This window comes from Massilia glaciei, assembly GCF_003011895.2.
Taxonomy (GTDB): domain Bacteria; phylum Pseudomonadota; class Gammaproteobacteria; order Burkholderiales; family Burkholderiaceae_D; genus Telluria_A; species Telluria_A glaciei.
Map to the genome: position 1 here is coordinate 1 of NZ_PXWF02000009.1, position 57,045 is coordinate 57,045.

Annotated in this window: 48 protein-coding genes and 1 tRNA gene (1 of these 49 only partly in view); 20 read left to right on the forward strand and 29 right to left on the reverse strand. The window is 65.8% G+C overall.

Annotated elements, in window-relative coordinates; translation table 11 throughout:
• Positions 1–563 precede the first annotated feature (563 nt).
• From C7C56_RS00355 to ybiB, 8 genes are all read right to left on the reverse strand, one after another.
• Positions 564–642, reverse strand: a tRNA-Ile gene (locus C7C56_RS00355).
• A gap of 102 nt (positions 643–744) precedes the next feature.
• Positions 745–2,967, reverse strand: a complete 2,223-nt coding sequence (rpoD, locus tag C7C56_RS00360) for an RNA polymerase sigma factor RpoD (protein ID WP_229457784.1) — start codon at positions 2,965–2,967, stop codon at positions 745–747.
• Between the two features lie 598 nt (positions 2,968–3,565).
• Positions 3,566–5,362 carry a DNA primase gene (gene dnaG, locus C7C56_RS00365; RefSeq protein WP_106755527.1) on the reverse strand — a complete coding sequence of 599 codons (1,797 nt, stop codon included), beginning with the start codon at positions 5,360–5,362 and terminating at the stop codon, positions 3,566–3,568.
• Positions 5,363–5,442: 80 nt separating this feature from the next.
• Positions 5,443–5,892, reverse strand: a complete 450-nt coding sequence (locus C7C56_RS00370; RefSeq protein WP_106755528.1) for a GatB/YqeY domain-containing protein — start codon at positions 5,890–5,892, stop codon at positions 5,443–5,445.
• A 154-nt stretch (positions 5,893–6,046) separates the two neighbouring features.
• Positions 6,047–6,259, reverse strand: a complete 213-nt coding sequence (gene rpsU, locus C7C56_RS00375) for a 30S ribosomal protein S21 (RefSeq protein WP_008451879.1) — start codon at positions 6,257–6,259, stop codon at positions 6,047–6,049.
• Between the two features lie 169 nt (positions 6,260–6,428).
• Positions 6,429–7,664, reverse strand: a complete 1,236-nt coding sequence (locus C7C56_RS00380; protein ID WP_106755529.1) for a BaiN/RdsA family NAD(P)/FAD-dependent oxidoreductase — start codon at positions 7,662–7,664, stop codon at positions 6,429–6,431.
• 98 nt (positions 7,665–7,762) lie between these two features.
• Positions 7,763–8,533 (reverse strand): uroporphyrinogen-III C-methyltransferase, encoded by a 771-nt coding sequence (gene cobA / locus C7C56_RS00385; protein ID WP_106755530.1) that lies wholly within the window; start codon positions 8,531–8,533, stop codon positions 7,763–7,765.
• On the reverse strand, positions 8,517–9,518 hold the full coding sequence (ybiB, locus tag C7C56_RS00390; protein WP_106755531.1) for a DNA-binding protein YbiB: 1,002 nt from the start codon (positions 9,516–9,518) through the stop codon (positions 8,517–8,519). The genes cobA and ybiB overlap by 17 nt, the downstream gene beginning before the upstream one ends.
• A gap of 150 nt (positions 9,519–9,668) precedes the next feature.
• Here ybiB and C7C56_RS00395 point away from each other — a divergent pair, with 150 nt between their 5' ends.
• The 5 genes from C7C56_RS00395 to C7C56_RS00415 all read left to right on the forward strand — a co-directional run bounded on the left by C7C56_RS00395 (position 9,669) and on the right by C7C56_RS00415 (position 15,123).
• Positions 9,669–11,174: a DUF4331 domain-containing protein gene (locus tag C7C56_RS00395; protein ID WP_106755532.1), complete on the forward strand. Its 1,506-nt coding sequence runs from the start codon at positions 9,669–9,671 to the stop codon at positions 11,172–11,174.
• Between the two features lie 31 nt (positions 11,175–11,205).
• Positions 11,206–11,448, forward strand: coding sequence for a hypothetical protein (locus C7C56_RS00400; RefSeq protein ID WP_106755533.1), 243 nt, complete (start codon positions 11,206–11,208; stop codon positions 11,446–11,448).
• 110 nt (positions 11,449–11,558) lie between these two features.
• On the forward strand, positions 11,559–12,761 hold the full coding sequence (locus C7C56_RS00405) for a tetratricopeptide repeat protein (RefSeq protein ID WP_106755534.1): 1,203 nt from the start codon (positions 11,559–11,561) through the stop codon (positions 12,759–12,761).
• Positions 12,758–13,885: a HupE/UreJ family protein gene (locus tag C7C56_RS00410; protein WP_181372955.1), complete on the forward strand. Its 1,128-nt coding sequence runs from the start codon at positions 12,758–12,760 to the stop codon at positions 13,883–13,885. Before C7C56_RS00405 ends, C7C56_RS00410 begins: the two co-directional genes overlap by 4 nt.
• A 179-nt stretch (positions 13,886–14,064) precedes the next feature.
• On the forward strand, positions 14,065–15,123 hold the full coding sequence (locus tag C7C56_RS00415; RefSeq protein ID WP_106755535.1) for a 3-deoxy-7-phosphoheptulonate synthase: 1,059 nt from the start codon (positions 14,065–14,067) through the stop codon (positions 15,121–15,123).
• 278 nt (positions 15,124–15,401) lie between these two features.
• On the opposite strand, the gene C7C56_RS00420 is transcribed toward C7C56_RS00415, so the two are convergent.
• The 3 genes from C7C56_RS00420 to nirB are packed head-to-tail and all read right to left on the reverse strand — an operon-like array spanning position 15,402 to position 21,027.
• Positions 15,402–18,170: a nitrate reductase gene (locus C7C56_RS00420; RefSeq protein WP_106755536.1), complete on the reverse strand. Its 2,769-nt coding sequence runs from the start codon at positions 18,168–18,170 to the stop codon at positions 15,402–15,404.
• On the reverse strand, positions 18,167–18,574 hold the full coding sequence (gene nirD / locus C7C56_RS00425; RefSeq protein ID WP_106755537.1) for a nitrite reductase small subunit NirD: 408 nt from the start codon (positions 18,572–18,574) through the stop codon (positions 18,167–18,169). The genes C7C56_RS00420 and nirD overlap by 4 nt, the downstream gene beginning before the upstream one ends.
• A gap of 14 nt (positions 18,575–18,588) precedes the next feature.
• Positions 18,589–21,027: a nitrite reductase large subunit NirB gene (nirB, locus tag C7C56_RS00430; protein WP_106755572.1), complete on the reverse strand. Its 2,439-nt coding sequence runs from the start codon at positions 21,025–21,027 to the stop codon at positions 18,589–18,591.
• 237 nt (positions 21,028–21,264) lie between these two features.
• On the opposite strand from nirB, the gene C7C56_RS00435 reads away from it, so the two are divergent.
• From C7C56_RS00435 to C7C56_RS00450, 4 genes are all read left to right on the forward strand, one after another.
• Positions 21,265–22,479 (forward strand): nitrate/nitrite transporter, encoded by a 1,215-nt coding sequence (locus C7C56_RS00435; RefSeq protein WP_106755538.1) that lies wholly within the window; start codon positions 21,265–21,267, stop codon positions 22,477–22,479.
• A gap of 163 nt (positions 22,480–22,642) precedes the next feature.
• Positions 22,643–24,340, forward strand: a complete 1,698-nt coding sequence (locus tag C7C56_RS00440) for a bifunctional protein-serine/threonine kinase/phosphatase (protein WP_106755539.1) — start codon at positions 22,643–22,645, stop codon at positions 24,338–24,340.
• Between the two features lie 54 nt (positions 24,341–24,394).
• Positions 24,395–25,435, forward strand: a complete 1,041-nt coding sequence (tsaD, locus tag C7C56_RS00445) for a tRNA (adenosine(37)-N6)-threonylcarbamoyltransferase complex transferase subunit TsaD (protein ID WP_106755540.1) — start codon at positions 24,395–24,397, stop codon at positions 25,433–25,435.
• Positions 25,436–25,584: 149 nt separating this feature from the next.
• Positions 25,585–26,430, forward strand: a complete 846-nt coding sequence (locus C7C56_RS00450) for an endonuclease/exonuclease/phosphatase family protein (protein ID WP_106755541.1) — start codon at positions 25,585–25,587, stop codon at positions 26,428–26,430.
• Here C7C56_RS00450 and C7C56_RS28500 read toward each other — a convergent pair.
• The 8 genes from C7C56_RS28500 to ybaK form a co-directional block, all read right to left on the reverse strand.
• Positions 26,403–26,681, reverse strand: coding sequence for a hypothetical protein (locus C7C56_RS28500; RefSeq protein ID WP_181372956.1), 279 nt, complete (start codon positions 26,679–26,681; stop codon positions 26,403–26,405). The two genes, C7C56_RS00450 and C7C56_RS28500, sit on opposite strands and share 28 nt — an antisense overlap.
• Positions 26,682–26,757: 76 nt before the next feature.
• Positions 26,758–27,564 carry an ABC transporter ATP-binding protein gene (locus C7C56_RS00460; protein ID WP_106755542.1) on the reverse strand — a complete coding sequence of 269 codons (807 nt, stop codon included), beginning with the start codon at positions 27,562–27,564 and terminating at the stop codon, positions 26,758–26,760.
• Positions 27,565–27,566: 2 nt separating this feature from the next.
• Entirely contained in the window at positions 27,567–28,499 is a 933-nt protein-coding gene (ntrB, locus tag C7C56_RS00465) for a nitrate ABC transporter permease (protein WP_106755543.1), read from the reverse strand.
• A gap of 15 nt (positions 28,500–28,514) precedes the next feature.
• Positions 28,515–29,753: a CmpA/NrtA family ABC transporter substrate-binding protein gene (locus C7C56_RS00470; protein ID WP_106755544.1), complete on the reverse strand. Its 1,239-nt coding sequence runs from the start codon at positions 29,751–29,753 to the stop codon at positions 28,515–28,517.
• A 216-nt stretch (positions 29,754–29,969) separates the two neighbouring features.
• Positions 29,970–30,260, reverse strand: coding sequence for a DUF427 domain-containing protein (locus C7C56_RS00475; protein ID WP_106755545.1), 291 nt, complete (start codon positions 30,258–30,260; stop codon positions 29,970–29,972).
• Position 30,261: 1 nt separating this feature from the next.
• A complete protein-coding gene (locus C7C56_RS00480) occupies positions 30,262–30,909 on the reverse strand; it encodes a DsbA family oxidoreductase (protein WP_106755546.1) in 648 nt (215 codons plus the stop codon).
• An 88-nt stretch (positions 30,910–30,997) separates the two neighbouring features.
• Complete coding sequence (gene plsY / locus C7C56_RS00485; RefSeq protein ID WP_106755547.1) at positions 30,998–31,681, reverse strand: glycerol-3-phosphate 1-O-acyltransferase PlsY; 684 nt, start codon at positions 31,679–31,681, stop codon at positions 30,998–31,000.
• Between the two features lie 204 nt (positions 31,682–31,885).
• Positions 31,886–32,374 (reverse strand): Cys-tRNA(Pro) deacylase, encoded by a 489-nt coding sequence (ybaK, locus tag C7C56_RS00490; RefSeq protein WP_106755548.1) that lies wholly within the window; start codon positions 32,372–32,374, stop codon positions 31,886–31,888.
• Positions 32,375–32,476: 102 nt separating this feature from the next.
• Here ybaK and C7C56_RS00495 point away from each other — a divergent pair, with 102 nt between their 5' ends.
• Positions 32,477–33,451, forward strand: a complete 975-nt coding sequence (locus C7C56_RS00495; RefSeq protein ID WP_106755549.1) for an endonuclease/exonuclease/phosphatase family protein — start codon at positions 32,477–32,479, stop codon at positions 33,449–33,451.
• Between the two features lie 26 nt (positions 33,452–33,477).
• Here C7C56_RS00495 and C7C56_RS00500 read toward each other — a convergent pair whose 3' ends face one another.
• Positions 33,478–35,958 (reverse strand): sensor domain-containing protein, encoded by a 2,481-nt coding sequence (locus C7C56_RS00500; RefSeq protein ID WP_106755550.1) that lies wholly within the window; start codon positions 35,956–35,958, stop codon positions 33,478–33,480.
• A 438-nt stretch (positions 35,959–36,396) separates the two neighbouring features.
• On the opposite strand from C7C56_RS00500, the gene C7C56_RS00505 reads away from it, so the two are divergent.
• Both C7C56_RS00505 and C7C56_RS00510 read left to right on the forward strand, forming a co-directional pair.
• Positions 36,397–37,596, forward strand: a complete 1,200-nt coding sequence (locus C7C56_RS00505) for an efflux RND transporter periplasmic adaptor subunit (RefSeq protein WP_106755551.1) — start codon at positions 36,397–36,399, stop codon at positions 37,594–37,596.
• Positions 37,597–37,599: 3 nt separating this feature from the next.
• Positions 37,600–40,746, forward strand: a complete 3,147-nt coding sequence (locus C7C56_RS00510; protein ID WP_106755552.1) for an efflux RND transporter permease subunit — start codon at positions 37,600–37,602, stop codon at positions 40,744–40,746.
• A 107-nt stretch (positions 40,747–40,853) separates the two neighbouring features.
• Here C7C56_RS00510 and C7C56_RS28505 read toward each other — a convergent pair whose 3' ends face one another.
• From C7C56_RS28505 to C7C56_RS00535, 6 genes are all read right to left on the reverse strand, one after another.
• Positions 40,854–41,024 carry a hypothetical protein gene (locus C7C56_RS28505; protein ID WP_181372958.1) on the reverse strand — a complete coding sequence of 57 codons (171 nt, stop codon included), beginning with the start codon at positions 41,022–41,024 and terminating at the stop codon, positions 40,854–40,856.
• 76 nt (positions 41,025–41,100) lie between these two features.
• Positions 41,101–42,006 carry a site-specific tyrosine recombinase XerD gene (xerD, locus tag C7C56_RS00515; protein WP_106755553.1) on the reverse strand — a complete coding sequence of 302 codons (906 nt, stop codon included), beginning with the start codon at positions 42,004–42,006 and terminating at the stop codon, positions 41,101–41,103.
• Positions 41,979–42,524, reverse strand: coding sequence for a methylated-DNA--[protein]-cysteine S-methyltransferase (locus C7C56_RS00520; protein WP_106755554.1), 546 nt, complete (start codon positions 42,522–42,524; stop codon positions 41,979–41,981). The genes xerD and C7C56_RS00520 overlap by 28 nt, the downstream gene beginning before the upstream one ends.
• Before the next feature lie 301 nt (positions 42,525–42,825).
• A complete protein-coding gene (locus C7C56_RS00525; protein ID WP_106755555.1) occupies positions 42,826–44,106 on the reverse strand; it encodes a TRAP transporter large permease in 1,281 nt (426 codons plus the stop codon).
• Positions 44,103–44,672 (reverse strand): TRAP transporter small permease, encoded by a 570-nt coding sequence (locus C7C56_RS00530; RefSeq protein ID WP_106755556.1) that lies wholly within the window; start codon positions 44,670–44,672, stop codon positions 44,103–44,105. Before C7C56_RS00530 ends, C7C56_RS00525 begins: the two co-directional genes overlap by 4 nt.
• A 521-nt stretch (positions 44,673–45,193) precedes the next feature.
• Complete coding sequence (locus C7C56_RS00535) at positions 45,194–46,180, reverse strand: TRAP transporter substrate-binding protein (RefSeq protein WP_106755557.1); 987 nt, start codon at positions 46,178–46,180, stop codon at positions 45,194–45,196.
• Between the two features lie 126 nt (positions 46,181–46,306).
• Between C7C56_RS00535 and C7C56_RS00540 the strand changes: the two genes are divergently transcribed.
• Genes C7C56_RS00540 through C7C56_RS00550 form a run of 3 tightly spaced genes read left to right on the forward strand, consistent with a single transcriptional unit; the run spans position 46,307 to position 49,305 of the window.
• Positions 46,307–48,268: a sensor histidine kinase gene (locus tag C7C56_RS00540; RefSeq protein ID WP_106755558.1), complete on the forward strand. Its 1,962-nt coding sequence runs from the start codon at positions 46,307–46,309 to the stop codon at positions 48,266–48,268.
• Between the two features lie 31 nt (positions 48,269–48,299).
• Entirely contained in the window at positions 48,300–48,884 is a 585-nt protein-coding gene (locus C7C56_RS00545; protein WP_106755559.1) for a response regulator transcription factor, read from the forward strand.
• 13 nt (positions 48,885–48,897) lie between these two features.
• Positions 48,898–49,305 (forward strand): DUF3052 family protein, encoded by a 408-nt coding sequence (locus tag C7C56_RS00550; RefSeq protein WP_106755560.1) that lies wholly within the window; start codon positions 48,898–48,900, stop codon positions 49,303–49,305.
• Here the strand turns inward: C7C56_RS00550 and queG are convergent.
• A complete protein-coding gene (gene queG / locus C7C56_RS00555) occupies positions 49,281–50,381 on the reverse strand; it encodes a tRNA epoxyqueuosine(34) reductase QueG (RefSeq protein WP_106755561.1) in 1,101 nt (366 codons plus the stop codon). The two genes, C7C56_RS00550 and queG, sit on opposite strands and share 25 nt — an antisense overlap.
• 244 nt (positions 50,382–50,625) lie before the next feature.
• Between queG and tsaE the strand changes: the two genes are divergently transcribed.
• From tsaE to C7C56_RS00570, 3 genes are read left to right on the forward strand one after another with little or no spacing between them, the layout of a single operon-like run.
• Entirely contained in the window at positions 50,626–51,111 is a 486-nt protein-coding gene (tsaE, locus tag C7C56_RS00560) for a tRNA (adenosine(37)-N6)-threonylcarbamoyltransferase complex ATPase subunit type 1 TsaE (RefSeq protein ID WP_106755562.1), read from the forward strand.
• Positions 51,075–52,448, forward strand: coding sequence for an N-acetylmuramoyl-L-alanine amidase (locus tag C7C56_RS00565; protein ID WP_106755563.1), 1,374 nt, complete (start codon positions 51,075–51,077; stop codon positions 52,446–52,448). Before tsaE ends, C7C56_RS00565 begins: the two co-directional genes overlap by 37 nt.
• Positions 52,449–52,458: 10 nt before the next feature.
• A complete protein-coding gene (locus tag C7C56_RS00570; protein WP_106755564.1) occupies positions 52,459–53,262 on the forward strand; it encodes an aldose epimerase family protein in 804 nt (267 codons plus the stop codon).
• A gap of 40 nt (positions 53,263–53,302) precedes the next feature.
• On the opposite strand, the gene C7C56_RS00575 is transcribed toward C7C56_RS00570, so the two are convergent.
• Both C7C56_RS00575 and C7C56_RS00580 read right to left on the reverse strand, forming a co-directional pair.
• Positions 53,303–54,310: a carbonic anhydrase gene (locus tag C7C56_RS00575; protein ID WP_106755565.1), complete on the reverse strand. Its 1,008-nt coding sequence runs from the start codon at positions 54,308–54,310 to the stop codon at positions 53,303–53,305.
• A 17-nt stretch (positions 54,311–54,327) separates the two neighbouring features.
• Positions 54,328–54,984, reverse strand: coding sequence for a VTT domain-containing protein (locus tag C7C56_RS00580; RefSeq protein ID WP_106755566.1), 657 nt, complete (start codon positions 54,982–54,984; stop codon positions 54,328–54,330).
• A 251-nt stretch (positions 54,985–55,235) separates the two neighbouring features.
• Between C7C56_RS00580 and C7C56_RS00585 the strand changes: the two genes are divergently transcribed.
• Positions 55,236–56,117, forward strand: coding sequence for a peptidylprolyl isomerase (locus C7C56_RS00585; RefSeq protein WP_219933079.1), 882 nt, complete (start codon positions 55,236–55,238; stop codon positions 56,115–56,117).
• 241 nt (positions 56,118–56,358) lie between these two features.
• On the forward strand, positions 56,359–57,045 hold the 5' end (the start) of the coding sequence (gene mutL, locus C7C56_RS00590; RefSeq protein ID WP_106755568.1) for a DNA mismatch repair endonuclease MutL. 1,194 nt of this gene lie beyond the right edge of the window; only the first 687 of its 1,881 coding nucleotides appear in the window; its start codon is at positions 56,359–56,361; its stop codon lies off the right edge, out of view.

Below are 57,045 nucleotides of genomic sequence, written 5' to 3' on the forward strand. Positions count from 1 at the left end.
TGCGCTTAAGTCCGGTGGATTGGGTGCACAGGCCACGTGTGCGTGCCGCCGAAGCATTGGCGCAGCAGCGGATTGAGAACGAGTAATTTTTGTCGGCAGGTGAGCTGCAGTACGCCTTCGGAATCTCCCAGGCTGAGATAAATGATGCCGTTGTGGCCAATTGGCTGTTCGTCCTGGTCGCGACGGATGGCACGGAATACTATCCCGCGTTTTACGCCGACGCACGATAGACCAGGCAGCGCTCGAGGCCGTCGCCCAGGAAATGAAAGACCTGCCGCCTGAGTCGCAATACCATTTCTTCGCGAGTCGACGCACGAACCTGCAGGCGACACCGCTCAAGGCGCTCCGAGCCGGCCGTGTTGATTGATAACGTCTTGTGGTTGGCTCGAGGGTTTCGTAATCACGTAGCCTGCTGGCCAAAGCGCCTCAGAATGCACAAAGCCCCGATGTTTTCCACCGGGGCTTTTTATCTGGCAATAACAAAAGTGTGTAAAACGTGGAAAACGTATTCCACCTACTAGACAGCCAAGGACATAATATACAGCCTAAGTCATTGATTTTAATGGTGGGCCTCCCGTGAGTCGAACACGGCACCAACGGATTATGAGTCCGCTGCTCTAACCAAGCATGAGCTAGAGGCCCAAAATCGTTGCGGTGGAGACTAGCCCGCCACCCAGGGACGGCATGCACCGTCCAAAACGAAGTGGCGAGAGGATATTGCGTTTAGTGCATTCCCGTCAAGCCTTAGTTTCCTTCCAGGAAGCTCTTGAGCTTGTCGGAACGCGATGGATGGCGCAGCTTGCGCAAGGCCTTGGCCTCGATCTGGCGTATGCGCTCGCGCGTGACGTCGAACTGCTTGCCCACTTCCTCAAGCGTGTGGTCGGTCGACATCTCGATGCCAAAGCGCATGCGCAGCACCTTCGCCTCGCGCGGCGTCAGGGAGTCGAGCACGTCTTTGACGACGCCGCGCATCGAGGCGTGCAGGGCCGCGTCGGACGGCGCCAGCGTGTTGTTGTCTTCGATGAAGTCGCCCAGATGGGAGTCGTCGTCGTCACCGATCGGCGTTTCCATCGAGATCGGCTCTTTCGCGATCTTCATGATCTTGCGAATTTTATCTTCCGGCATTTCCATCTTGATCGCGAGCGTGGCCGGATCCGGCTCGGCGCCCGTCTCTTGCAGGATCTGGCGCGAGATGCGGTTCATCTTGTTGATCGTCTCGATCATGTGCACCGGGATCCGGATCGTGCGCGCCTGGTCGGCGATCGAACGCGTGATCGCCTGGCGGATCCACCATGTCGCGTAGGTCGAGAACTTGTAGCCGCGGCGGTATTCAAACTTGTCGACCGCCTTCATGAGGCCGATGTTGCCTTCCTGGATCAGGTCGAGGAACTGCAGCCCGCGGTTGGTGTATTTCTTGGCGATCGAAATAACCAGACGCAGGTTGGCCTCGGTCATTTCGCGCTTGGCCTTGCGCGCCTTCATTTCGCCGGCGGCCATCTGGCGGTTGATGTTGCGCAGATCCGGCAGCGGCAGCACCACGCGCGCCTGCAGGTCGATCAGGCGCTGCTGCAGTTCTTTGACGGTCGGAATGTTACGTCCGAGGATGGTGCTGTACGCGTGGCCCGCGTTGACTTCGCCATCGACCCAGTTCAGGTTGGTCTCGTTGCCCGGGAACACCTTGATGAAGTGGGCGCGCGGCATGCCGCACTTGTTCACGGCGACGTCGAGGATCTGCTTCTCGATGTGGCGCACCTCGTCGACCTGGCCGCGCAGCGTGTCGCACAGCTTTTCGACGACCTTCGCGGTGAAGCGGATGCCGAGCAATTCGTTGGAGATCGCCTCTTGCGCCTTGACGTAGGCTTTCGAGTTGTAGCCGTCTTTTTCGAACGCCTTGCGCATGCGGTCGAACTGGAGCGAGATGGTGTCGAATTTCTCGAGCGCCTGGCGCTTGAGCGCTTCGAGCTGCTCGGCCGAGAACCCGGCGGCGCCCGAGACGTTTTCTTCCTCTTCCTCGACTTCTTCCTCGTCGCCCTCCTCCTCCTCTTCGTCGTCCTCGGCGGCGGCGGCGGGCGCTGCGACCGGCTCGGCCGTGTCTTCGGGGTCGACCAGGCCGTCGACGATCTCGTCGATCTTGGTCTCGTCGTTCTGGATGCGCATCGCCGCCGAGATGATTTCGGCGATCGTCACGGGGCAGGCAGAAATGGCCTGGATCATGTCTTTGAGGCCGTCCTCGATGCGCTTGGCGATTTCGATCTCGCCCTCGCGCGTGAGCAGTTCGACCGAACCCATTTCGCGCATGTACATGCGGACCGGGTCGGTGGTGCGGCCGAAGTCGGAGTCGACCGTCGACAGCGCGGCCTCGGCGGCGGCCTCGGCCTCGTCGTCGCTGGTGACCGTGGCGACGTTGTCGGACAGCAGCAGGGTCTCGGCATCGGGAGCGTGCTCGTAGACCGCGATCCCCATGTCGTTGAAAGTGCCGATGATGCCTTCGATCGCTTCGGGATCGACGATGTTTTCGGGCAGGTGGTCGTTGATTTCGGCGTAGGTCAGGAAACCGCGCTCCTTGCCCAGCTTGATCAGGGTCTTGAGCTTCTGGCGGCGCCGCTCGAGCTCTTCTTCGCTGGCCTCGGTGTCGGACGAGAACGCGTCTTTGAGCAGGGCCTTTTCTTTGGCCTTGCGGTCTTTGGCCTTGGCCTTGTCGACGGCCTTGAGCTCGGCGCGTTCGACGGCGTTGAGCGCGGCCACTTCGTCGTTCTCGGGCTGGAATTCTTTTGGTTTGCGGCCGCGCCGGCCCGGAACCTTGACCGACGGCAGCACGTAGCCCGACGTGTCGATCGCGGCCAGTGTGGCCGCGTCGGTCGTCTGGCTCACGACGTTGGTCGTGCTGCGGGTTTCAGCCTTGGTTTCAGCCTTGGTTTCAGCCTTGGTTTCAGCCCTGTCTTGCGGATTGTCCACCTTGGCGGACATCGCGGTTGGCTTCACAGCCGCTGGGGATTCGGGTTTCTTGATTGGCACAGGCGCTTTCGATGTCTCAACGACTTGCTTTACGGTGGATAAGCTTAAAGTTTGTTGCCGGGCTTCTTCGGCCCCTACGTCTCCTGACCCGCCTTTTGGGACCGGTCTGGCAATACTGCACTTTTTACACCTTCACATCACCTTGCTAAAACAACATACGGTCAGCGCGTACCAATTGCGTTGTTTGCCGTTGCAGCGCGGCGTCGCTGCGCGGGCCACATTTTTGGCAAAAATTGTACTGCAAAATGACCGCGGTTGGGGGCGAGAACCTCGCGTGGTTGGGAGCGACCGAATGTTCGCTGCCTGCGGCGCACATCGTGCGACGCCTCAACCAAAGCTGGCCCTGGCCGCCGACGCGAGCTTCTTGCGCCGATCAAGAGCCTAACTCACTAGACGAAATAGTAACGTCCGCAATAAAGAATTATTTCAAAGAAAACAACACTTATCGTTTTATTATAGCACGCACAAAAACTTTTTCCAGTCGTCCGGGACGCCCCCGCGGCCCCTGTTTTTCCACTCTTTTTACATGCTGGTCCACGCTGCTTTTACCCTAGCGCTGCGGCGCCGCGTCGGCCGCCTCGCGCCGCAATTGGTCCTGCAAGGCGGTGATTTCGCGGAAGCGCACTCCTATCTGATCTGAGGTCAGTCCGGAGGAAAACAACTGGTTAAGTTCCTGCTTTAATGCATCGAGTTTGATCTCGCGCACAGCTCCCGACAGCCACAACTTACCCGCCTCGGGGTCGGACTCCGGTTCCGATGCGATTTCGGCAATCAGGGCGTCGTATTCGGGGCTCACACTCTTCAGATGCTGTGACAACGCGGCGAAGCTGCCGTTCGGTCCCAAGGCCTGGCCGTCGCCGACCAGTTGCGCGAGCCGCTCGGCCGACTCGGGGCCGAAGGAGTTGAACGCCTCGAGCGCGGCGGCGTCGAGGCCGAAGCACAGCGGCGGGTGCGCGACGAGCATGCGCAAAATCTGCAGTTCGAGCCCGATCGGCTGCGGCCGGCCCTGGCGCGGCGGCGCCCTGCGCACCACCGAGACCGGCTTGGCCAGCTCGAACAGGCCCTCGATTTCGGCCGGGGTCGATTCAGTCAGGCCGGCCAGGCCGCGCACGATCTGCAGCCGCAGCGACGACGGCAGCATCGACTGCAGCAGCGGCTTGGCATCGAACTGGGCGCGCGCGCGCCCCTCGGGCTCGGAAAGGTCGTGCTCGGCGGTCACCTCGCGCAGCAGAAACTGCGACAGCGGCATGGCCTCGTGGATCTCGAGCTCGAAGGCCTCGAAGCCGCGCTCGCGCACGAAGCTGTCGGGGTCGTGCTCGGTAGGCAGGAACAGGAATTTGACGGTTTTATTGTCGGTGATGAGCGGCAGGCAGGCTTCGAGCGCGCGCCGGGCGGCGCGGCGGCCGGCCTTGTCGCCGTCGAAACTGAAGACCACGGTGTCGGTTTGGCGCAACAATTTTTGCACGTGGGTCGCGGTGCACGCCGTGCCCAATGTGGCGACCGCCTGCGGGAAGCCCAGTTGCGCCAATGCGACAACATCCATATAGCCTTCGGTCACGAGCACGTAGCCGGCGTCGCGGATCGCCTGGCGCGCCTCAAACAGGCCGTACAGCTCGAAGCCCTTCTGGAACAAGGGGGTCTCGGGCGAGTTCAGGTATTTGGGTTCGCCGCTGTCGAGCACGCGCCCGCCGAAACCGATCACCTGCCCTTTGGTGTTGCGGATCGGGAACATGATGCGTTCGCGGAAGCGGTCGTAGCGTTTTTTGTTGCCGCCGTCCTCGTCGACCTTGTCGATGACCAGGCCCGACTCGACCAGCGCGAGCGCCTCGTAGTCGGGGAACACCGAGCGCAGGTTGTCCCAGCCGGCCGGCGCGTAGCCCATGCCGAAGCGGGCCGCGACCTCGCCGGTCAGGCCGCGGTTTTTGAGGTAGGCGATCGCGTTGGCGGCGCCGCGCAACTGGCCGCGGTAGAAGTCGCAGGCCAGCGTCATGGCCTCGGTCAGGGCCAGCGACTGGGCCGCGTGGGCCGCGCGCTGGGCCGGCGGAATCTTGTCGTCGGCGTCGGGCACGACCATGCCGACGTTTTGCGCGAGGTCCTTGACGGCGTCGATGAAGCCCATGCCCGAGTATTCGATCAGGAAGCCGATCGAGGTGCCGTGCGCGCCGCAGCCGAAGCAGTGGTAGAACTGCTTGGTCGGGCTGACCGTGAAGCTCGGGGATTTTTCGTTGTGGAACGGGCACAGGCCCATGAAATTGGCCCCGCCCTTTTTGAGCTGGACGTATTTGCCGACCACGTCGACGATGTCAACGCGGTTGAGCAGATCGGTGATGAAGGATTGTGGAATCACGATGAATGAACAGTCTTTGTCTCAAGTCAGACTATACCGCCGCGCAGGGCCGCAGGTTGATCTGCGACAATGCGCGGCATTTAGGCGCCGGCCAGCGCCTTCTTGATCAGCGCGGACACCGCGCCCATGTCGGCCAGTCCGAATACCTTCGGCTTGACGATCGCGACGACCTTGCCCATGTCTTGCGGACCGGTCGCGCCCGATTCGGCGATGGCCCCGGCCACGATGGCGGCGATCTCGGTGTCGGACAGGCCCGCGGGCATGTAGGCGTCAAGCACGACGAGTTCGGCTTTTTCGATGTCGGCCAGGTCGGCGCGGCTGCCCGCCTCGAACTGGCTGATCGAATCCTTGCGCTGCTTGATCATCCTGACGATGATCTCGAGCGTCTGCTTGTCGTCGAGCACGATTTGATCGTCGACTTCCTGGCGCTTGATCTCGGCCAGGATCAGGCGGATCGTGCCCAGCTTGCCGGCCTCGCGCGCGCGCATGGCGTTTTTCATGTCTTCGGTGATTTGTTCTTTTAAGCTCATGGGAAACTCGCTTTCGATGGGTATAAATGGCAAAACCCGCTGCGGTAAACCGGAGCGGGTCTGCGACTCAGTCTGAATAAATGCATCCAGAACGAATCAAAACGCAATCCGGACAGGCAGCTGCCGTGACCGGATCAGTCTTGACTGGACAGTCTTAGAATAATTTCTTAGGCAATTGCTGGCTGCGGATGCGCTTGTAGTGGCGCTTTACAGCAGCTGCCAGCTTGCGCTTGCGCTCAGCCGTTGGCTTTTCGTAAAACTCGCGTGCGCGCAGTTCGGTCAGCAGACCAGTTTTTTCGATAGTGCGCTTGAAGCGACGCATTGCGACTTCGAACGGCTCGTTTTCTTTAAGGCGAATAGTGGTCATGTAAAAATCAAACCGTTAGATTAGGGGAAGAACGAGATAGTAGCATCGTTTGCGGCCGATGGGAAGACTTTTCCCGGACTTGTTCCCTCCCGGACACGCCAAAACAGGGATCCAAAGGGCAAGCTCCCCCTATGGCCGCGCCGTTTTCGGACGTCGTTTTCTTGCCGTCCTATTTATTCTCTTGCTGCGCGCCCGCGGCCAGCGCGAGCCCGGCCGCCATCGCCGATGCCCATGCCCATTGGAAATTATATCCGCCGAGCCAGCCCGTCACGTCGACCGCCTCGCCGATGAAATACAGGTCCGGCACCTTGCTCACCATCATCGTCTGCTGCGACAGCTCGCGCGTGTCGATGCCGCCCAGCGTCACCTCGGCCTTGCGGTAGCCCTCCGAGCCGGTCGGCACGATCGACCAGCGGTTGACCGCCGCGCCGATCATGCGAAGGCTGGCGTCGGTCATGTCGGCGAGGCGCTGGTCGGGCGAGAAACCGTTGGCTTGCAGCAAACCCTCGGCCAGGCGCGTCGGCAGCCACTGCGACAGCACGTTGCCGACCTGTTTTTTGAGCGTGCCCTTGCCCTCGATCAGCGCCTCGGCCACGTCCATCTCGGGCAGCAGGTTGAGCACGATCGGGGTGCCCGGCTGCCAGTAGCTCGAAATTTGCAAAATGGCAGGACCCGACAGGCCACGGTGGGTGAACAGCAAGTCTTCGCGGAAAACGCCGCGCTTGCTGCCCTTGCCCTTGTTCGACCCCGTCTCGACGTCGACCTCGAGCGCGATGCCGGCCAGCGGCACGAACGGCGCCCAGCTCGGGCCGTCGAAGGTCAGCGGCACCAGCCCCGGGCGCGGCGCCACCATCCGGATCCCGAACTCGTCGGCGATCTTGTAGGCGAAGTCGGTCGCGCCGATCTTGGGGATCGACAAGCCACCGGTGGCGATGACCAGGCTGTCGGCGAGGATGTCGCCGGTGTCGGTGGCGAGCAGGAAGCCGTCGTCCATCCGCTCGACCGACTCGACCTTGGTCGGCATGCGCCAGGTGACGTCGCCGCTGGCGCACTCGGCCTTGAGCATCTGGATGATCTGCTCGGCCGAGTCGTTGCAGAACAACTGGCCGCGATGTTTCTCATGATGCAAGATGCGGTGCTTTTTGACGAGCGCGATGAAGTCCTGCGGGGTGTAGCGCGACAAGGCGCTCTTACAGAAGTGCGGGTTGTCCGACAAAAAATTGTTGGGCCCGACGTTCAGGTTGGTGAAATTGCAGCGGCCGCCGCCGGAAATGCGGATCTTTTCGGCAAGCTTGTCGCCGTGATCGATCAACACCACGCGTTTGCCGCCCTGCCCGGCCGCGGCCGCGCACATCATGCCGGCCGCGCCGGCCCCGATCACTGCTACATCATATTGTTTTGCCATGGCTGTGCCGATTTCCGCGAATCACTAAAAGACGTGATTGTAAACCGCGCGGACCCGGCCCGGCCGGCCAGCTTGAAACTAGGCCGCCGCGCCGCGAATCAGGCCACCGCGCTGCGCGCCAGCCCCTGCACCGCGTCGGCGCAGCGCACCACGTCGCCGACCACGATGATGCTCGGGCTGCCGATGCGCGACAGGGCCAGGTCGTCGGGCAGGTTGCGCAAGGTCGTCAGCAGATGCTGCTGCGCCGCGCCCGTGGCCGACTGCACCACCGCCACCGGCATGTCCGCCGCCATGCCGCCTGCCAGCAGGCCGGCCTGGATCTGGCGGCAGCGCGCCACCCCCATGTAGATGACCAGCGTGAGCCCGGTCTGCGCGAGCAGGGCCCAGTCCGGGCTGCGCGCGTTGCCGGCCTCGTCCTTGCGGTCGTGCCCGGTCACGAACACCGCGCCCGAACTCCAGTCGCGGTGGGTCAGCGGCACGCCGATCGCCGCCGGCGCGGCCAGACCGCTGCTGATGCCGTTGATGACGACCACCTCGATGCCGGCCGCCATCAGGTGGGCGCGCTCCTCACCACCGCGCCCGAAGATGAACGGGTCGCCGCCCTTGAGCCGCACCACGCACCTGCCGGCCGTGGCCTCGGACACCATCAGGCGCTCGATGAAGGCTTGCGGGGTCGACTGGCAGCCGCCGCGCTTGCCGACGTGGACGATGCGCGCGTCCGCCCGCGCATGGGACAGGATTTCGGGATTGACGAGGTCGTCGACGAGCAGCACCTCGGCCGCGGCGATCGCCTTGACCGCCTTCAGGGTCAGCAACTCCGGATCGCCGGGACCGGCGCCGACCAGATAAACCTTAGCTTTGCACTCCATGATGACCACCCGCGTTTGCCTGTAATGACTTCGATACAAGCAAACACTGTGCCACTTGCTCGGCGATCGGGGCCGGGACCGGCACCTCGCCGCGCAGCGCCTGCGCGATCCAGGCGGCGGTCACGGCCGCATCACGGGCGGGCGGCATCTGCGCCAATTCGTCCGTCGGCGCGTCTTTTTGCACCAACAAGGTGCGCTCACCACCGTGGAACCAGTCGATCTGGTTGGCGCGGTTGGCGTTGGCGACGGTCTCGCCCTCGGTGCCGCGCATCAGGAAGGCGTCGCCGCGGGCGGCGGTGGCGGCCGTCATGAAGTATTCGCCGAGCATCTCTAGGTATTCGGGGTGGGTGTACGACACCAGCCGCAGCGCCGGCCCCGCGAACGGCTGCATGATCTTGACCAGCGTGTGGGTCGAGTTGCGCACGTTGAGGATGCCGCGCAGCGCCAGCAGGCGCGCCATCTTGGGCGCGAGCACCTCGACCGGGATAAAGCCCGGCTCGCCGCGCGCGAACGCGGCCCGCACCGCCGCCGGCGAGGCCGCCGGCGCCAGCCCCATGGCCTCGAAGATGCGCGCCGTGGTCACCCGGCCAGGGTCGTCGGTGACGCCGTGGACCAGCACCGGCACGCCCTCGCGCGCGAGCAGCAGCGCGAGCAGGGGGGTCAGGTTGGCAAGCTTGCGCGCGCCGTTGTAACTGGGGATGAGCACCGGTGCGTATTCACCGGCGGGCGCGGGCAACGGCGCGAACGAGGCCTCGCCGGCATCGAGGAAGCCGGCGATCTCGTCGACCGACTCGCCCTTGATGCGCAGCGCCAGCACGATGGCGCCCAGTTCGAGGTCCGACACGCGGCCATCGAGCATGGCCGCGTACAGTTCGCGCGCGTCGGCGCGCGACATGCTGCGCGCCCCTTTTTTGCCGCGCCCGATCTCTTTGATCAGATGCCCGGCCTTGAATGGTGCGTTGAATGGTTCGTCGATTGAGTTCATGGGCAGCAGTGTATACCGCCGCCCGATCCGCCGCAGGGGCACCTGAAATAAATTTTTACAAATCTGAATCCGGCGCACGCATGAGCCCGTATAACCCCCTGTATTTCCCACTGTGCACAGACGTGTACAACCCATTTCAGGAGAGAGACTATGAAACAGATGAAACTGCGGGCCACCATCGGCGCCGTTCTTGCAGGCAACCTGCTCGCTTGCGTGTTCGCGCCGGCGGCCATGGCCTCGAGCCACCGCGAGGCGCCCTTCATCACGGGCGCGCCAAAGGTCGACGCCACCGACTTCTACATGTTCCGTAGCTACCAGACGGGCCGCAGCGAATTCACGACGCTGATCGCCAACTACATCCCGCTGCAAGACGCGTACGGCGGCCCGAACTACTTCGCGATGGACCCGAACGCGCTGTACGAAATCCACATCGACAACAACGGCGACGCCAAGGAGGACGTCACGTTCCAGTTCCGCTTCGCCAGCACCAACAAGGACTTCCAGTTCACCGTGGGCGGCAAGCAGGTCTCGAGCCCGCTCGTGATCAACGGCGGTGCCATCACCGAGCCCAACGCGGCCGGCAGCACCGTGCGCGAAACCTTCACCGTCAACGTGGTCCGGGGCGACCGCCGCACCGGAACGCGCGGATCGGTGACCAACGCGACCGGCGGCTCGGCCACCTTCGACAAGCCGGTCGACAACATCGGCAACAAGGCGATCCCCAATTACGAGGCGTATGCCGCCAAGCACGTCTTCAGCGCCATGATCCCCGGCTGCTCGGTCCCGGCCCGCATCTTCGTCGGCCAGCGCAAGGACCCGTTCGCCGTGAACCTGGGCGAAACGTTTGACCTCATCAACATCAAGGCGCCGGCCGTCGAATTCGACGCCAACGCCGAAAAGGGCGCCCGCGACGACCTCGCGCGCAAGAACGTGACCTCGATCGAGATGGAGGTGGCGACCTCCTGCCTGCTGCACGCGAGCGCGGCCGACCCGGTCATCGGCGGCTGGACCACGGCCAGCATGCGCCAGGGCCGTCTGCTCAACCCGGTGCCAAAAACGACCACCGACGCCGCGAAAGAAGGCGGCGCCTGGACCCAGGTGTCGCGTCTGGGCATGCCACTGGTCAACGAAGTCGTCATCGGCCTCAAGGACAAGAACAAGTTCAACAGCAGCAAGCCGTCCGGCGACGCCCAGTTCGCCGACTACGTGACCAACCCGACCCTGCCGGCGCTGGTCGAGTTGCTCTACAGCGGTGCCGGCGTCAAGGCGCCGACCAACTTCCCGCGCGGCGATTTGGTGGCGACCTTCCTGACCGGCATCACCGGCGTGAACAAGCCCAAGACCGTCACGGCCGCCGAGATGCTGCGCCTGAACACATCGATCGCACCGACCGCCGTCGGTTCGCAGATGCGCCTCGGCGTGGTCGCCGGCGACAACGCGGGCTTCCCGAACGGCCGCCGCCCCGGCGACGACGTGGTCGACATCGCCCTGCGCGTGGTCATGGGCAAGCTGTGCACGATCAACATCGGCTGCGTCCCGGCCGACGCACCGTCGGGCGCGATCCGCTTCACCGACGGCGCCTTCCTCGACGAGACCTCGTTCACCGCCGGCTTCCCGTACCTGAAGTCGCCGATCCCGGGTTCGCCGCAGATGTGATGGCCAACCCACAAACGAACAGGAGAGCACCATGAAAAAACTAAGTCTGATCCTCGTCGTCCTGCTGCTGGCCGGCTGCGGCAGCGGCGGCAACGAGACCTACACCCAGACCGCGCCGCCGCCACCAGCGCCGCCGCCGTCGACGCTCGACACGTTCTACGCCTATGTGCGCGCGCTGATCGCTACCTCGCCGGACGATGCGGAGCCGATCGCCATCGAGGCGGTCGTCGCCACGATGCCGGAGGATACCGAACCCGTGCCAGAACCGATCTGATGTTGTAGCCGTTGTATTAACCGGCCGGGAGCGCATCCCCGGCCGGCGTTGTATCAAAAATGCCAAAAACAAAAAACAAAAAAATTAAACACTCACGCACCGAGAAAACCATGTCCACTCCAATTTACAGCCTTGCCTGCGCGCTGCTGCTGGCCGCGGCCGCGCCGGCCCTGCAGGCCGCGCCCTATCTGCCGGCGAGCGGCGGCGAAGTGCTCGAACAACTGCCGCGCCGCGCCGATCCGGCCCAGCGGGAACTGCGCCGCATGCGCGCCGAACTGGCGGCCGAACCGCGCAATCTGGCGCTGGCCACGCGCACCGCGCAAAGCTACATCAGCACCGCCCGCGACGAGGCCGACCCGCGCTACTACGGCTACGCGCAAGCGGCGCTGGCGCCGTGGTGGGGCCAGGCGGCGCCGCCGCACGAGGTGCGCCTGCTGCGCGCGACCCTGATGCAGAGCACCCACCATTTCCCCGAGGCGCTGGCCGACCTCGACGCGATCGTCAAGGTCGACCCCGGGAACGCCCAAGCCTGGCTCACGCGCGCCACCGTCATGACCGTGCGCGGCGACTACACCGGCGCCACCGCCAGTTGCGCGCGCCTGTCGCAGCTGACGCTCGAACTGGTCACGATCACCTGCATATCGAGCGTGACCACCATGACCGGGCGCTCGGCCAAGAGCGAGGCGCTGCTCGCGTCCACGCTGGCGCGCAACGGCGAGGCCGGCGCCGAGATGCAGTCGTGGACCCTGACCCTGCTCGGCGAAATGGCCGAGCGGCGCGGCGACGCCGCCCTGGCCGAGGCCCGCTACAAGCGCGCGCTGGCCATGAGCCCGCGCGACAGCTACCTGATCGGCGCCTACGCCGACTTCCTGCTCGAGCGCAAGCGCCCCAGGGAAGCGCTCGCGCTGGTCAAGGACCGGGGCCGCGTCGACACGTTGCTGCTGCGCCAGGCGCTGGCGCTGCGCCAGATCGGCGGCGGCGCGGGCGGCGGATCCGGCGAGGAGTTGCGCGCCGCCAGCGCCGAACTCGGCGCCCGTTTCGAAGCCGCCGCGCGGCGCGGCGACAGCGTGCACCAGCGCGAGCAGGCGCGCTACGAACTGCACGTGCGCGGCGACGGCAAAGCCGGCCTGGCGCTGGCCCGGAAAAACTGGGCCGTGCAAAAGGAGGCGGCCGACATCCGGCTCCTGCTCGAGGCGGCCCTGATGGCGCGCGACAAGGCCGCCGCCGCGCCGGCGCTGGCGTGGATCGGGCAGCACGGCTACGAGGACGTGGCGGCGGCGCGCCTAGCGCGCCAGATTGCGGCGCTGTCATGATGCGCGCGTGGCCACGGGCGCTGCTGCTGGCGGCGCTGTTCTGGGTGCACGCGCTGGCGCACGCGCACAAGCCGAGCGACAGCTACCTGACGCTCGATGTCGAGGGCGCGCAGGTGAGCGGCCAGTGGGACATCGCCCTGCGCGACCTCGACTTCGCGCTCAACCTGGACGACAACGGCGACGGCGAGCTGACCTGGGACGAGGTGCGCAGCGAGCACAAGGCGATCGCCGGCTACGCGCTGGCGCGGCTCGAACTGACCGCCGGCGGGCGCTCCTGCCCGCTGGTCGCCGGCGAGCAGCTGGTCGACAAGCACACCGACGGCGCCTACACGGTGCTGCGCTTGACCGCCGACTGCGGCCGGCCCGTCGGCGTGCTCAATGTAAGCTACCGGCTGTTCGCCGAGCTCGACCCGCAGCACAAGGGCCTGCTCAAGATAAACCACGGCGGCCAGCTATCGACCGCCATTTTCAGCCCCGACCAGCCGCGCCAGGCGATGTCGCTGGCCACGCCCAACCGGCTGCAACAGTTCGCCGACTACGTCTGGCACGGGGTCTGGCACATCTGGATCGGCTTCGACCATATTTTGTTCCTGCTGTCGCTGCTGCTGCCGGCGGTGCTGGTGCGTTCGGCCGCCAACGAGGCGACCACCCTCAGGTCGGCCCTGTTCGACGTGTTCAAGGTCGTCACCGCGTTCACGCTGGCGCACTCGATCACGCTCACGCTGGCCGGCTTGCAAGTGGTCAGTTTGCCGTCGAGGCTGGTGGAGGCGTCGATCGCCGCCTCGGTCGTGCTGGCGGCGCTCAACAACATCCATCCGATGTTCGGCGGGCGGCGCCCGCTGGTGGCCTTCGTGTTCGGCCTGATCCACGGCTTCGGCTTCGCCGGGGTGCTGGCCGGCCTCGGCCTGCCGCAGTCGTCGCTGGTGCTGTGCCTGTTCGGCTTCAATTTCGGGGTCGAACTGGGGCAGTTGGCGATCGTGGCCGTGTTCGTGCCGCTCGCCTACCTGCTGCGCGCCACCTGGTTCTACCGCCAGCTGATGACGACCGGTTCGGCCGTGATCGCGGCGATCGCAGCGGTCTGGCTGGCCGAGCGCGTGTTCGACTTCAAGGTCCTGCCGATGTGACGATTTGGTGCGCGGTTAGGTTGCGGTTAGTTGCAAAAGAGTAAGTGCGTGGTTTTGGGGTGGCAGTGCGCAATGGCGCGCCGCCACCCTTTTTTTCGGGTCTTTGCCGGCAACTTGCGCCAAATAACGCTAAACTCGTGGACTCCCGCCGCACATACCCATAGAGAAGCACCAGACCCATGATCACGCCAGACATCGAAAACAGCAACGTCACCTCGTTCGCCGCAATGCCCACACCCGAAGAGCTGCACGCCAAACTCCCCCTCACCGAGAACGCCTGCGACACCGTCATGAAGGGGCGCGAGGCGCTGCGCAACATCATCGACCGCAGCGACAAGCGCCTGTTCGTGGTGGTGGGCCCGTGCTCGATCCACGATCCGGTCGCCGGGCTCGACTACGCCCACCGCCTCAAAAAGCTGCAGGCCGAGGTGGCCGAGACGATGCTGCTCGTGATGCGCGTGTATTTTGAGAAACCGCGCACGACCACCGGCTGGAAGGGCTACATCAACGATCCGGACATGGACGACTCGTTCCACGTCAACGACGGCATGGAGAAGGCGCGCCGCTTTTTGCTCGACGTGTGCGAGCTCGGCCTGCCGACCGCGACCGAGGCGCTCGACCCGATCTCGCCGCAATACCTCGGCGACCTGATCGCCTGGACCGCGATCGGCGCGCGCACCACGGAATCGCAGACGCACCGCGAGATGTCGTCCGGTTTGTCGACCCCGGTCGGGTTCAAGAACGGCACCGACGGCGACATCAGCATCGCGATCAACGCGATTTTGTCGTCGGCGCATCCGCATTCGTTTTTGGGCATCAACGGGCAGGGCACGGTCTCGATCGTGCGCACGCGCGGCAACGCCTACGGGCACGTGGTGCTGCGCGGCGGCGACGGGCGTCCGAACTACGATTCGGTGTCGATCGCGATCGCCGAGCAGGCGCTGACCAAGGCCGGCCTGCCGGCCAACCTCGTGGTCGACTGCTCGCACGCGAACAGCTACAAGAAGCCCGAGCTGCAGCCGCTGGTGATGTCGGACGTGGTGCAGCAGATCCGCCACGGCAACAAGTCGCTGGTGGGCGTGATGATCGAATCAAACATCGTCGCCGGCAACCAGAAGATCCCGGCCGACCTGTCGCAGCTCAAGTACGGCTGCTCGGTGACGGACGCGTGCATCGACTGGGAGACCACGGAGAAGATGCTGCGCATGGCGCACGAGCAGTTGCGCGACCGGCCTTAAGCGTCACCGCCATCCCTATCGTCATCCCCGCCCCCCACCGTCATCCCCGCCCCCCACCGTCATCCCCGCGAAAGCGGGGACCCATGCTGAGCGTGCACCTACGCGAAGTCAGTACGTTCAGGCCCGCGGCCTGAATTTGCGGCAGCCGCATATCTGCTTACTCAGCATGGATTCCCGCCTCCGCGGGAACGACGGGACAAGCCGCATATTTGCCTACTCAGCATGGATTCCCGCCTCCGCGGCAACGACGGGGGCGGTCCGGACGCCACCGCCCGAAGCTACGCCGCCTTCGCCTCCGCCTTCATCGAAGCAAACACAATCTGCTTCAACTCGGGCACGCACGAGCCGCAATTGGTCCCGCACTTGAGCTTGCCCTGCAACGCGGCCAGCTTCTCCCCGGACGCCATCCCCGGCATCGCGGCGAGCTCCTCGCCGATCTCGTTTTGCGACACGTTGAGGCAGCTGCAGACAATCCGTCCGCGCGCCTTGAACCCCTGCGGCGCGCTGCTCGACGGCGACAACAGCAACCTCCCCAACCCCGCCACCGAAGCCTCGCCCTCGAGCATCTGCTTGAGCCAGTGCTCGGCCGTGATATCCCCGGCCAGCGCGACCGCCGCCAGCTTGCCATCTTCGACCAGAATATGGCGCGAATTGCCGCGCCGCGTGTCGTCGTAACGCAGCACATTGGCGCCGTCGATCCCGAACAGCAGCTCGATCTCGCGCACCAGCGCCGGATCGGCCGCGTAATCGTCGGCCGCGCGGAACAGCACGCCGGTGCGATCGCGCCCGAAAAGGGTGCAGGTGGCGAAAGCGAAGCGCGCCATCAGGGGGCGCAGCAGCGACTGCAGGCGCAGCGCCGCCGCCTCGTCGGCCCAGCCGAACACCAGCAGCCGCGCGGGCAGCTCGGCCTTGAGTATCTTGACCGCCGCGTGTTTCAGCTCCGGCTGTTTTGAGCTCGGATCGAACGCCGGCATGGTCAACACGTTGACGCCATGCGAGGCGCCGCGCCCGGATAGGTACTCCTGCCCCCAGTGCATCGCGATGAAGGCCTGCCCCGCGCGCATGTCCTCGCCCGCCTGCGCCGCCAAAATCTGCGAGCCGCGCCGGCTCGTCACGTGCACCAACTCGCCGTCGCGCAGCATGCGCCGGTCCATGTCGGCGCGCGCCATCACCACCGACGGCTCGGCCGCGTGCGCGAACGCCTGCGCCACCGTGCCGCTGCGGCTCATGCCGTGCCACTGGTCGCGCAGGCGTCCGGTGGTCAGGTGCAGCGGAAAGCGCGCGTCGACCGGCTCGGCCACCGGCAGGTAAGGCGTGACCACGAATCTGGCGCGCCCGTTCGCGGTCGGAAAAACACCGTCCTCGTACAAGCGCTTCCTGCCCACCGCCGCCCCCTCGGGAAACGGCCACTGCTGCGGCCCCCGCTCGTCGAGAATCTTGAATGACAGTCCGGTGATGTCGAGATCGCGCCCGCGCGTCGATTCGCGGTGCTCGTTCCAGATTTGCTCGGTCCCGGCGTAGGTGAACGGCGCGGCCGGCTTGCCCAGCAGCGGCGCCAGCCTGGCCGCGAAATTGGTCGCGATCTCCCAGTCGTGACGGGTCAGCCCCGGCTTGGGCAGCACCGGGTGCAATCGCGTGATGCGGCGCTCGGAATTGGTGACCGTGCCCTCCTTCTCGGCCCAGGTGGTGGCCGGCAGCAGCACGTCGGCGTAGGGCACGGTCGCGGTGCTGGTGTACGCCTCCTGCACGATCACCAGTTCGGCCTTCTCGAGCGCCATGCGGATCAGCTTTTGGTCCGGCATCGACTGCGCCGGATTGGTGCAGGCGATCCAGATGATCTTGATCTCGCCGCTGGCGAGCGCGTCGAACATCTCGACCGCGGTCTTGCCCGGCTTGGCCGGCACCGACTCGACACCCCACAGCGCGGCCACTTCGGCACGGTGCGCGGGATTGGCGAGGTCGCGGTGGGCCGAAAGCAGGTTGGCCATGCCGCCCACCTCGCGCCCGCCCATCGCGTTCGGCTGGCCCGTCAGCGAAAACGGGCCCGCGCCCGGTTTTCCGATCTGGCCCGTGGCAAGGTGCAGGTTGATCAGCGCCGCGTTCTTGGCCGTGCCGTGGGTCGACTGGTTGAGTCCCTGGCAATACAGCGACAGGCTCGCCTTCGACTGCCCGAACCAGCGCGCCGCCATGACCAAATCGGCCTCGGCGATGCCGCACACCTCGGCCACAAAGCGCGGCGTGTAGTCGCGCACCAGGTCCTTGAGTTCGTTAAAACCGTCGGTGTGCCCGGCGATGAACGCGCCGTCGGTCAAGCCCTCCCACAAGGCCAGGTGCAGCATGCCGTTGAACAGCGCGACGTCGGTGCCCGGCAAAATCGGCAGGAACAGGTCGGCGTCGCGCGCGGTGTCGGTGCGGCGCGGGTCGGCCACGACCACCTTGAGCGCGGGGTTGCGCTTGCGCGCGTCCTCGAGCCGGCGGTACAGGATCGGATGCGCGAACGCCGTGTTCGAGCCGACGATGAAGATCACCTCGGCCTCGTCGATGTCCTCGTAGCAGTTCGGGGGCGCGTCCGCGCCAAGCGTCTGCTTGTAGCCGGCCACCGCGCTCGACATGCACAGCCGCGAATTGGTGTCGACGTTGTTGGTGCCTATCAGGCCCTTGGCCAGCTTGTTGAAGACGTAGTAATCCTCGGTCAGCAACTGCCCCGATATGTAGAACGCGACGCTGTCGGGGCCATGCTCGGCGATGGTGGCCGCGATGCGTTGCGCCACGAAGTCGAGCGTGTCGTCCCACGACGCCTCGGCGCGCGGCCCGCCGCGCGCGCGGCGCAATTCGGGCACCAGCGCGCGCACCTGCTGGCGCAGCAGCGGGCTGGCCGACGTGTGCAGCGCGCTGCCCTTGCTGCACAGGCGTCCGAAATTGGCCGGGTGATCGGGGTCGCCCCGTACCGCGAGCACCTGCGCGCCGTCGGTGGTGGCGATCACGCCGCATCCCACCCCGCAGTAGCAGCAAGTAGTCTTGACGTCGCGCGGCACGGTCAGGTTCATGCGGCCTCGATGTGGGTGGCGACCTGGAACGAGCCGGCCAGCGCCGCCTCGGCCCTGCTGGCCGGCGCGCTCAGTTCATCGAGGTCGAGCGAGACATTGCCATCCTCGACCCTGACCTTGAAGCTCTTGGCGCAGCCGACGTCGGGCGCGGTGGCGCAGCCGCTGGCCAGCTCGATGTTCCAGTTGTGCAGCGGGCAGGCGACCTTCTCGCCGAACACGATCCCCTGCGACAGCGGGCCGCCCTTGTGCGGGCAGCGGTCGAGCAGCGCAAACACCTTGTCTTCGGCGTTGCGGAACACCGCCACGTTGGGCAACTCCTGCCACGCCAGGCCGCGCTTGACTACGCGCGCGCCGAGCACCGGGATGTCCGTGACCTTGCAAATTACTTTCCATTGTTCCGACATGTTCCTGCTCCTTGTTAAGCGGTCAGTGGATCGAACTGACGCGTGTCGACCATCGCTTCCACCGGCTGGTGCCACGGATCGGGCTCGCCCTCGAGCGCAAACTGCAGGCGCGCGTAGAGCGCCTTGCGATTCTCCGCGTCCTCGACCACGTGCTTCTTCACGTGCTCGAGACCGACGCGGGCGATGTAGTGCACGGTGCGCTCGAGGTACCAGCCCTCGGAGCGGTACAGCTCCAGGAACGCGCCGCTGTATTCCATGACCTCCTCGTGCGTCTTGAGCTTGCAGAGGAACTGCGCGACCTCGGTCTTGATGCCGCCGTTGCCACCCACGTAGATCTCCCAGCCCGAATCGACGCCGATCACGCCGACGTCCTTGATGCCCGACTCGGCGCAATTGCGCGGGCAGCCCGAGACCGCGATCTTGACCTTGTGCGGCGCGTACATCAGGCACAGCTCGCGCTCGAGCTGCTGGCCCATCAGGGTCGAGTCCTGGGTGCCGAAACGGCACCACTCGCTGCCGACGCAAGTCTTGACGGTGCGCAGGCCCTTGGCGTAGGCCAGCCCGCTCGGCATGCCGAGGTCCTGCCAGACGTTGCGCAGGTCCTCCTTCTTCACGCCAAGCAGGTCGATGCGCTGGCCGCCGGTGACCTTCACGCTTGGAATGGCGTACTTGTCGACCACGTCGGCGATGCGGCGCAGGTCCTTGGCCGTGGTCTGGCCGCCCCACATGCGCGGGATCACCGAGAAGGTGCCGTCCTTCTGGATGTTGGCGTGCGCGCGCTCGTTGATGAAGCGCGACTGCGGATCGTCCTTGGCCTCGTGCGGCCAGGTAGAGATCAGGTAGTAGTTGAGCGCCGGGCGGCACGAGGCGCAGCCGTTGGGGGTGCGCCAGGCCAGGAACTCCATGGCCGAGGCGATGGTCACCAGCTTCTCGGCGCGGATCGCGTCGCGCGCCTCCTGGTGCGTGTGGTCGGTGCAGCCGCACATCGGCTTGGCCTTGGTCGAGAGCGAAAAATCGCCGCCGGCGGTGAACATCAGAATCTGTTCGACCAGCCCGGTGCACGAGCCGCACGAGGCCGAGGCCTTGGTGTGCTTGCGCACGTCCTCGATCGTGAACAGGCCCTGCTCCTTGATCGCCTTGACGATGGTGCCCTTGCACACGCCGTTGCAGCCGCACACCTCGGCGGTGTCGGGCATGGCGGCGGCCATGGTGAAGCCCTCGTGGCCGACGTCGCCCGGACGCATCGTGTTCGACTCGCCGAACATGAGCGAGTCGCGGATCTCGGCGATGCTTTTGGCCTCGCGCAGCAGCTTGAAGTACCAACTGCCGTCGACCGTGTCGCCGTACAGGCAGGCGCCGATCAGTTTGTCGTCCTTGATCACGAGGCGCTTGTAGACGCCGCCGATCGGGTCCGACAGCAAAATCTCCTCGGTGCCCTCGCCGCCCATGAATTCGCCGGCCGAGAACAGATCGATGCCGGTCACTTTGAGCTTGGTCGAGGTGACCGAACCCTTGTACTGGCCGATGCCGAAGTTTGCCAGGTGGTTGGCGCACACCTTGGCCATCTCGAACAGGGGCGCGACCAGGCCGTACACGGTGCCGCGGTGGTTGACGCACTCGCCGACCGAATAGATGCGCGGATCGAACGTCTGCATGGTGTCGCTGACGACGATGCCGCGGTTGCAGTGCAGGCCGCACGACTCGGCCAGCTCGGTGTTGGGGCGGATCCCGACCGCCATCACCACCAGTTGCGTCGGAATGACCAGGCCGTCGGTGAATTCGAGCGACTGCACCTGGCCGTCGGCATCGCCGATGATCTGTTTGGTGTTTTTCTCGAGCAGGAACTTGAGGCCGCGGTCCTCGAGCGACTTTTGCAGCATCTTGCCGGCGACCGGATCGAGCTGGCGCTCCATCAGCCAGCCCGGCAGGTGCACCACGGTGACGACCATGCCGCGCAGTTTGAGGCCGTTGGCCGCCTCGAGTCCGAGCAGGCCGCCGCCGATGACGACCGCGTGCGTGTGCTTTTGCGACGCCTCGATCATGGTGTTGGTGTCGTAGATGTCGCGGTAGGCGATCACCCCTTTCAGATCCTTGCCCGGCACCGGCAGCATGAACGGGTTCGAACCCGTCGCCAGCAGCAGGCGGTCGTATTCGGCCGTGGTGCCGTCGTCGGCGATGACGACGCGCTTGACGCGGTCGATCTTGACGATCTTTTTACCCAGGTGCAGGGTGATGTCGTTTTCCTCGTACCAGTCGACATCGTTGAGCATGATGTCCTTGACCGTCTGCTCGCCCGCCAGCACCGGCGAGAGCAGGATGCGGTTGTAATTGGCGTAGGGCTCGGCGCCAAACACCGTTATCTCATACAGGTCGGGCGCAATCTTGCGCAGTTCTTCGAGTGTGCGCACACCCGCCATCCCATTCCCAACCATCACCAGCTTTAACTTCTTCATGACCGTCTCCATCAAAAGGCTCCCTCCCCTATAAGCAAAAGCGATGCCAGCCGATTTCGCGGCTTGGGGGCGGCTTGGGGGCGCCTTCGCACCGCCGCGGTGCGAAAGGCGCGCCCACTATTGGTGCGAAAGTCCCGCCCGCTATTGGTGCACGCGCGGCCGCGCCACGGGAAGCGCGCGGTGGCATGGCACTTGCATTGACAGCCCCAACCACCACCAATCATAGCGAGACACCCAATGGCAAAAACCTCATTCTGGAAAGCCGGACACACGCCGACCCTGTTCGCGTCCTTCTTCTACTTCGACCTCAGTTTCATGGTGTGGGTGATCCTCGGCCCGCTGGCCGTGCAGATCTCGGCATCGCTCGGCCTGTCTCCCGCGCAGAAGGGCCTGATGGTGGCGACCCCGCTGCTGGCCGGCGCGCTGCTGCGCATCGTGATGGGCGTGCTGGTCGACCATCTGAAACCGAAAAAGGCCGGCACCATCGGCCAGGTGATCGTCATGCTCGGATTGCTGTGGGCCTGGCAAACCACGCTCGACAGCTTCGCCAGCCTGATCGCGCTCGGCGTGCTGCTCGGCGTGGCCGGCGCCGCCTTCGCGGTGGCGCTGCCGCTGGCCTCGCGCTGGTATCCGCCCGAGCACCAGGGCACCGCGCTGGGCATCGCCGGCGCCGGCAATTCGGGCACCGCGTTCGCGGCCCTGTTCGCGCCGGGACTGGCGATCGCCTTCGGCTGGCAGAACGTGTTCGGCCTGTGCCTGATTCCGCTCGGGGTCGCGCTGATCGTGTACCTGACCATGGCCAAGGACGCGCCGACGGCGCCGCCGCCCAAGTCGCTGCCCGAATATCTGCGCGTGCTCAAAGACAAGGACGCCTGGTGGTTCATGTTCTTCTACAGCGTCACCTTCGGCGGCTTCGCGGGACTGGCCTCGTCGCTGACGATCTACTTCAACGGCGAGTACGGCCTGTCGCCGGTAACCGCCGGCTACCTCACGGCCGCCTGCGTGTTCGCCGGCTCGGTGGTGCGCCCGCTCGGCGGCCTGCTGGCCGACCGCATCGGCGGCATCAAGACCTTGTCGATGATGTACGCGGTGGCCGCCGCGGCGCTGCTGGTGGCAAGCATGGGCATGAAGTCCCCAACCGCGGCGGTGACCGTGTTCGTGGTCGCGATGCTCGCGCTGGGCACCGGCAACGGCGCGGTGTTCCAATTGGTGCCGCAGCGCTTCCGCAAGGAGATCGGCGTGATGACGGGGCTGGTGGGCATGGCCGGCGGCATCGGCGGCTTCTACCTCGCCTCGAGCCTGGGCCTGTCGCGCCAGCTCACGGGCAGCTATCAAATGGGGTTGATCGTGTTCGCCGCGCTGGCCATCATCGCGTTGCTGGGCCTGTCGGTGGTCAAGACGCGCTGGCGCACCACCTGGGGCAGCGCCGCGATGACGGCCGCCAAGGTGTGATTACAATGTGGACTATGTAAAAATCGCGAAGTACGATTGCCAAAAAACCTAAATCAACGTCGTCCTCGCGAAGGCGGGGACCCATAGAACGCCACCGTTCTATGGGTCAACGCGGGGGCGCCGAGCCATCCGCGAGGACGATGTAACTATAACGGCTCAACGCATGACCCTGACCATCACCGCCGGCCACGCCACGCGCTGCGGCAAACGCGAACGCAACGAGGACTTCGTCGGGATGGTGACGCCCGACGAACCCGAGCGCAGCGCCAAGGGCGTGCTGGCGGCGGTCGCCGACGGCGTCTCGGGCAACGACGGCGGGCGCGAGGCGTCCGAGTACACGGTGCGCGGCCTGCTGTCCGACTACTACGCCACGCCCGACACCTGGTCCGTCGCGCAGGCGCTCGAGCGCGTGCTCAAGGCCACCAACAGCTGGGTCCAGCAGCAGGGCACGGTGCGCCCCGAATTGTCGGGCATGGCCACCACGCTGACCTGCCTGGTCCTGCGCGGCACCTTCTATTATTTTGCGCACGTGGGCGACACCCGCCTGTACCTGCTGCGCGCCGGCGCGCTCACGCGCCTGACCACCGACCACGTGTGGGACCGGCCCGAGATGCAGCATGTGCTTACGCGCGCCATCGGCCTGGACTCGCAACTGACGATCGACCACGGCATGGGCCCGCTGCACGCGGGCGACGTGTTTTTGCTCGCCAGCGACGGCGTCTGGGCCGCCACCACCGAGTACGAGCTCGCCTTCCAGCTCGGCCGCCTGGCGCTGGGCGAATGCGACAACGACGCCTGCGCCGACGCGCTGCTCGACGCCGCGCTCGAGGGCGGCAGCGGCGACAACCTCAGCGCGCTCGTCATGCGGGTCGATGGCCTGCCGCAGCAGGACCTGCGCGACAGCCTCTCGAGCATGCGGCAGCTGCCGCTGCCGCCGCCGCTGCGCCCGGGCCAGCTGTTCGAGGGCCTGCGGGTCGAGCGGATGCTGCACGCGTCGGCCGGCACGGTGCTCTACAAGGTGGCCGAGACGGCCGAAGGCGGGCGCACGCTGGTGCTCAAGACGCTGCAAAGCGCGCGCGCCGGCGACGCGCTCGAGCTGGCCGCGTTCGCGCACGAGGAGTGGCTGGCGCGGCGCGCGGTGGCGCGCTTTTTCCCGCAGGTGATCACGCCCGCGCAAAAAAACCACCTGTACTATCTGACCACTTGGCACGACGGCGCCACGCTCGCGCAGCGGCTCGAGGGCGGCCAGCACTTCACCGTGCCCGAGGTGATCGCGCTCGGCGAGCAACTGGTGCGCGCGGTCGGCGCGCTGCACCGGCGCAGCATCATCCACCGCGACATCAAGCCCGACAACGTCCACCTCGGGGCCGACGGCCAACTGCGCCTGCTCGACCTGGGCGTGGCGCAATCGGGCATCGACGCCGGCAGCGCCGCGCCGCAAGCGGGCACCCCCTCGTTCCTCGCGCCCGAGCAGTTCGACAACGCCCCCGCCTGCGCCGCCACCGACCTGTACGCGGTCGGCGTCACGCTGTACTTCGCGCTCACGCGCCACTACCCGTACGGCGAGGTCGAGCCGTTCCAGCGCCCGCGCTTCGGCGAGCCGATCGGCGCCAGCCGCTACCGCCCCGACCTGCCGCTGTGGCTCTGGCACGTGCTGCAAAAGGCGCTCGCGCGCGAGGCGGTCGAGCGCTTCGAGACGGCCGAGGAGTTCCTGCTCGCGCTCGAACGCGGCGCCGCGCGCCCGCTGCCGGCGCGCGCCGCCCCGCCGCTGGCCACGCGCAACCCGGCCGGCATGTGGCGCGCGATCGCGCTGCTCGCGATCGCCGGCAACCTGGTCCTGCTGTACCTGCTCGGGCGGTGAGGCCGCGGCCGCTGCGCTACAATGGCGCCTTGTCCCCACCACCGTCTGTGCCCCATGATTGTCCTCGGCGTCGAATCCTCCTGCGATGAAACCGGCCTTGCGTTGTACGACACGCAACGCGGCCTGCTGTCCCACGCGCTCCACTCGCAGGTGGCCATGCACGAGGAGTACGGCGGCGTGGTGCCCGAACTGGCCTCGCGCGACCACATCCGGCGCGCCATCCCGCTGCTCGAGCAAACCCTGGCCGGGGCCGGCGTGGCGCTGTCCGAGATCGACGCCATCGCCTACACCCAGGGGCCCGGGCTGGCCGGCGCGCTGCTGGTCGGCTCCTCGATCGCCTGCAGCCTGGGGCTGGCGATCGACCGTCCCGTGCTGGGCGTGCACCACCTCGAGGGCCATCTGCTGTCGCCGCTGCTGGCGAGCGAGCCGCCGCAGTTCCCGTTCATCGCGCTGCTGGTCTCGGGCGGACACACGCAACTGATGCGGGTCGACGGCGTGGGCCAGTACACACTCATGGGCGAGACGCTCGACGACGCCGCCGGCGAGGCCTTCGACAAGTCGGCCAAACTGCTCGGCCTCGGTTATCCGGGCGGACCGGCGATCTCGCGGCTGGCCGAATTCGGCGACCCGGCGGCGTACAAGCTGCCGCGCCCGATGCTCCATTCGAAGGACTTCAATTTCAGTTTCTCGGGCCTCAAAACGGCGGTGCTCACCGTTGTGAAAAAGCACGAACAGAAACTCGCCGCCAACATCTGCGAGCAGGACAAAGCCGACATCGCGCGCGGCTTCGTCGACGCCATCGTCGACGTGCTCACGGCCAAATGCGTCAGCGCGCTCAAGCACAGCGGCCTCAAGCGGCTGGTGATCGCGGGCGGCGTCGGCGCCAACACGCAATTGCGCGCCTCGCTCAACGCGGCCGCCAAAGCCAAAAAATTCCGCGTCTACTACCCCGAACTCGAGTTCTGCACCGACAACGGCGCCATGATCGCGTTCGCCGGCGCCATGCGCCTGCAGATCAACCCGCACGCCGCGCAACGCGACTACGCCTTCAATGTGCGCCCGCGCTGGCCGCTCGACGAAATCAAGGTTGTCTGAGCGTCGGGTTTATTGAACGCGTGTTGAACGCGCGTTGAACGCGTGTTGAACACGCGCTGAACTCACCGGCCCGAAATTGATCCTACCGTGTGACCGTCATTTGAAAAAAGATGGCAAACTCGGCCGGTTTTGTTTTTCCGGAGGTATCTATGCGCGTAATAAGTTGGAATATTCATTGGGGGTGCGGCAAAGACAGCCGCATCCGGATCCACGCGATCATCGACGTTCTGCGCAAGTTAAATCCCGATGTTATCTGCCTGCAGGAGGTCGCATCCAATCATGCCGATCTCGAAGGCAACGCAAGCGCCAACCAGTTCCGCCAGCTCGCCGGCGCGTTCGGCGGCTACCAGCCCGTGATCGAACCGACAAGCGAAATCTACAAAAACAACATGCCGCGCCTGTTCGGCAACCTGCTGCTGTCCAAATTCCGCATCACCCAGGTGCACCGCCATTCGCTGCCGTGGCCGCCCGACGCGGCGAGTCCCGCCGGCATGCCTCGCGGCATGATCGAAGCCGTCATCGACGCGCCCGGCGGCAAGGTCCGGGTGCTGACCACGCACCTCGAATACCATTCGCCAGTCCAGCGCATGGCGCAGATCCGGCACCTCAAATACCTGCACTGGGAGGCCTGCGAGCGGGCCCGCATTTTCCAGCCCGATCCCAGCCTTGATCCGCCGTACCAGCTCGGCTACCGGCCCGGTTCGGCCATCTATTGCGGCGACTTCAACTGCACGCCCGAGTCGGACGACTACCAGGCGCTGATCGCGCCCGACGACAACGGCGCGCTGCCGCTGGTCGACGCCTGGCGGCACCGCCACCCGGCGATCGCGCGCGCGCCGACGGCCGGCCTGCATGGTTTCCGCTGGCCTGAAAAAGCCGATTGCTACGATTATTTTTTCGTCACGCAAGACTTGCTGCCGCGCCTGATCGAAGTCGAGGTGCAGTCCGAGACCTCGGCCTCGGACCATCAACCGATCGTGCTCGACATCACCTGATGCGCATCAACGTCATTCCTGCAACTGGCCGCTATATGTCTTCCAATTTCGGGCTGCGGCATCAGCACCAGCACCACCACCACCAGCACCAGCACCAGCACCAGCACCAGCACCAGCACCAGCACCACCAGCACGTCATCCCCGCGAAAGCGGGGACCCATACAGCGCTTGCCTATACACGCATTTTGAACCTTCAAGCCGGGAACTGCGCGACTAAATTTTTTGAAGGCGCATAGCTGCATGCTCAGCATGGGGCAAACGCATGCGTTTGCCCCATGCTGAGCTTGCCTACATACACATTTCGAACGTTTGAGCCGGGAACTGCAATCAGGCAGCGTCCTTTTGCGGCCGCGCCTGCCGGTGGTACAAAAACTCGAGCACCCGCGTGCGGTACTCTATATACAGGTGGTCGTGCGCGAGCGCGACCCGGTCGCGCGGGCGCGCCAGGCGCACCTGGACGATGTCGCCGATGGTCGCCGCCGGCCCGTTGGTCATCATCACTATCCGATCGGACAGCAACACCGCCTCGTCGACATCATGCGTGACCATCACGACAGTCGAGCCGGTCTGCGCGACGATGCGCATCAGCTCGTCCTGCAAGTGCGCGCGGGTGAGCGCGTCGAGCGCGCCGAAGGGCTCGTCCATGAGCAAGACCTTGGGCTCCATCGACAGCGCGCGCGCGATGCCCACGCGCTGCTTCATGCCGCCCGAAATCTCGTTGGGACGCTTGCCCGCCGCCGGCGTGAGTCCCACCAGCGCCAGCGCCGCCGCGGTACGCTCGCGCAACTTCGCGCCCGACTCCCTGGCGCCGAACACGCGCTCGACGGCGAGGTGGACGTTTTCGAAGCAGGTGAGCCAGGGCAGCAGGGAGTGGTTCTGGAACACCACGCCGCGTTCGGGCGACGGGCCGGCGATCTCGCGCCCGCCGCACAGGAGCACGCCCTCGCTCGCCGTGGTCAAGCCGGCAAGCAGGTTGAGCAGCGTCGACTTGCCGCAACCGGAGTGGCCAATCAGGGTGGTGAACTCGCCCTGCTCGATCGTCAGGTTGACGTCGGCGAGCGCGTGGAAGCTGCCCTTTTTGGTCTCGAACACCATCTCGGCGTGCTGCACTTCGATATATTTATGCTTGTTCATTTTTACGACCCCGTTTCTTCGTAGGCGAACGACTTGGCCAGCGCCACCAGTGCCTGCTCGAGCGCGAGCCCGACCACGCCGATGATACCGATCGCGATGAGGATGTGCGGCACGTTCAGATTGTTCCACTCGTCCCAGACCCAGAACCCGATGCCGACCCCGCCGGTGAGCATTTCGGCCGCCACGATCACGAGCCAGGCGGTGCCGATGGCCAGCCGCACGCCGGTCAACATGTAGGGCAGCACCGACGGCAGCAGTATCTTGCTGAAGATCTTCCACTCCGACAAATTGAGCACGCGCGCCACGTTCATGTAGTCCTGCGGCACCCGTTGCACGCCGACGGCGGTGTTGATGATCATCGGCCAGATCGAGCAGATGAAGATCGACCAGATCGCGGCCGGATCGGCCGACTTGAACACGAGCAGCCCGATCGGCAGCCAGGCCAGCGGCGAGACCGGCTTGAGCAGGCTGATGATCGGATTGAACATGCCCGACAAAAACTTGAAGCGCCCGATCATGAAGCCGAGCGGGATCCCGACCGCCGCCGCGAGGCCGAAGCCGATGGCCACGCGCTTGAGCGATGCCAGGATGTTCCAGCCGATGCCCTGGTCGTTCGGCCCGTTGCTGTAGAACGGGTCGGCGAACAGCTTGAGCGCCGCTTCCCAGGTCACCATCGGGGTCGGAAAGGCGCTGTTGCGGCTGGCGATGAGCTGCCACACCAGCACCAGGAACGCCAGACCTAGCACGGGCGGCAACACCGCCAGCGTGAAGCCGCGCAGAGGCGACTTGCCGCCGCCCATGCGGTAGCCCTGGTTGGCCAGGCGCACGCTGCGGCGCGGTTCTTCGGAGGCCACCTTGTCGGATGCCACCTTGTCGGAGGCGACCTTGTCGCCCGCCGCGGGCGAGAGCATCGTGGGGTCCACTACTGCATTCATGGCAAACTCCTTTGCTTAGGCTTTGATCTTGAAGGAGGCGGCGTAGGCCTTCGGGTTCTTGCCGTCCCATACCGTGCCGTCGATCATCTTCACGGCGCGCATAGGCGACTTCGGCACGCTGACCTTGGCCATGGCCGCCCCCTGCGTGTAAAGCTCCACCTGGTTGACCGATTTGGCGACGGCCAGATAGTCCGGCTCGCCCTTGAGCAAGCCCCAGCGCTTGTGCTGTGTCATGAACCACATGCCGTCCGACAGGTACGGGTAGTTGACGCTGCCGTCGTTGAAAAACTTCATGTGGTTCGGGTCGTCCCAGGTCTTGCCCATGCCGTTCTGGTAGCGTCCGAGGATGCGCTGGTTGATCACGTCGACCGAGGTGTTGACGTACGATTTTTCGGCGATCGTGGCGGCCATCTTGACCTTGTTGGCGAGCGAGGCGTCGATCCACTTGCTCGCGTCGAGCACGGCGGCGATCAGCGCGCGCGCCGTGTTCGGGTATTTCTTGGTCCACTCGAGCGTGGTGCCGAGCGTCTTTTCGGGATGGTCCTTCCAGATGTCCTGGGTGGTGGCGGCGGTCACGCCGATGCCGTCGACGATGGCGCGGTGGTTCCACGGTTCGCCCACGCAAAAGCCGTCCATATTGCCAACCCGCATATTGGCCACCATCTGCGGCGGCGGCACGGTGATGACCTTGGCGTCCTTGAACGGATTGATGCCGTAGCTGGCGAGCCAGTAGTACAGCCACATCGCGTGGGTGCCGGTCGGGAAGGTCTGGGCGAAGGTGTACTCGCGCTTGTCCTTTTGCATCAGCTTGGCGAGCGAGGCGCCATCCACGCCGCCGGCGTCGGCGATTTTTTTGGACAGCGTGAGGGCCTGGCCGTTGTGGTTCAGGCCCATCAGGACGGCCATGTCCTTCTTGGCCCCGCCGATGCCCATCTGCACGCCGTAGATCAGGCCGTAGAGCACGTGGGCCGCGTCGAGCTCGCCGTTGACGAGCTTGTCGCGCACGCTGGCCCACGACGATTCCTTGCTCAGAACGATCTTGATGCCGTGCTTTTTATCGAAGCCGAGGACCGAGGCCATCACCACGGATGCGCAATCGGTGAGCGGGATGAAGCCGAGCTTGACCTCCTCCTTTTCGGGTTTGTCGGAGCCGGCGGCCCATACCCCGCCGGTGGCGAGCGCGCCCAGCGATACGCCGGCGCCGGCTTTGATCAGGCTGCGGCGAATCAAATTCGTGTTGTTATCGGTCGTCATAGTTCCCTCGTTGGCAATCGGCTGATGCTGTGGTTGGCCGGCGCGCTTGGGACGCGCCGGCCGCTACCAGTCCTTCAGCAATTGGCGTGCCAACAGGAATTGAGGGGGAGACGATGGGGAAATGGCGTCAATACGGGCCGAAAAGCCCGCTTTTAGCACCGATGTTGTGCGGCGCACCAAAAATGCGCGCACGAGTGCGGCCAAGCGCGCCGGAATTCAGCGCTCGACCTTGACGCTCTTCCAGAAGGCGACGCGGCCGGCGATCTGGCTCGCCGCCGCCATCGGATTGCGGTAGGTCCAGACCGCGTCGCGGTTGAGCGCGCCGTCGACGCTGAGGCTGAAGTAGTTGGCGGTGCCCTTCCAGCCACAGAACGATTGCGTCTCGCTCAGCAGCAGATACTCCGGGCGCACCGCCGACATGAGAAAATAGACATTGTTTTCGACGATCTCGACCTCGTCGTCGCGCGCTTCGGCGATCACGGCGCCGTTCCAGGTGGCGGTTGGCATTTTATTCTCCTGCGACGATTTGGCGCAGCGCCTGTTCGAACACCTGCACCGGCTGGCCGCCCGAGATCAGGTGGCGCTCGTTGATGATAATGGCCGGCACCGAACTGATGCCCTGCTGCTGGTAAAACTGCTCGGCCTCGCGCACCTCGGCCGCGTAGTCGTCGCCGGCCAGTATGCGGGCCGCCTCGGCCGTGTCGAGCCCGACCTCGCCGGCCAGGCGCAGCAGCACATCGTGCGCGCCCGGGCTTTCGCCGAGCGTGAAATAGGCGCCGAACAAGGCGAGCTTGAGCGCGTGCTGGCGCCCCTCGAGGCCGGCCCAGTGCAGCAGGCGGTGGGCGTCGAAGGTGTTGTAGATGCGGTCGCGTTTGCCCGGCACGAAGTCGAAACCGACCTCGGCGCCGCGCGCGCGGATCATTTCACGGGTTTTTGCGGCCTGCTCGGGGCTCGCGCCATATTTTTGCGCGAGGTGCTCGTTGATGTCCTGGCCCTCGGGCGCCATGCGCGGGTTGAGCTCGAACGGCTGGAAGTGGATCCGGGCCGTGGCGACGTCGCCGACCTGCTCGAGGGCCTGTTCGAGCGCCTTGAGGCCGATCACGCACCACGGGCACGACACATCGGAAACGAAATCGATCTTGATCTGCTTGCTCACCTGGCACCGCCTTGTTCAGCCATGGCCGGCGCAGGGTGCGCGGCCCAAGCTGTCTATATTGGCACGTGCGCTGCTATTTCAATAGCGCCTATTTTTTGCGCGGACCGTTCCTGGCGCCATTGCCGGCCGCATTGGGCGTCCCTTTGGGCGTCGCCTTGGGCGCGGCCGGGGCCGACTTGCCGCCGATGCGGCTTTCGGTGCCCGCGATCAGGTTCGAGATGTTCTTGAGGTGGCGGAAGACCAACAGCAGGCTCATAAGGACCACGGCGCCGAATTGCGCATCCGCGCCCTCGAGCAGGCCGTAGTAGATCGGGGCCAACACGGCCGCGAACAGCGCCGCCAGCGAGGAGTAGCGCGAGAAATAGGCGACCAGCAACCACGTCACCAGCACGGCCAGGCCGAGCCACGGGTTCAGGCCGATCAGCACGCCGAGCGCGGTCGCCACGCCCTTGCCCCCAACAAAGCGGAAGAACACCGGCCACAAGTGGCCCAAAAACACCGCCAGCGCGACGAGCGCGATGGCCATGTCGCCCAGGCCGAAGCGATCGGCAAACATTTTTGCCAGGAACACCGCGAGCCAGCCTTTGGCGCCATCGCCGATCAGGGTCGCGATCGCCGCTTTTTTGTTGCCGCTGCGCAGGACGTTGGTCGCGCCCGGGTTCTTGGAGCCATAGGTGCGCGGGTCCGACAGGCCGAATACGTGGCTCATGACGACGGCGAACGAAATCGAGCCTATCAGGTAGGCTGTGAGCGTGAATAAGGCTGTGGTCATGTTGTCTCTCGTTATCTATGTTCTTGTCCGGCCCGCGCAGCGTCGGCGGGCCGCTGAATATACACCATCGACAGCGGCGCGAACAGGGCCGGAAATGGCCTGCCCGGCATCGCAGTGATTGAGGTGGCTAAGAGACAAGCAGTATAAGTAGCGGCTACGCCAAGCTACCGGCATCGGATATCGATACCGCAGCTTGGGTTGGCGCTATGCCAGCGCCACCTCGACCAGGTGAAGATCGAACAAGCGGGCCAATTCCGACGGCGACATGCTCACGAGGTAGCCACGGCGCCCGCCATTGATGTAAATCTCGGGCAGATCCAGAATGGTTTTCTCGACATACACCGGCATTTTTTTCTTGGTGCCGAACGGGCTGGTGCCGCCGACCAGGAATCCGGTGTGCCGGTTGGCCACCTCCGGCTTGCACGGTTCGATTTTCTTGCACCCGGCCTGGCGCGCGAGTTCCTTGGTCGAGACCTTGCGGTCGCCATGCATGAGCACGATCAGCGGCTTGGCCGACTCGTCCTCCATGACCAGCGTCTTGACCACGCTGTGCTCGTCCACGCCGAGTTCGCGCGAGGACGCGTTGGTGCCGCCGCGCTCCTCGTATTCATATAGATGGCTCGAAAACACCACGCCGTGTTCGCGCAGGAATTTCGTCGCCTGTGTTTCCGGACCGCTTGCCGCTTTCATCATTTCACCCAAAAATACGCCAACCGTTTTCCTTGGAAAGATGGCATGGCAAGAGCGCCCGTGGCGCATGTGTTACGCTAAACATTCAACGAGGAGTTTCTTATTATGCAGCAAGAAATTCGCTTTGCCACCTTCAATGTGTGCAACCTTGCCCCGCCCGGCATGCGGCTGTACGACAACCTGCCGCTCTTGACGGTCGAGGAGTACGAAGCCAAGCTCGACTGGACGGCGCGCCAGATCGACCTGCTCGACGCCGACCTGATCGGCTTCCAGGAGATATTTTCCCAGAGCGTGCTCAGGGAGGTGATCGCGCGCACCCTGCACTACCGCGACGCGGTCCACGTCGGCTTCGACCCCGACCCGCTTGCCGAGCGGCTCACGCCGAGCGTGGCGCTGGTGTCGCGCCTGCCGCTGGCCGCGCCCGCCACCAGTCACAGCGCCTTTCCAGACGGCATATCGATGCCGGCCGACAGCCGCGACCCCGACCATTTCGCGCGGCCCGTGCTGCACGCGGCCGTGGTGGTCTCGCCCGACTGCACGGTCGACGTGTTCGTGCTGCACTTGAAGTCGAAGCGCCCCGACTATCGCAACGGCGACTCGGCCGAGGATGCCAAGCTGTACGCGCTGGCCTGCCTGCGCTCGCTGATCTGGCGCGGCACCGAGGCCGTGGCGCTGCGCGTGCTGTTGTGCAACCTGGCGCGCGAGCACCGCCGCCCGCGCGTGGTGCTGGGCGATTTCAACGACGTCGCCGACGCCGTCACCACCGGCATCGTGATGGGCGCCGGCGGGCCTCTCGGCGAGCGCCTGTTCGACGCAGCCCAATCGCAGCGCCAGATCGACCCCTTGCGCAACGTCGGCTTCAGCTGCCTGCACGAGGGCCAGCACAGCACCATCGACCATATCCTCGTGTCGGAGGATTTCCATGGGGACTTGCCGAACGCGATCGGCGAGGTGGTCGACGTGGTCTACCTGAACGACCATCTGGTGCTCGGCCTGCCGCAGGCGTCCGACCACGGCCAGGTGCTCGCGCGCATCCGCCTGTTCGACGAGACGCGCGGCCTTGAGACGAGCGGACTTTAAACGCGCGGCCTTGAGACACGCGTCCTTTAACGGCGCCGGGTTGTAAGGTCCGGGTCGATCGAGGCCCGGCCCGCGTAGTCGCCCTGGTATTCGTCGCAGCCGTGCATGCGCAAGAACTGCAGTTGCTCGGCCGTCTCGACGCCCTCGGCGATGACCCGCAGCTTGAGGCTGCGCGCGACCGCGATGATGGCCGGGATGATGGCCGCGTCGGCCGGGTCGCGCGTGATGTCGTGCACGAACGAGCGGTCGATCTTGAGCTTTGACAGCGGAAAGCGGCGCAGGTTGGACAGGCTCGAGTAGCCGGTGCCGAAGTCGTCGATGGTGAGCTGCACCCCGCGCTCGCGCAGCGCGTTGACGGTGGTGACGGTCGTCTCGTTGCCGTTCATGATGACCGACTCGGTGATCTCGAGGTCGAGGAAGTCGGGCTCGAGGCCCGAGCGGCGCAGCGCGTCGTCGACGCTGTGCACCAGGTTGTTGTGGATGAATTGCAGCGGCGACAGGTTGACCGCGACCACCACCGGAAAGCCCTCGTCGCGCCAGCGCCGCGCGCGCGCGCACGCCTGGCGCAGCACCCATTCGCCGATCGGCACGATCAGCCCGCACTCCTCGGCCACGCGCAGGAACTGAACCGGCTGCAGCAGCCCGCGCTCGGGATGGCGCCAGCGGATCAGCGCCTCGACGGCGATGATGCGCCCGCTCGCGATGTTGACCTCGGGCTGGTACTCGAGCACGAACTCGCCGTTGGCGAGCGCATGGCGCAGGTTGTTTTCGATCTGCACGCGCTCGATCACATGGGCGTTCATTTCGGGGCTGAAGAACTGGAAGGCGTCGCGCCCGCGCTGCTTGGCGTGGTACATGGCGACGTCGGCGTGCTTGAGCAAGGTGTCGGCGTCCTCGCCGTCGGACGGGCAGATGCTGATGCCGATCGACACCGACAGGGAGATGTCGTGCTCGCCCACCTTGTTGATCTGGGCGATCGCCGCCATCACGCTGCCGGCCACGTGCGCGGCCTGGTCGACGCCGCCGATGTCGGCCAGGATAATGACGAACTCGTCGCCGCCCTGGCGGCTGACGGTGTCGACCTCGCGCACGCAGCGCGTGAGCCGCAGCGCGACCTCCTTGAGCACCAGGTCGCCGGCCTGGTGGCCGTAGGTGTCGTTGATGAACTTGAAGCGGTCGAGGTCGAGGAACATCACCGCGACCTTGGTGTTCTTGCGGTGCGCGCTGGCGATCGCCTGGTGCAGGCGGTCGAGGAACAGCACGCGGTTCGGCAGGTCGGTCAGGAAATCGTGCTCGGCCAGGTGGCGGGTGCGCTCCTCGACCCGCTTGCGGTCGGTGATGTCGGTCAGGATCGCCATGTAGTTGCAGATCCGGTTCGCGCTGTCGCGGATCGCCGTGAGCGCCACCCACACCGGGTATTGCTCGCCATTTTTGCGATTGCTCCAGACCTCGCCCTCCCAGTGCTCGTGGGCCACGACGTAGTCCCAGATCTGCTGGTAAAAGGCCGGCTCGTGCGCGCCGGAGCGCAGGCCCGGCACCGGCACCCCGACGATCTCGTCGGACAAAAAACCGGTGATGCTGGTGAACGCGCCGTTGACCGCGACCACCCGGTACTGCTGGTCGGTGATCAGGATGGCGTCGCGCGAGTTTTCAAACACCTGGGCCGCCGTGGCCAGCGTGTGTTCGGCGCTCTTGCGCGTGGAGATGTCGCGGATCACGGCGTACGAGAGCAACTCGTGGTCGAGCGCGATCGAGGTCAGCAGCACCTCGGCCCAGAAGCCGTGGCCGTCGCAGGCCTGGTAGCGCCACTCGTAGCGGTGGTTGCCGTCCCGAAAAGTCTGGGCCGCGAGCGCGGCGTCGCGCGCCAGCGACGACTCGCCCGAGGGCTGGACCGGCGGCGAGAAGTCGAGCAGGGTCTTGCCGACCATGTCTTGCGGGCCGGGGCAGCGGAACAGCGCCGCCGCCGCCGGGTTGGCGTCGATGATGTTGTGCCCCTCGATGAGCACGATGGCGTCGGTCGAGCGCGCGAACAGCTGGCGGAAGTTGGCGCCCGAGCGCATCAGCGCGGCCTCGTCGACCTTGCGCCCGGTGATGTCGATCTCCATGCAGAACACCTGTTGCGGCGCGCCGTTGCGGTTGACCGGGAAGTGGCTCGAATAGACCCAGCGCTCGGCGCCGTCGCGGCGCACCAGGCGCCAGTCGCGCGGGCGCGGCGCGTGCCCGGTCTGCCAGATGGAGCCGATCAGGGCGCCGAAGTCGGTGCCGCCGTCGATGTGATCGCCCAGGCTGGTCAGGGGGCGCCCGAGCGCCTCGTGCGCGGGAACGCCGAACAGCTCGGCGCAGGTGTTGTTCCAGAAGCGCACGATGCCCTCGCGGTCGGTGCTGTGCATGGCCACCGTGGGGGTGAGCTCGATCGCGGCGACGAAGCGGTACAGCAATTCGAGCGCCTCGCGGCCCTGGCCTTCCGGTTCGGGCGCCGGCGGCGCAGCGGTGGGGTCGACGCTCACGGCGCTTCCTTTCTATTTGGTCTGGTGACGGCTTGCCGCGCCCCGTTGCAGCGAGGCGCATCTGCCATTTTTGACGATGCGGGGCAGGGCCCGCTTGCGCGCGCACAAGCCAGGGGAAGTGGAACATTTTCAGTATTACAATAAACGAGCAAGAAACGACCAAGAAGCGACCAAGAAGCGACCAAGAAGCGACCAAGAAACGGACAAGGAATCGGCGCGCGCGGTCCGCCATGGCGAACATTGGCGAACCAGAGCGAACAAAAGCGATCGATCCGGCTTTTTTGCGCTTCAGCGTCCCAAAACGCCTGCTCGTCGCATTCCGTTGGCGCCGCCGGAGCCGTTTTCCTATAGTGGCAACATGCGCCTGGGGCTCCATCTTGCATTCAAGAAGGAGCACAAGCGCCCCCCTCCCACCTGCCACTAGCCAAGAACAACACCATGAAACTAGAAACCCTGCCGTCCGCGCCAGTCCAGCCCGCCGCCAGCAAAAAACGCTGGCGCGTCCCCGTGATCGCCCTGCTCGTGGCCGGCGTGGCCGCCGGCTGCTACGCGGCCACGCGCCCCGCCGCCAAGCCGGCCGAGACCAAAGAGGCCAAGCAGGCGCCTGTCCTCGAACTGGCCGGCGCCGAGGTCGCGACCATCGAGGCGCGCGAGCTCAGCATGAGTCTTCCCCTGTCGGGCTCGCTCGTGCCGCTGAACCAGGCCATGGTCAAGTCGAAGACCTCGGGCGTGGTGCGCGAGACGCTGGTGCAGGAAGGCGTGGGCGTGGCCGCCGGCCAGGTCATCGCCCGCCTCGACAGCGCCGACCAGCGGGCCCGGCTGGCGCAGTCGCAGGCCGCCGTCGACGAAGCAAGCGCGCGCCTGTCGATGGCGCGCAAGAACAACGCCAACAGCGAGTCGCTGCGCAAGCAGAACTACATCTCGCAAAACGCCTACGACACCAGCCAGAACGGCGTCGAACTGGCCCAGGCCAGCCTGAACGCGGCCCAGGCCCAGCGCGCCATCGCGCGCATCGCCGTCGCCGACACCGTCATCCACGCGCCGCTGTCGGGCGTGGTCAGCAAGCGCCATCTGCAGGCCGGCGAGAAGGCCTCGCCCGACATGCCGGTGTTTACCATCGTCAACCTGCGCCAGCTCACGCTCGAGGCCCAGGTGCCGGCCTCGGAGATTCCGCGCGTCAAGGTGGGCCAGGAGGTGCAATTCCATGTGGACGGCTACCAGCAGCGCAATTTCGCCGGCAGGGTCGCGCGCATCAACCCGACCACCGACGGCGGCTCGCGCGCGATGCTGGTCTATATCAGCGTCGACAACAGCGACGCCGCGCTGCGCGGCGGCATGTTCGCCAAGGGCACCATCACGACCGACAAATCGCGCACCATGCCGCTGGTGCCGCTGGGCGCGCTGCGCAAGGACAAGGGCCGCGACGTGGTCTACACGATCGAGGGCGACAAGGTGGTGTCGCAGCCGGTCACGCTGGGCATGCGCAACGACGACGCCGGGCTGGCCGAGGTGACCGCCGGCCTGGCCAAGGGCGCGCGCGTGATCGTCGCCAAGCTCGACGGCGTGAAACCGGGCGACACGGTCAAGCTCGCGCCGGCCGCGCCGGTCGCGGCCGCCGTCCTCGCCGCGAAAGGCTAAGCCATGTGGATCACCAAGACCAGTATCAAGAACCCGGTCTTCGCCACCATGGTCATGGTGGCGCTGATGGTGCTCGGCCTGTTCTCGTACCGCAGCCTGGGGGTCGAATCGATGCCGGCCGTCGAGATGCCGTTCGCCTCGGTCGAAGTCGTCTACCCGGGCGCCTCGCCCGAACAGGTCGAGAACGACATCACCCGCCCGCTCGAGGACGCGATCAACACCGTGGCCGGGGTGCGCACCATCCGCAGCAACTCGTGGGAGGGCCGCAGCGGCATCTACATCGAGTTCCAGCTCAACGTCAACATGGACAAGACCATGCAGGAGCTGCGCGACCGCATCTCGCGCGTGCGTCCGAGCTTTCCGCGCGAGGCCAAGGAGCCGTTCGTGATGCGCGACGAGGGCGACAACACCCAGCCGATCGTCGAGCTCATTTTGATGTCCGACACACGCAGCGTGCGCGAACTGTCGACCCTGACCGAGCAGGTCATCGTCAAGCGCTTGCAGAACGTGGCCGGGGTCGGCCAGGTGCTCGTCAACGGCAAGACCAACCGCGAGATCCTGGTCAGCCTCAAGCCCGAGCAGATGGCGAGCCAGCGCATCGGCGTCGACGAGGTGCTGCGCGCGATCCAGACCACCAACACCAACCTGCCGGCCGGTAACATCAGCTTCGGCGCCAGCGAGAACCTGGTCCGGGTCGAGGGCAAGATCAAGGACGCGCGCGGCTTCAACCAGATCATCGTGGCGCGCCGCGCCGGCGGCCCGGTCTACCTGAGCCAGCTGGCCGACGTGATCGACGGCGAGCAGGAGGAGTCCTCGATCTCGCGCATCAACGGCAAGCGCGCCATCTCGCTGTCGGTGACCAAGGTCCAGGACGCCAATGTGGTGGTAGTCGGCAAGGGCATCCGCAAGGCGGTCGAGTCCCTCAAGAAGACCATGCCGACCGAGATCAAGCTGACCATCCTCGAAGACCAGTCCGAGCGCGTGCAAAGCCAGGTCGACAACGTCAAGCGCACCATCGTCGAGGGCGCGGTCCTGACCATGCTCATCGTGTTCCTGTTCCTGCATTCGTGGCGCAGCACCATCATCACCGGATTGACGCTGCCGATCTCGGTCATGGCCAGCTTCATCGCGATGAAATACTTCGGCTTCACGATCAACTTCCTGACCCTGATGGCGCTGTCGCTGTGCATCGGCCTGCTGATCGACGACGCCATCGTGGTGCGCGAGAACATCGTGCGCCACTACAACATGGGCAAGAGCCACCTCAAGGCGGCCTACGAGGGCACCAACGAGATCGGCCTGGCCGTGATGGCGACCACCTTCGCGATCGTGGCCGTGTTCGTGCCGATCGCGTTCATGGACGGCATCATCGGGCGCTTCTTCTTCCAGTTCGGCATCACCGTCGCGGTCGCCGTGCTGGTGTCGCTGTTCGTCAGCTTCACGCTCGACCCGATGCTCTCGTCGGTCTGGCGCGACCCGGTCAAGGACCGCTTCAAGTATGTGCCGTGGCTGGGCCGCATGATGGCGAAGATCGAGCGCGGCATCGACGCCCTGCACGTCGGCTACGGCAGGGTGCTCGCGCTCGCTTTGCGCTGGCGCAAGGCGACCCTGGCGCTCGCGCTCGCCATGTTCGTCGGCAGCCTGGCCCTGATCCCGCTGGTCGGCGGCGAGATGTTCCCCGAGACCGACAACGGCTACGTCAGCCTGCGCTTCAAGACGGCGGTCGGCTCGAGCCTCGAGTACACCGACACCAAGGTGCGCCAGGTCGAGGCGGCGCTGTCCGAGTTCAAGGAGATCGACGTCGTCATGTCCAACGTCGGCACCCGCGACGGGCGCAACACGGCCCAGATCAACCTGAAGCTGACCGACGTGCTCAAGACCAAACGGCGCTCGCAGAAGGAGCTCGAAAAAGCCATCCGCGCGCGCCTGGCGCCGATCGCCGGCATCAGCCTGCAGGTGGGCCAGCGCCCGATCTTCATCGCCATCCTGGGCCAGGACGAGGCCAAGCTCGACGCCGCCGCGCGCAAGCTCATGGACAAGATGCGCGCCATCAAGGGCGTGGCCGACATCGAGTACAGCCAGGAGGGCGCCAACCCGGCCACGATCGTCAAGATCAACAACGAGATGGCGAGCGACCTCGGCCTGTCGACCCAGCAGATCGGGCTCGCGCTGCGCCCGTTCGTGGCGGGCGACCAGATCAGCCGCTGGCTCGCGCCGGACGGCCAGAACTACGACGTCAACGTGCAACTGCCCAAATCGGGCCGCGAAAAGATCGCCGACCTGGGCGAGTTGACGGTCGCCTCGAGCCGCCTGACGGCCGACGGCAACCCGGTCATGGTGCCGCTGCGCCAGGTGGTCGAATTCGTGCCCTCGACCAGCCCGCAGGTGCTCAAGCGCCAGGCGCTCGAGCGCCGGGTGGCGGTGTACGCCGGCATCGAGGGGCGTCCGAACGGCGACGTCCATGGCGACATCAAAAAGGCGATGGACGCCATGGTGCTGCCCGACGGCGTGCGCTTCGACGTCGCCGGCGACGCCGAGATGATGGCCGAGACCATGGGCGGCCTGATGACCGCGCTGGGCATCGCCGTGATCTTCATCTACCTGGTGCTGGCCTCGCAGTTCGGCAGCTTCCTGCAGCCGATCGCGATCATGGCCTCGCTGCCGCTGTCGATGATCGGGGTGCTGGTCGCGCTGCTGGCGACCGGCAGCACGCTCAACATTTTCTCGGTGATCGGCATCGTCATGCTGATGGGGCTGGTGACCAAGAACGCGATTTTGCTGGTCGACTTCACCAACCACGGCCAGCGCAACGGCAAGGGCCAGCACGAGGCGATCATGGACGCGGGCCAGGTGCGGCTGCGTCCGATCCTGATGACGACGCTGGCGATGATCTTCGGCATGCTGCCGATGGCCATCGGCATGGGCGACGGCGGCGGCAACCAGGCGCCGATGGGGCGCGCGGTGATCGGCGGGGTGATCACCTCGACGCTGCTGACGCTGGTGGTGGTGCCGGTCGCCTATACCTACCTGGACAACCTGGGCAGGCGCGCCGCGCGCTGGTTCAAGGGCGCGGACATCGGGGACGGGCATGAAGAACACGAGGGTCGCGCTGGAAGCGAACACGGCGCTAAGGTCCCCGAACTCGTCTAAGGCCTGAAACCGGCCGCGCCAACAACAAACCCAGCCGGGGCACCAGGCTGGGTTTTTTTACTTCAGGGGACTGGTCAGCGCGCGCCGACCGTCGTTCAGGGTGTGGCTCAGGCCGGTGTTTCGGCTTCCGGCGCCGGGGCGTCGTCGTCCGGTGTGTCATTCGCCTCGCCGGTGCCGTCGGGCTTGGTTTCGAGCTTGCGCCGTGCTTTTTCCTCCGCCTTCTTCTTCTTTTCTAATTCCCTCTGCCGCTTTTCGTACTGGAAATTAGTTTTAGCCATGAATCACCTCTTGGTTGTCGATAAGAAAGGAGTACAGAACCCGCATTATGACCCACTTATGCGAAGGCCATTTGAATTAAGCACGTGGGTGGTGCTCGACATGCAGGTGCTTGAGGCGTTCCCGCGCAACATGGGTGTAAATTTGTGTGGTGGAAATATCCGAGTGGCCGAGCAGAAGCTGGACCACGCGCAGGTCGGCTCCGTGGTTGAGCAAATGGGTCGCAAACGCGTGGCGCAGCGTGTGCGGCGACAGCGGCGCGCGGATCTCGGCCCTGAGCGCGTGTTTCTTGATCAGGATCCAGAACATCTGGCGCGTCATGGGGCCGCCGCGCGCGGTCACGAACAGGGCGTCGTCGACCTGGCCATTGAGGATCACGCCGCGCGCCTCGCGCAGGTAGCGTTCGATCCAGCGGCGCGCCTCCTGCCCGAACGGCACCAGGCGCGTCTTGCCGCCCTTGCCCGTGACGCGCAGCACGCCGTCGTTGAGCGACAATTCGACCAGCTTGAGCGTGACCAGCTCCGACACCCGCAGCCCGCTCGCGTACATCAGCTCGAGCATGGTGCGCTCGCGCAGGCCGAGCGGGGTGTCGACGTCGGGCGCGGCGAGCAGCGCCTCGACCTGGGATTCGCTCAGGGTGTGCACCACGCGCAGCGGCTGCTTGGCCGTGGGCAGGCGCAGGCAGGGGTCGGCCGCGACCTGCCGCTGGCGCAGCGCGAGCTGGTAGAAGCGCTTGAGCACCGAGCGGCGCCGGTTGGCCGAACTGGGCTTGGTCTCTTCGTGGCGCGCCGCAAAATAGGCGTCGAGGTCGTGCGGCTGCACCTGGTGCAGGCCGTCCCGGCCCGGGCGCGCGACCTCGAGCCAGCGGGCGAACAGGCGCATGTCGCGGCGGTAGGCTTCGAGCGTGTTTTTGGCGAGCCCCTGTTCGAGCCAGAGGTTGTCGCAAAACGCGTCGATCAGGGAAAGATTGTCTGCTGTTGCCATGGGGAGCCCGCAAATTCCAGGCCTACCGATTCGTGCGCGAGCAGCCAGCGCTTGACGCCCAGGTGGAAGCCGTTTTCGTCGTCGTGGTTCGAAAACCCGCCCAGGCCGCCCGCCGCCGTCACCCGGTGGCAGGGAATGATCAGGGGGAACCAGTTGGCGCCGCAGGCTTGGCCGACCGCGCGCGGGGCCGAGCCGATGTGCTTGGCGACCTGGCCGTAGGTGCGCACCGAGCCGCGCGGGATCGAGGCGATCGCGTCCCAGACCTTGTGCTGGAACGCGCTGCCGACCTTGGCCAGCGGCAGGTCGAAGCCGGCGTCGGGGTCGCGCAGGTAACGCTCGAGCTGGCGCGCGGCCAGTTCGGAGACGGCGTCGGCCGCGTCCTTCTCGGCGAAATGGGGCGGCAGGCAGACCAGCTCGCGCAGCGCGCCGGCCTCGCTGCGGATGCCAACCGCGCCGAACGGGGCGGCCACGATCGCGGTGAACAATTCACTGCCGGCTTGGGCTTTCGGTGTCTTCATGCGCGCCAGTTTACCCCAATCGGGCGGACCGCTCCGGGAGCGATGGGCGAAAAAAAACGCACCTTGCGGTGCGTTTCAAATATGGTCACGTTTCCGGCTGTTTGGCTGGGCCAACGGCATTCTGTAAAACGCGTGTCTCCTCGATGTTTTCCCGGTATGGACTACCGTGCTCTTATCAACTACTACCCAAAAACTGGTGTTTCGCCTTCCGCGCACTAACAAGGTGCATCAGGAAGGTGCTTATCATAGCGTAATTAAAAAGCCAGTCCGTGGCATTTATGCTACGGATGCAAAATTAATTTCAACCATAAACCTGTCTAGGCAACCAAAGCGATATCTCGGGGACATACGTCACGAGCACGAGGAAAGCGAGCATCGTGCACAACCACGGCATCACCGCCACGGTCAGTTCGGAGATGCCCATCTTGGTGATGCCCGACGCCACATACAGGTTGAGTCCGACTGGCGGATGGCACATGCCGACCTCCATATTGACCACTATTAATATTCCGAAGTGGACCGGGTCGATGCCGAGTTTCATCGCCACCGGGAACAGGATCGGCGCCATGATCAGCACGATCGACGAGGGCTCCATGACGTTGCCGGCGAGCAGCAGCATCAAGTTAACCACGAGCAGGAAAGTCACCACGCCCATGCCCTGCCCGGTGATCCATTCCGCCATCGCCTGCGGGATGCCCTCGCTGGTCATGACGAACGAGAACAGCACCGCGTTGGCGATGATGTAGAGCAGCATCGCCGACAGCGAGGCCGAATCGAGCAGCACCTTGAACACCTGGCGCGGCTTGAGGTCCTTGTAGACGAACACGGCGATGATGAAGGCGTACACGGCGGCCATGGCGGCGGCCTCGGTCGGCGTGAACTTGCCCGAATAGATGCCGCCCATGACGATGACGATCAGCGCCAGGCCCCAGGCGCTCTTGCGGAAGGCGCTCCAGCGGCTGGCCCAGCTCGCCTTTGGCATGCGCGGGTAGCCGTGCTTGCGCGCCAGAAACCACGTCGTCAGGCCCAGCAGGAACGCGAGCATGACGCCCGGGACCACGCCGGCCATGAACAACTGCCCGACCGAGGTGTTGGTCGTGACCGAATACATGACCATCACGATCGACGGCGGAATCAGGATGCCGAGCGCGCCCGAGGTGGTGATCACGCCGGCGCCGAAGCGTTTGGGGTAGCCCTGGGCGATCATGGCCGGCAGGATGATCGAACCGATCGCGACCACCGTCGCCGGGCTCGATCCCGACACCGCCGCGAACAGCGCGCAGGCGAGCACGCCGGCCAGCGCCAGCCCGCCGTGCCAGTGCCCGACCATCGAGGTGGCGAAGTTGATCATCCGTTTGGCGACCCCGCCGCTGGTCAGGAAGCTGCCCGCCAGGATGAAGAACGGGATCGCCATGATCTCGAATTTTTCGATGCCGGTGAACAGCTTGTGCGCGACCGACTGGATCGGCACGTCGGTCATCACGAACAAAAAGGTCAGCACCGTCAGGCCGAGCGAGATCGAGATCGGCATGCCGGTGAGCATGAGCAAAATGAGCAGCGTGAAAATGATCAACGAGTTCATACGGCACCGCCCTTGGTGGCGGCGATCTCGTCCGCGAGCCCGGCGACATGGCCGTGGTCGTGCTTGGGCAGTTCGCCGGTTCGCAGGAAGACGACCATGACCTGCAGAAAGCGCAAGCACATCAGGTAGGAGCCGAGCGGGATGGCGAGGTAGACGATCCACATCGGGATTTCGAGGTCGGACGAGGTTTGCTCGGTTTGCGACATGTGCCACACGAAGTCGGCGCCGAGGGTGCCGACGATGCCGGTGAAGGCGGCGCCGGCGAGCAGGCCGAAGACGATGAACTTGGCGCGCCAGCGCTCGCTCAAGCGCAGGATCAGCACGTCGACGCCGACGTGGATGCCGGTGCGCACGCCGTAGGCGGCGCCGAATTTGGCCATCCACACGAACATGTAGATGCACAGCTCCTGGGCCCAGCTGGAATTGAGGGCGATCAGCGCGTCCTGCACGTGGGGGATGGGCAGGCCGGACAGGTAGCGGTGCAGCACGGCCACGAAGATGATCAGCGTGGCCGCCGCCATCAGGGAGGCGATGATCCACTCTTCGAGGTGGTCGAGGTATTTCATGGGGGACTCCGGGGCTATTAAATCGCTGCAGAAATCGTGCCGCCAGAACTTCGCTACTGTCATCCCCGCGAAAGCGGGGAAGACAGTTTGCTGCAAAAATCGGGTCGCAAAAAATCTAGTTACCGTCATGCTCGCGAAAGCGGGGATATCAGTTCGCTTCAGAAATCGCATCGCAAAAATTTAGTTACCGTCATCCTCGCGAAAGCGGGGACCCATGCTGAGTAAGCAGTTACGCGCCGCCCAAAAAATTTTACCGGCACGTGTACGCAAAATCAGCATGCCCCCGCCTTCGCGGGGATGACGGTTCGCTGCAGAAATCGCGTCGCAAAAATTTAGTTACCGTCATTTCTGCCATTGGCAGAAGTGACTCCTCGCGGAAGCGGGGACCCATGCTGAGTACGTTCGAACGACGACGGGCGTTCAAACGGCGGCGGCTGTTCGAACGACGACGGGCATTCAAACGGCGGCGGGTGTTCGAACGACTGCCGCGGTGCGAGCACCGTTGCTCTAAGCGCCGGTTTTTACTTCGCCGCTTCCCTGGCCATCGCCGCGATCAGCTCCTTGCCGATGCGCCCCTCCATCGCCTTGTGCACCGGCAGCAACGCCTTGCGCCACTCGGCCTGCTCCTTGGCGCTAAGCTCGTACACCGCCGTCTTGCCCGCCTTTTTGATCGCGGCCATGGCCAGGTCGTTGTCGCGCTGCGCGATCGCCTTTTCATACGTGGTCGCGTCGGCCATGGCCGCCTCGAGACTCTTGCGCACATCGGCCGGCAACCCATCCCAGAATTTCTTGTTGACGATCACGGCATACCCCAGATACCCGTGGTTCGACATCGTCACGTGCTTTTGCACCTCGTGCATCTTCTGCGTGAACATGTTCGACGGCGGATTCTCGGTGCCGTCGACCACGCCGTTCTGCAGCGCCATATACACCTCGGAAAACGCCAGCATCTGCGGATTGGCGCCGAGCGCGCGCATCTGGGCGTCGAGCACCTTGGACGACTGGATCCGCATCTTCACGCCCTTGAAGTCGGCCGGCACCCGCAGCGCCTTGTTGGCCGACATGACCTTGAACCCGTTGTCCCAGTACGCCAGCCCCGTGATCCCCTTCGGCTGCAACTTGTTGAGCAAGCCCTTGCCGATCGGCCCCTCGGTCACGCGGTACAGCGCGGCCTTGTTGGGAAACATGTACGGCAGGTCGAAGGCCTCGAACTCCTTGACCCCGAGCGGCCCGAACTTGGCCAGCGACGGCGCCAGCATCTGCACCGCGCCCAGCTGCAGCGCCTCGAGTTCCTCCTTGTCCTTGTACAACTGGCTGTTCGGGAACACCTCGACCTTGACCCTGCCCTTGCTCAGCTTTTCGGCCATCAACTTGAAGCGCTCGGCCGCCTGCCCCTTGGGCGTGTCGACCGCGACCACGTGGCTGAACTTGATGACGATGGGCGCCTGCGCGAAAGCGCCCAGGCTGGTGGCCGCGGCGAGCGCCATGATCAGGGTCTTAATGTGCATTATGTCTCCGGTCGTTGAAACGCGATTTTTATCGTATTTATCAGGGCAGTCTGAAGATGCCCATTCTGCACCGCAATTGCGGATAACCACAATAGCCCGGTGGCCAAATTTGTGTCATCGTGTCGCATGAAGAATTCTCCCTCCCCCCCGCGGTCCGCGCCTGGCCTGCGCCCCCTCCTGCACCTGCGCTGGCTGTTGCCCGTGCTGCTGGTGCTGCTGTTCCTGGCGGTGCTGCTGTGGCTGCCCTGGCAGGCGCGCCAGATGGAGTCCAACGAGCGCCAGGAGCAGCTCATCGCCGACACCCTGTGGGTCGAGCAGGCGGTGCGCTTCCAGCTCTCGCGCAACGAGGAGTTGCTCGCCAACCTGCGCGCCGACATGCTCGCCGGCACCGTCAGCGAGGCCAAGTTGCAGGCGCGCCTAGACCTCATGCCCAAAAGCGCGCACGAAATCACGCGCGTGCGCTGGATCACGGCCGCGCAAGCCGAGCTTGCCGAAGCGGACGCGCCCGCCAGCGCGGCCGCCGACTTCGCGCGCAAGACCGGCCAGGCCCGCTACAGCGAGGCCGCGCCCCACGCCCCCGAGATGACATACCACCTGCCGGTGTTGCGCGGCAAGGTCTACCTCGGCAGCCTGGTCGCGACCTACCAGCTCAAGCACCTGCTCGACGAAACCGTGCCCTGGTGGTTCGCCCAGGACAACGCCATTTCGCTCGTCGACGGCGACGACAAGGTGGTCGCCCAGCGCGCCGCCGCCGGCCCCGGGCGCGGCGTCTACACCCACATGCGCGCGCTCGACCTGCCCGGCACCACGTTGCGCCTGGCCACCGACAGCGTCAAGGGCGCGCCGCGCCTGATGCCGAACCTGCTGGTCGGCTCGGTCGTCGCGCTCGCGCTCGGCCTGCTGGCGAGCCTGGTCGCGCTGTGGCGCCACATCGCGCGCCGCCTCGCCGCCGAGGACGCGCTGCGCCAGCAGATGGCGTTCCGCACGGCGATGGAGGACTCGCTCGTGACGGGCCTGCGCGCGCGCGACCTCGAGGGGCGCGTCACCTACGTCAACCCGGCGTTCTGCCAGATCGTCGGCCGCGCGCGCGACGAGCTGGTGGGCCGGGCGCCGCCCATGCCCTACTGGGCGCCCGAGGCCATGGACGAGTACCAGCAGCGCTTCGCGGCCGTGTTGGCGGGCAACGCCACGCCGCAGTTCGAAACCGTGTTCCTGCGCCCCGGCGGCGAACGGGTGCCGGTGCTCATCTTCGAGGCGCCGCTGATCGGCGACGACGGCCAGCAGACCGGCTGGATGGGTTCGATCCTCGACATCTCCGACCGCAAGCGCGCCGAGGACCTGAACCGCCAGCAGCAAGAAAAACTGCAGGCAGGCGCGCGCCTGAACACGATGGGCGAGATCGCCTCGACCCTCGCGCACGAGCTCAACCAGCCGCTGGCCGCCATCTCGAGCTACACAACGGGCGCGCTGAACATGCTGGCGCGCTCGGTGTCCGACGGCGTCGCGGTCGACGCCGCCCTGCTCAAGGGCGCGCTCGAGCAGGCCAGCGGGCAGGCCCAGCGCGCCGGCCAGGTGATCCGCAGCGTGCACGCGTTCGTCAAAAAGCGCGAACCCGAGCGCCAGCGGATCGACATGCAAAACTTGGTCGACGGCATCCGCGCGCTGATCGAACTGCAGGCGCGCAAGTGTTTTGTCGCGATCCAGCTCCAGATCGCACCCGGCCTGCCGCCCGTCAACGCCGACCGCATGATGCTCGAGCAGGTGCTGCTGAACCTGACGCGCAACGCGATCGAGGCGATGCAGGATGTCGCGCCGGAGCGGCGCATCCTGCGCATCGAGGGCGCGCTGGCCGACGGCAAGGTCGCGCTGTCGGTGTGCGACCGCGGCCACGGCATCGCGCCCGAGGTGGCCGAGCGCCTGTTTTCGCCGTTCTTCTCGACCAAGGCCGAGGGCATGGGCATGGGCCTGTCGATCTGCCGCAGCGCCATCGAATTCCATGGCGGCACGCTCGACCACACGCCCAATCCCGACGGCGGCACCATTTTCACCTTCTCGCTGCCGGCCCAAGGCGCGCCCGCCCTGGCCTAGCGCACCATATAAAAACACACCGGAGACCACCATGCTGCATATCGTTGACGACGAAGAAGTCATTCGCGACTCGCTCGCCTGGCTGGCGCAATCGCGCGCGATCGATGCCCGCAGCTACGCGAGCGCCCAGCAATTCCTGGACGCGGCCGGCAGCCAATTCGACCCGCGGGGCGACTGCGTGCTGCTCGACGTGCGCATGCCGGTCATCAACGGCGTGGCCGTATTCGACCAGCTCGGCGCGCGCGGCCTGGTCGCGCGCATGCCGGTGATCTTCCTGACCGGCCACGGCGACGTGCCGATCGCGGTCGACACGCTCAAGCGCGGCGCCTTCGATTTCTTCGAAAAACCGTTCAACGACAACCTGCTGATGGACCGCGTCGAGCAGGCGCTGGCGCAGTCGCGCGGGGCCGGCGCCGCGGCGCTGGTGCAGGCGCGCCTGGCAAGCCTTTCCGCACGCGAACGGGAAGTGCTTGACCTGATTTTGGCGGGTAAAATGAACAAGGTCGTGGCCGACAAGCTCGGCATCAGCATGCGTACCGTCGAGGTGCACCGCGCACACATCCTCGACAAGATGCAGGTCAAGACCGCGGTCGAGCTGGCCGGGCTGCTCAAGTAGGAGGTATCCCCAAATGCAACCAAAAACCATCGCCGAAAAAATGTTGCTCATGAGCGCGCGCTCGCTCGCGATCGTCAACGGCGCGGTCCATCCGAAGGTGGTCGCGCAAATGCCGGCGCAACTGATCGACGCGGCCCAGGACGGCGCCGGGGGCGCGGCCGACGTGGTGCTGCTGTTCTCGCTCAACCGCAAGGAGCTCGAACGGCTGATCCCCGAGGCCGAGGCCAGGCTGGCCGAAAAAGGCGCGCTGTGGGTCGCCTTTCAAAAAGGGCCGGCCGCGCGCCACACCGACCTCAACCGCGCCGCGATCGACGCCTGCGTGCAGCCGCGCGGCCTGGCCGGGGTGGGCACGATCGCGCTCGACAAATACTGGTCCGCCCTGCGCCTGCGCCGGGTTCAGGACCCGGCGTCGGCCCCATGAAGCGCGAGCGCCCATTCGACGTGCTCGCGCACCAGCGCTGACGGATGCCCGGCGCGCGCGCGCAGGGCGGCCACGATGTTGGCGTCGCCCCGCTTTTTCCCGGCCGCGTTGCCAAGGCCGACGGCGAGGTTGCGCAGCCAGCGCTCGTGGCCGATGCGCCTGATCGGACTGCCCTCTAGGCGGCGCTCGAACTCGTCCCCGGTCCAGCCGAACAGCGCCACCATGCCGGCGCTGCCAAGTTCGTTGCGCTCGTCGAAGTCGGGCACCACGGCGCGCCGCGCGTACTTGTTCCACGGGCAGGCGGTCTGGCAATCGTCGCAGCCGTAGACGCGGTTGCCGATCAGCGGGCGCAACTCGAGCGGGATGGAGCCCTTGAGCTCGATGGTGAGGTACGAGATGCAGCGCCGCGCGTCGAGCCGGCCCGGCCCCAAAATGGCCTGGGTCGGGCAGACGTCGATGCAGGCGCGGCACTGGCCGCAATGGGCGCTGGCCGGGGCGTCGACCGGCAGCGGCAGGTCGACCAGGATCTCCCCGAGGAAGAACATCGAGCCGGCCTCGCGGTTGAGCAGCAAGGTGTGCTTGCCGCGCCAGCCCAGCCCCGCCTGCTCGGCCAGCGGCAGCTCCATCACCGGGGCCGAATCGGTGAACACCCGGTAGCCGAAGGGGCCGGCGGCGGCCTCGATGCGCGCGGCCAGTTGCTGCAGCCGGGCGCGCAGCACCTTGTGGTAGTCGCGCCCGCGCGCGTAGAGCGAAACGACGGCCGCGTCGGGGTCGGCCAGGCGCGCCGCCTCGCGCCCGCGCCAGTCGGCCGGCGTGGCGGACGGCAGGTAGTCCATGCGCGCACTGATCACGCGCACGGTGCCGGGCACCAACTCGGCCGGGCGGGCGCGCTTGAGGCCGTGGCTTGCCATATAATCCATCTCGCCGTGGCGACCCTCGGCCAGCCACGCCAGCAAGCCCTCCTCGGCGTGCGCGAGATCGGCGTCGGCGATGCGCACATCGGCAAAGCCGAGCTCGGCGCCCCACTGTTTGATGGCGCGCGCGAGGGCGTCGAGGTCGGGTTGGACTGCTGGCATGCTGGGACCGGGTTAGAATGGGTGGCAACAAATAGGCTGCGACAAACAAATTGCAACAAACAAGCTGCAACAAACAAGCGGCGACAAACAAGCGGCGACAAACAAGCGGCAACATGCGCACGGGCGGGCCGCGCATGCATGAACCTGCGCACGCATGAACCTGTGCACGCATGAACCTGTGCACGCATGAACCTATGCACGCATGAACCTATGCACGCATGAACCTAAGGCCACATTCTATTCGATGCAGCACTTCAAAGCCCACCTCCACGACGAAGCCGGCACCGCCGCCCTGGGCGCGGCGCTCGCGCGCGCGCTGGTGCCGGGCCTGGCGATCCACCTTCACGGCGACCTTGGCGCCGGCAAGACCGCCCTCACGCGCGCCATGCTGCACGCGGCCGGGCATGTGGGCCACGTCAAGAGCCCGACCTACACGCTGGCCGAACCGTACCGCATCATGCTCGACGGCGCGGCCGTCGACGTGATCCATTTCGACTTGTACCGGATGGCCAGCGCCGAGGAATTCCTCGACGCCGGCTTCCGCGAGGACTTCGACGGGCGCAACATCTGCATCGTCGAATGGCCCGAAAAAGCCGAACCCGTGCTGCCCACGCCCGACCTGAATGTGGTACTGAACGTCGCCGGCGAAGGTCGTGATGTAGAATTGCAAGCGTTGTCCGAACTAGGTTCGCTATGCCTCGACCGCCTCAAATTCGCACCAAACCTCTGATTGGCGGCGCGCTCACGCGCCGCACCGTGCTCAAAGCCGGCGGGACCCTGCTGTTGTCGGTGTTTGCGCCGCTGCCCGCGGCGGCCGCGCAAATCCTCGCGGTGCGGGTCTGGCCGGCCGCCGACTACACCCGCGTCACGCTCGAAAACGACAGCAACCTCAAGGCGACCCACTTCACCGTGCCCGATCCGGAGCGGCTCGTGGTCGACATCGAAGGGCTCGAACTCAATCCCACGCTCAAGGGGCTGGTGGCCAAGATCCAGTCCGGCGACCCGTACATCAAGCAGGTGCGCGTGGGGCAGAACCGGCCCAACGTGGTGCGGCTCGTGTTCGACCTGAAGGAACCGATCCGGCCGCAGGTGTTCGCGCTGGCGCCGGTGGGCGAGTACAAGCACCGCCTGATCTTCGACCTGTATCCGGTCAAGCCGGTCGACCCGATCGCGCAGATGATCGAAAAAGGCGAATGGTCGCGCCCCGGCGCCCCGGCCGGCACCCCGGCCCCGCCGGCCTTGCCACCGACCGCGCCCGAGGCGGCGGTGCTGGCCGCGCGGCCGGAACCGAAGCCCGAACCTAGGACGGCCGAGATCGCCAAGGCCGATCCCAAACCGCCCGCGCAGGCAAGCGTGGCGCGCCTGATCACCATCGCGATCGACCCGGGCCACGGCGGCGAGGACCCGGGCGCCGTCGGCAGCAGGGGCACGCTCGAAAAAGACATCGTGCTCGCCATCGCCAAGCGCCTCAAGGCCAAGATCGAGCAGCAGCCCAACATGCGCGTGATGCTCACGCGCGACGGCGACTACTTCGTGCCGCTCGGGGTGCGCGTCGAAAAGGCGCGCCAGGTGCAGGCCGACCTGTTCGTGTCGCTGCACGCCGACGCCTTCATCAAGCCGAGCGCGCGCGGCTCGTCGGTGTTCGTGCTGTCCGAAAAGGGCGCCAGCTCGACCGCCGCGCGCTGGCTCGCAGATAAAGAAAACCTGGCCGACGCCATCGGCGGGATCAACATCAAGGTCCGTGACCAGCAGCTCGCCGGGGTGCTGCTCGACCTGTCTACGACGGCCCAGATCAACGACAGCCTCAAGCTGGGCAAGGCCGTGCTGAGCGAAATCGGCGGCATCGCGCGGCTGCACAAGAGCCATGTCGAACATGCCGGCTTTGCCGTGCTCAAGGCGCCCGACATTCCGTCGATCCTGATCGAGACCGCGTTCATCTCGAACCCCGAAGAGGAAGCCAAGCTGCGCGACAACGGCTACCAGGACCAGATAGCGAGCGCCGTCATGAAAGGCATCAAGCACTATTTCGCGCGCAATCCACCGCTGGCCAAGGGCCGTTCGTCGTAAAGGGCATGCCATGAGCGAGATCACGATGGTCGAATTCGGCCAGCTGCCGGCGCTGCGCCTGCGCGCCCCCGACGGGGCCGAGGCCACCGTCACCTTGTACGGCGCCCACCTGGTGTCGTGGATCGGCAAGGATGGCCGGGAGCGGCTGTTCTGCAGCGCCGAGTCGGCGCTCGACGGCAGCCGCGCCATCCGCGGCGGCGTGCCCGTGATCTTCCCGCAGTTTGCCGCCCGGGGCGAGGGCATGCGCCACGGTTTTGCCCGCGTTTGCAACTGGCGCGCCGGCGGCGGCGGCATCGAGGGCGACACCGCGTTCGCGCTGTTCTCCCTTGCCAGCGCCGACCTGCCGGACGAGGTGGCGCGGGCCTGGCCGCATGCGTTCGCGCTGGAACTGCGCGTGGCGGTGCGCGCAAACGAATTGTCGATCGCGCTCGAGGTGCTCAACACGGGCGAGGCGCCGCTGTCTTTCGCCGCGGCGCTGCACACGTATTACCTGGTTGACGATGTCGACCTGGTGCGCGTGGGCGGGGTGGTTGACGGCGGGCTCGCCGTCGGCGACAAGCTCGATTGGATTTTCCCCGGCGTGGCGGGCGCGCTGGCGTTGACCGCGGGAGCGGCTGCGCTGCATTTGGAACAGGGCGGCTTCACCGACGCCGTGGTGTGGAATCCGGGCGCGCTTGACGCCGCGGCCCTGAACGACCTGGGCGACGACGAATACCGGCGTTTCGTGTGCATCGAGCCGGCGCTGGTCGACCCAATCGCGCTGGCCGCCGGCGCGCGCTGGCGCGGCTGGCAGCGGGTGCTCGCGCTGGGCTAGTGCCAGGCCGGTTCGATGCAGGCGCCAGGCTGGCTCGAAGCTAGTTCGATTCCTTGATGACCCGGCCCGACGCGGCCTGCACCGGACGCGCGTTGAGCGGATACAAGCGGCTGAACACGGCCAGTTGTTCCGGCGACGCCTGCACCGGCTGCTTCATGACGATCCACAGCACATCCTCGCTGCACGGCGGCGTCGTCAGCGAGCCCATATAGGTGTAGTACTCGCGCTGGGGCGGCAGCATCTGGCCGGCGTCGAGCACCACCGACGGAGCAACCGTGATGTTCTTCTCGAGCGGCAGGTTGCCCCAGACGGTCGCGATGGTCTGCTGCTCCTGCCCGCGCTCGAGCAGCAGCGCCACCACCGCGAGCTTGCCCGCGACATCCCTGTGCACCAGATGCACCACCATCTCGAAGCCCTTGCCGTTGACGCGCTCCTCGGCCGGGCGGTGGAAATGGAACTGCAGCAGCTCGTAGCGCCTGCCCTGCACCGTCAGGTAGTTGCCGGGACCGACCCCGACCTGCACGCTGTGGCCGTTGTCGACGACGGTGAACGGCGAGGGGCTGTATTCGAAGGCGACCTTCTCGAGGTTGACCTTCATGCCGTCGCGGATATCGATCGGCGACTGGCGCTTGCCGATGCCGCATTTGGCCCAGGCTGGATTGATCTTGCCCCAGTGGGCGGGGCCGTGTTCGCCCTCGTACGACCAATGCGTGCCGTGTGCGTGCGCGGGGGCGGCCGCCCGCCTGGCCGGCGCGGCCTTGCGGTGCCTGGCCGCGGCGGCGGCGCGCGCATCCTGGTCGGCGCGCAGGATGGCCAGCCGTTTGGCGATCTTGGCCGCGAGCTCGGCTTCGGCCTGCTCGTCGGCGGCGTCCTGGGCCGCCTCGGACAGGGGAGCCGCCGCCGGCGCCGGCTGGCTGAGCGCCGGCCGCGACGGCAGCGGCGGCACAATCGATGGCCTGGCCGGTTTGGCCGGGGCCGGCGCGTCGGCCGCGCCCGCGGTCCCCATGAGAGCAAGGCTGCAGGCGGACAAGGCGATCAGATTGCGCATGGGGCTCCCGGCGGGCGCTATTTTACGGCGTTACGGTTCATGAACTTGCGGCTGTACTTCCACAAACTGCCCAGCATCACCGGCACCACGGCCGCGCCGACGCCGACGAGCACGATGGCGGTCAGGTGTTCGCGCACAATAGGAATGTTGCCAAAGAAATAACCCGCTGTCACCAGGCTGAGCACCCAGAACAGGGCGCCGCCGATGTTATAGATCTGAAACGGCGTGTGCGGCATGGCGGTCACGCCCGCGACGAACGGCGCGAAGGTGCGCACCACCGGCACGAAGCGCGCCAGGACGATGGTTTTGCCGCCGTGCTTGTCGAAGAAGACCCGCGTCTTGTTGAGCGCGTCGCGGTTGATCCAGCGGTAATCGTGGACGAACACGCGTTGCCCGATCGCCCTGCCGATCCAGTAATTGGTGGTGTTGCCCAGCACGGCGGCGACGATCAGCAGCGTCGACAGCAGCGCGAAATCCATCTCGCCGGTGGCGCAGAAGGCGCCCGCGATGAACAGCAAGGTGTCGCCCGGGAAGAAAAACAGCACCACGAGGCCGGTTTCGGCAAAGATGATGGCGAACAGCACCACGTAAACGTAAACACCATATTCGGCCAGCAACTTGCCCAGAGTGGCGTCGACATGCAAGATCATGTCAAAAAACTGCATCAGGTCCATAATTTTCCTAAGTTAATTTAGGCGCATCATACCATTGCCCGGCCTTCCATATAGCCACCGGATGCAAGGTGCCGCACCGCTTTTTTGGGTGTGCGCGGGAAGTTTCCTCATGCCCGCTTAGACGGATTACAATTCCCGCACACGGGGCGGGAGCGACCCCGGCCTACACAACACCAGGAGACCAGACGATGCGAGCACGACCGAACCGGAAGCAGCAAATTGGCCGCGCAGTCGCCCTTGCGTGCGCGTTGATGGCGACCGCCGCGCTGGCGGCGCCGGCCGCGCCCGCCGCGGCGGAGCTGGCGCCGAAGAAATCGCTAAGCGAGGTCATCGCCGCGTCGAGCGCGGGCGACTGGCGCCCGCTCGACCTCAACAACACCCTGTACATGGAGTTGCCGGGTGGACGCGTGGTGATCGAACTGGCGCCGCCGTTCGCGCCGAACCACGCCGAGAACATCAAGACGCTGGTGCGCGACAACTATTTCGACGGCCTGGTGGTGCTGCGCTCACAGGACAACTTCGTGGTGCAGTGGGGCGACCCGGACGAAAAGAACCCGCGCCCGTTCAAGAACGCCAAGGCGACACTGAAGGCCGAATTCACCGTGCCGCTGGCCAACGACACCAACTTCACGCGGCTGCGCGACCGCGACGGCTACGCGGCGCAGGTTGGGCATTCGAACGGCTTCCCTTCCGCGCGCGACCCCAAGACCGGCCGCGCCTGGCTGGCGCACTGCTACGGCATGGTGGGGGTTGGCCGCGACAACGACGCCGACAGCGGCGGCGGCTCCTCGCTGTACGTGGTGAGCGGCCACGCGCCGCGCCACCTCGACCGCAACATCACGGTGGTGGGGCGGGTGGTGTCGGGCATGCCGCTGCTGGCGGCGGTGCCGCGCGGCCCGGCGCCGATGGGTTTCTACGCCGACCCCGGGCAAAACATCCCGATCGGCACGGTGAAAGTGGCGGCCGACGTGCCGGCCGGGCAGCGCAGCAACTTCGAAGTGATGCGCACCGACAGCGCCACATACCAGAAGGCGGTGGAGGCGCAGCGCAACCGGGGCGGTCCATGGACCAAGGTGGCCGCCGGCCACGTCGAGCTCTGCAACGCCCCGATCCCCGTGCGCCCGCAGAAATAACTTCCCCCTCGCGCAGCCCATATTTCCACAACATGTCACAATCGGGGTCAGACCCCGGTTGTGAAATTTTTCCGTGCGGCAGCTCGGGCTCCTCTGCGCCCACTTCCATGCGGAATTAATTTCATAAGTGGGGTCAGACCCCGGTTGCGGAACATTGCGCAAATTGTGTCGGGCAAGGATGGGGGCAATTTCGTGATTGGGCAACAAAGCGCGGGGCGGGGGCGCGGGTATAATTTGCGCCATGAATGCACCCACCACGCCACACCGCCCGATCCAGGCCCTTCCCGACCAGCTTATTTCGCAAATTGCCGCCGGCGAGGTCGTGGAACGCCCTTCCGCCGTCGTCAAGGAATTGCTCGAAAACGCGCTCGACGCCGGCTCGACCCAGATCACCGTGCGCCTCGAGGAGGGCGGCGTCAAACGCATCGCCATCACCGACAACGGCCGCGGCATCTCGCCCGAGCAACTGCCGCTCGCGCTGGCCCGCCACGCGACCTCCAAGATCGCCTCCCTGACCGACCTCGAAAACGTCGCCACGCTCGGCTTTCGCGGCGAGGCGCTCGCCTCGATCGCCGCCGTCGCCGCCGTCTCCGTGACCTCGCGCACCGCCGACGCCGCCCACGCCTGGGAGATCGTCGGCTCGCACCTGGGCGCCGTGGCCCCGTCGTCGGGCGCGCATGGCACCACCATCGATGTGCAGGACCTGTATTTCAACACGCCGGCGCGGCGCAAGTTTCTCAAATCGGAGCAGACCGAGTACGGCCATTGCGCCGAAGTCGTGCGCCGCATCGCGCTCGCGCGCCCCGATGTCTCGTTCAGTCTGAGCCACAACGGCCGCACCATCGACCATTGGAACGTGACCGAGATGGCCAAGCGCAGCGCGCACATCCTCGGCAGCGATTTCGCCGAGGCGCGCCTGCCGATCGAC

Excerpts from the sequence above, each read along its gene's own strand:
- rpoD (WP_229457784.1), bottom strand. The coding sequence starts at position 2,967 with ATGTCCGCCAAGGTGGACAATCCGCAAGACAGGGCTGAAACCAAGGCT.
- C7C56_RS00370 (WP_106755528.1), bottom strand. The coding sequence starts at position 5,892 with ATGAGCTTAAAAGAACAAATCACCGAAGACATGAAAAACGCCATGCGC.
- rpsU (WP_008451879.1), bottom strand. The coding sequence starts at position 6,259 with ATGACCACTATTCGCCTTAAAGAAAACGAGCCGTTCGAAGTCGCAATG.
- C7C56_RS00380 (WP_106755529.1), bottom strand. The coding sequence starts at position 7,664 with ATGGCAAAACAATATGATGTAGCAGTGATCGGGGCCGGCGCGGCCGGC.
- cobA (WP_106755530.1), bottom strand. The coding sequence starts at position 8,533 with ATGGAGTGCAAAGCTAAGGTTTATCTGGTCGGCGCCGGTCCCGGCGAT.
- ybiB (WP_106755531.1), bottom strand. The coding sequence starts at position 9,518 with ATGAACTCAATCGACGAACCATTCAACGCACCATTCAAGGCCGGGCAT.
- C7C56_RS00395 (WP_106755532.1), top strand. The coding sequence starts at position 9,669 with ATGAAACAGATGAAACTGCGGGCCACCATCGGCGCCGTTCTTGCAGGC.
- C7C56_RS00400 (WP_106755533.1), top strand. The coding sequence starts at position 11,206 with ATGAAAAAACTAAGTCTGATCCTCGTCGTCCTGCTGCTGGCCGGCTGC.
- C7C56_RS00405 (WP_106755534.1), top strand. The coding sequence starts at position 11,559 with ATGTCCACTCCAATTTACAGCCTTGCCTGCGCGCTGCTGCTGGCCGCG.
- C7C56_RS00410 (WP_181372955.1), top strand. The coding sequence starts at position 12,758 with ATGATGCGCGCGTGGCCACGGGCGCTGCTGCTGGCGGCGCTGTTCTGG.
- C7C56_RS00415 (WP_106755535.1), top strand. The coding sequence starts at position 14,065 with ATGATCACGCCAGACATCGAAAACAGCAACGTCACCTCGTTCGCCGCA.
- C7C56_RS00420 (WP_106755536.1), bottom strand. The coding sequence starts at position 18,170 with ATGAACCTGACCGTGCCGCGCGACGTCAAGACTACTTGCTGCTACTGC.
- nirD (WP_106755537.1), bottom strand. The coding sequence starts at position 18,574 with ATGTCGGAACAATGGAAAGTAATTTGCAAGGTCACGGACATCCCGGTG.
- nirB (WP_106755572.1), bottom strand. The coding sequence starts at position 21,027 with ATGAAGAAGTTAAAGCTGGTGATGGTTGGGAATGGGATGGCGGGTGTG.
- C7C56_RS00435 (WP_106755538.1), top strand. The coding sequence starts at position 21,265 with ATGGCAAAAACCTCATTCTGGAAAGCCGGACACACGCCGACCCTGTTC.
- C7C56_RS00440 (WP_106755539.1), top strand. The coding sequence starts at position 22,643 with ATGACCCTGACCATCACCGCCGGCCACGCCACGCGCTGCGGCAAACGC.
- tsaD (WP_106755540.1), top strand. The coding sequence starts at position 24,395 with ATGATTGTCCTCGGCGTCGAATCCTCCTGCGATGAAACCGGCCTTGCG.
- C7C56_RS00450 (WP_106755541.1), top strand. The coding sequence starts at position 25,585 with ATGCGCGTAATAAGTTGGAATATTCATTGGGGGTGCGGCAAAGACAGC.
- C7C56_RS28500 (WP_181372956.1), bottom strand. The coding sequence starts at position 26,681 with ATGCTGAGCATGCAGCTATGCGCCTTCAAAAAATTTAGTCGCGCAGTT.
- C7C56_RS00460 (WP_106755542.1), bottom strand. The coding sequence starts at position 27,564 with ATGAACAAGCATAAATATATCGAAGTGCAGCACGCCGAGATGGTGTTC.
- ntrB (WP_106755543.1), bottom strand. The coding sequence starts at position 28,499 with ATGAATGCAGTAGTGGACCCCACGATGCTCTCGCCCGCGGCGGGCGAC.
- C7C56_RS00470 (WP_106755544.1), bottom strand. The coding sequence starts at position 29,753 with ATGACGACCGATAACAACACGAATTTGATTCGCCGCAGCCTGATCAAA.
- C7C56_RS00475 (WP_106755545.1), bottom strand. The coding sequence starts at position 30,260 with ATGCCAACCGCCACCTGGAACGGCGCCGTGATCGCCGAAGCGCGCGAC.
- plsY (WP_106755547.1), bottom strand. The coding sequence starts at position 31,681 with ATGACCACAGCCTTATTCACGCTCACAGCCTACCTGATAGGCTCGATT.
- ybaK (WP_106755548.1), bottom strand. The coding sequence starts at position 32,374 with ATGATGAAAGCGGCAAGCGGTCCGGAAACACAGGCGACGAAATTCCTG.
- C7C56_RS00495 (WP_106755549.1), top strand. The coding sequence starts at position 32,477 with ATGCAGCAAGAAATTCGCTTTGCCACCTTCAATGTGTGCAACCTTGCC.
- C7C56_RS00505 (WP_106755551.1), top strand. The coding sequence starts at position 36,397 with ATGAAACTAGAAACCCTGCCGTCCGCGCCAGTCCAGCCCGCCGCCAGC.
- C7C56_RS00510 (WP_106755552.1), top strand. The coding sequence starts at position 37,600 with ATGTGGATCACCAAGACCAGTATCAAGAACCCGGTCTTCGCCACCATG.
- C7C56_RS28505 (WP_181372958.1), bottom strand. The coding sequence starts at position 41,024 with ATGGCTAAAACTAATTTCCAGTACGAAAAGCGGCAGAGGGAATTAGAA.
- xerD (WP_106755553.1), bottom strand. The coding sequence starts at position 42,006 with ATGGCAACAGCAGACAATCTTTCCCTGATCGACGCGTTTTGCGACAAC.
- C7C56_RS00520 (WP_106755554.1), bottom strand. The coding sequence starts at position 42,524 with ATGAAGACACCGAAAGCCCAAGCCGGCAGTGAATTGTTCACCGCGATC.
- C7C56_RS00525 (WP_106755555.1), bottom strand. The coding sequence starts at position 44,106 with ATGAACTCGTTGATCATTTTCACGCTGCTCATTTTGCTCATGCTCACC.
- C7C56_RS00530 (WP_106755556.1), bottom strand. The coding sequence starts at position 44,672 with ATGAAATACCTCGACCACCTCGAAGAGTGGATCATCGCCTCCCTGATG.
- C7C56_RS00535 (WP_106755557.1), bottom strand. The coding sequence starts at position 46,180 with ATGCACATTAAGACCCTGATCATGGCGCTCGCCGCGGCCACCAGCCTG.
- C7C56_RS00540 (WP_106755558.1), top strand. The coding sequence starts at position 46,307 with ATGAAGAATTCTCCCTCCCCCCCGCGGTCCGCGCCTGGCCTGCGCCCC.
- C7C56_RS00545 (WP_106755559.1), top strand. The coding sequence starts at position 48,300 with ATGCTGCATATCGTTGACGACGAAGAAGTCATTCGCGACTCGCTCGCC.
- C7C56_RS00550 (WP_106755560.1), top strand. The coding sequence starts at position 48,898 with ATGCAACCAAAAACCATCGCCGAAAAAATGTTGCTCATGAGCGCGCGC.
- queG (WP_106755561.1), bottom strand. The coding sequence starts at position 50,381 with ATGCCAGCAGTCCAACCCGACCTCGACGCCCTCGCGCGCGCCATCAAA.
- tsaE (WP_106755562.1), top strand. The coding sequence starts at position 50,626 with ATGCAGCACTTCAAAGCCCACCTCCACGACGAAGCCGGCACCGCCGCC.
- C7C56_RS00565 (WP_106755563.1), top strand. The coding sequence starts at position 51,075 with ATGCCTCGACCGCCTCAAATTCGCACCAAACCTCTGATTGGCGGCGCG.
- C7C56_RS00570 (WP_106755564.1), top strand. The coding sequence starts at position 52,459 with ATGAGCGAGATCACGATGGTCGAATTCGGCCAGCTGCCGGCGCTGCGC.
- C7C56_RS00575 (WP_106755565.1), bottom strand. The coding sequence starts at position 54,310 with ATGCGCAATCTGATCGCCTTGTCCGCCTGCAGCCTTGCTCTCATGGGG.
- C7C56_RS00580 (WP_106755566.1), bottom strand. The coding sequence starts at position 54,984 with ATGGACCTGATGCAGTTTTTTGACATGATCTTGCATGTCGACGCCACT.
- C7C56_RS00585 (WP_219933079.1), top strand. The coding sequence starts at position 55,236 with ATGGCGACCGCCGCGCTGGCGGCGCCGGCCGCGCCCGCCGCGGCGGAG.